The 57,671-nt window shown below is 59.9% G+C and carries 45 protein-coding genes (2 of these 45 only partly in view); 11 read left to right on the forward strand and 34 right to left on the reverse strand.

Annotated elements, in window-relative coordinates:
- Nucleotides 1-330 carry the 5' end (the start) of a 30S ribosomal protein S12 methylthiotransferase RimO gene (gene rimO, locus JNN07_05690; GenBank protein ID MBL9167212.1) on the reverse strand. 1,386 nt of this gene lie to the left of the window's left edge, so 330 of the gene's 1,716 nt are visible here — the first part of the coding sequence; its start codon is at nucleotides 328-330; the stop codon falls past the left edge of the window.
- A 376-nt stretch (nucleotides 331-706) separates the two neighbouring features.
- Between rimO and JNN07_05695 the strand changes: the two genes are divergently transcribed.
- The gene (locus tag JNN07_05695) at nucleotides 707-3,910 is read left to right on the forward strand and encodes a beta-propeller domain-containing protein (protein ID MBL9167213.1); all 3,204 of its coding nucleotides are present in this window, start codon (nucleotides 707-709) and stop codon (nucleotides 3,908-3,910) included.
- A 5-nt stretch (nucleotides 3,911-3,915) separates the two neighbouring features.
- On the opposite strand, the gene fliP is transcribed toward JNN07_05695, so the two are convergent.
- The 17 genes from fliP to JNN07_05780 form a co-directional block, all read right to left on the reverse strand.
- The gene (gene fliP, locus JNN07_05700) at nucleotides 3,916-4,740 is read right to left on the reverse strand and encodes a flagellar type III secretion system pore protein FliP (GenBank protein ID MBL9167214.1); all 825 of its coding nucleotides are present in this window, start codon (nucleotides 4,738-4,740) and stop codon (nucleotides 3,916-3,918) included.
- Nucleotides 4,737-5,255, reverse strand: a complete 519-nt coding sequence (locus tag JNN07_05705) for a flagellar biosynthetic protein FliO (protein MBL9167215.1) — start codon at nucleotides 5,253-5,255, stop codon at nucleotides 4,737-4,739. Before JNN07_05705 ends, fliP begins: the two co-directional genes overlap by 4 nt.
- Nucleotides 5,252-5,500, reverse strand: coding sequence for a flagellar motor switch protein FliN (gene fliN / locus JNN07_05710; GenBank protein MBL9167216.1), 249 nt, complete (start codon nucleotides 5,498-5,500; stop codon nucleotides 5,252-5,254). The genes JNN07_05705 and fliN overlap by 4 nt, the downstream gene beginning before the upstream one ends.
- A 19-nt stretch (nucleotides 5,501-5,519) precedes the next feature.
- On the reverse strand, nucleotides 5,520-6,521 hold the full coding sequence (locus JNN07_05715; protein MBL9167217.1) for a FliM/FliN family flagellar motor switch protein: 1,002 nt from the start codon (nucleotides 6,519-6,521) through the stop codon (nucleotides 5,520-5,522).
- Nucleotides 6,522-6,606: 85 nt separating this feature from the next.
- On the reverse strand, nucleotides 6,607-7,281 hold the full coding sequence (locus JNN07_05720; protein MBL9167218.1) for a flagellar basal body-associated FliL family protein: 675 nt from the start codon (nucleotides 7,279-7,281) through the stop codon (nucleotides 6,607-6,609).
- A gap of 30 nt (nucleotides 7,282-7,311) precedes the next feature.
- On the reverse strand, nucleotides 7,312-8,181 hold the full coding sequence (locus JNN07_05725; GenBank protein MBL9167219.1) for a flagellar hook-basal body complex protein: 870 nt from the start codon (nucleotides 8,179-8,181) through the stop codon (nucleotides 7,312-7,314).
- A gap of 19 nt (nucleotides 8,182-8,200) precedes the next feature.
- On the reverse strand, nucleotides 8,201-8,635 hold the full coding sequence (locus JNN07_05730) for a hypothetical protein (GenBank protein MBL9167220.1): 435 nt from the start codon (nucleotides 8,633-8,635) through the stop codon (nucleotides 8,201-8,203).
- Between the two features lie 33 nt (nucleotides 8,636-8,668).
- A complete protein-coding gene (locus JNN07_05735) occupies nucleotides 8,669-10,696 on the reverse strand; it encodes a hypothetical protein (protein MBL9167221.1) in 2,028 nt (675 codons plus the stop codon).
- Between the two features lie 57 nt (nucleotides 10,697-10,753).
- Nucleotides 10,754-11,365, reverse strand: a complete 612-nt coding sequence (locus tag JNN07_05740) for a hypothetical protein (GenBank protein ID MBL9167222.1) — start codon at nucleotides 11,363-11,365, stop codon at nucleotides 10,754-10,756.
- Nucleotides 11,362-11,820 (reverse strand): flagellar export protein FliJ, encoded by a 459-nt coding sequence (gene fliJ, locus JNN07_05745; protein ID MBL9167223.1) that lies wholly within the window; start codon nucleotides 11,818-11,820, stop codon nucleotides 11,362-11,364. Before fliJ ends, JNN07_05740 begins: the two co-directional genes overlap by 4 nt.
- 55 nt (nucleotides 11,821-11,875) lie before the next feature.
- On the reverse strand, nucleotides 11,876-13,210 hold the full coding sequence (locus JNN07_05750; protein ID MBL9167224.1) for a FliI/YscN family ATPase: 1,335 nt from the start codon (nucleotides 13,208-13,210) through the stop codon (nucleotides 11,876-11,878).
- 35 nt (nucleotides 13,211-13,245) lie between these two features.
- The gene (locus JNN07_05755) at nucleotides 13,246-13,821 is read right to left on the reverse strand and encodes a hypothetical protein (protein MBL9167225.1); all 576 of its coding nucleotides are present in this window, start codon (nucleotides 13,819-13,821) and stop codon (nucleotides 13,246-13,248) included.
- A 14-nt stretch (nucleotides 13,822-13,835) separates the two neighbouring features.
- Nucleotides 13,836-14,879 (reverse strand): flagellar motor switch protein FliG, encoded by a 1,044-nt coding sequence (fliG, locus tag JNN07_05760; protein MBL9167226.1) that lies wholly within the window; start codon nucleotides 14,877-14,879, stop codon nucleotides 13,836-13,838.
- 13 nt (nucleotides 14,880-14,892) lie between these two features.
- Nucleotides 14,893-16,494 (reverse strand): flagellar M-ring protein FliF, encoded by a 1,602-nt coding sequence (gene fliF / locus JNN07_05765; protein MBL9167227.1) that lies wholly within the window; start codon nucleotides 16,492-16,494, stop codon nucleotides 14,893-14,895.
- An 8-nt stretch (nucleotides 16,495-16,502) separates the two neighbouring features.
- Nucleotides 16,503-16,895: a flagellar hook-basal body complex protein FliE gene (fliE, locus tag JNN07_05770; protein MBL9167228.1), complete on the reverse strand. Its 393-nt coding sequence runs from the start codon at nucleotides 16,893-16,895 to the stop codon at nucleotides 16,503-16,505.
- A gap of 19 nt (nucleotides 16,896-16,914) precedes the next feature.
- Nucleotides 16,915-17,337: a flagellar basal body rod protein FlgC gene (gene flgC / locus JNN07_05775; GenBank protein ID MBL9167229.1), complete on the reverse strand. Its 423-nt coding sequence runs from the start codon at nucleotides 17,335-17,337 to the stop codon at nucleotides 16,915-16,917.
- A 22-nt stretch (nucleotides 17,338-17,359) separates the two neighbouring features.
- Nucleotides 17,360-17,740 (reverse strand): hypothetical protein, encoded by a 381-nt coding sequence (locus JNN07_05780; protein MBL9167230.1) that lies wholly within the window; start codon nucleotides 17,738-17,740, stop codon nucleotides 17,360-17,362.
- Nucleotides 17,741-17,979: 239 nt separating this feature from the next.
- Here JNN07_05780 and JNN07_05785 point away from each other — a divergent pair, with 239 nt between their 5' ends.
- From JNN07_05785 to JNN07_05795, 3 genes are read left to right on the forward strand one after another with little or no spacing between them, the layout of a single operon-like run.
- Complete coding sequence (locus JNN07_05785; GenBank protein MBL9167231.1) at nucleotides 17,980-20,676, forward strand: tetratricopeptide repeat protein; 2,697 nt, start codon at nucleotides 17,980-17,982, stop codon at nucleotides 20,674-20,676.
- On the forward strand, nucleotides 20,673-21,092 hold the full coding sequence (locus JNN07_05790; GenBank protein ID MBL9167232.1) for a YjbQ family protein: 420 nt from the start codon (nucleotides 20,673-20,675) through the stop codon (nucleotides 21,090-21,092). Before JNN07_05785 ends, JNN07_05790 begins: the two co-directional genes overlap by 4 nt.
- A gap of 54 nt (nucleotides 21,093-21,146) precedes the next feature.
- The gene (locus tag JNN07_05795) at nucleotides 21,147-21,953 is read left to right on the forward strand and encodes an undecaprenyl-diphosphate phosphatase (GenBank protein ID MBL9167233.1); all 807 of its coding nucleotides are present in this window, start codon (nucleotides 21,147-21,149) and stop codon (nucleotides 21,951-21,953) included.
- Between the two features lie 6 nt (nucleotides 21,954-21,959).
- Here the strand turns inward: JNN07_05795 and JNN07_05800 are convergent, their stop codons facing one another.
- From JNN07_05800 to JNN07_05810, 3 genes are read right to left on the reverse strand one after another with little or no spacing between them, the layout of a single operon-like run.
- Entirely contained in the window at nucleotides 21,960-24,047 is a 2,088-nt protein-coding gene (locus JNN07_05800) for a DUF1939 domain-containing protein (protein MBL9167234.1), read from the reverse strand.
- 38 nt (nucleotides 24,048-24,085) lie between these two features.
- Nucleotides 24,086-24,583, reverse strand: coding sequence for a GNAT family N-acetyltransferase (locus tag JNN07_05805; protein ID MBL9167235.1), 498 nt, complete (start codon nucleotides 24,581-24,583; stop codon nucleotides 24,086-24,088).
- 7 nt (nucleotides 24,584-24,590) lie between these two features.
- Nucleotides 24,591-25,400 carry a carbon-nitrogen family hydrolase gene (locus JNN07_05810; GenBank protein MBL9167236.1) on the reverse strand — a complete coding sequence of 270 codons (810 nt, stop codon included), beginning with the start codon at nucleotides 25,398-25,400 and terminating at the stop codon, nucleotides 24,591-24,593.
- A 297-nt stretch (nucleotides 25,401-25,697) separates the two neighbouring features.
- On the opposite strand from JNN07_05810, the gene JNN07_05815 reads away from it, so the two are divergent.
- Nucleotides 25,698-26,678, forward strand: coding sequence for an SMP-30/gluconolactonase/LRE family protein (locus JNN07_05815; protein MBL9167237.1), 981 nt, complete (start codon nucleotides 25,698-25,700; stop codon nucleotides 26,676-26,678).
- 55 nt (nucleotides 26,679-26,733) lie between these two features.
- Here the strand turns inward: JNN07_05815 and JNN07_05820 are convergent, their stop codons facing one another.
- From JNN07_05820 to JNN07_05830, 3 genes are all read right to left on the reverse strand, one after another.
- On the reverse strand, nucleotides 26,734-27,939 hold the full coding sequence (locus tag JNN07_05820) for an MFS transporter (protein MBL9167238.1): 1,206 nt from the start codon (nucleotides 27,937-27,939) through the stop codon (nucleotides 26,734-26,736).
- 36 nt (nucleotides 27,940-27,975) lie between these two features.
- Nucleotides 27,976-29,892, reverse strand: a complete 1,917-nt coding sequence (locus JNN07_05825; GenBank protein ID MBL9167239.1) for an ABC-F family ATP-binding cassette domain-containing protein — start codon at nucleotides 29,890-29,892, stop codon at nucleotides 27,976-27,978.
- 163 nt (nucleotides 29,893-30,055) lie between these two features.
- Nucleotides 30,056-31,165, reverse strand: coding sequence for a hypothetical protein (locus JNN07_05830; GenBank protein MBL9167240.1), 1,110 nt, complete (start codon nucleotides 31,163-31,165; stop codon nucleotides 30,056-30,058).
- 161 nt (nucleotides 31,166-31,326) lie between these two features.
- Between JNN07_05830 and JNN07_05835 the strand changes: the two genes are divergently transcribed.
- From JNN07_05835 to ccsA, 3 genes are read left to right on the forward strand one after another with little or no spacing between them, the layout of a single operon-like run.
- A complete protein-coding gene (locus tag JNN07_05835; GenBank protein ID MBL9167241.1) occupies nucleotides 31,327-32,427 on the forward strand; it encodes a hypothetical protein in 1,101 nt (366 codons plus the stop codon).
- Nucleotides 32,411-33,637 carry a cytochrome c biogenesis protein ResB gene (locus JNN07_05840; protein MBL9167242.1) on the forward strand — a complete coding sequence of 409 codons (1,227 nt, stop codon included), beginning with the start codon at nucleotides 32,411-32,413 and terminating at the stop codon, nucleotides 33,635-33,637. Before JNN07_05835 ends, JNN07_05840 begins: the two co-directional genes overlap by 17 nt.
- Nucleotides 33,634-35,526 carry a cytochrome c biogenesis protein CcsA gene (ccsA, locus tag JNN07_05845; GenBank protein MBL9167243.1) on the forward strand — a complete coding sequence of 631 codons (1,893 nt, stop codon included), beginning with the start codon at nucleotides 33,634-33,636 and terminating at the stop codon, nucleotides 35,524-35,526. Before JNN07_05840 ends, ccsA begins: the two co-directional genes overlap by 4 nt.
- Nucleotides 35,527-36,006: 480 nt before the next feature.
- Here the strand turns inward: ccsA and JNN07_05850 are convergent, their stop codons facing one another.
- Together JNN07_05850 and JNN07_05855 are read right to left on the reverse strand one after the other, a co-directional pair.
- Entirely contained in the window at nucleotides 36,007-37,476 is a 1,470-nt protein-coding gene (locus JNN07_05850; GenBank protein MBL9167244.1) for a DUF1501 domain-containing protein, read from the reverse strand.
- A 44-nt stretch (nucleotides 37,477-37,520) separates the two neighbouring features.
- Complete coding sequence (locus tag JNN07_05855) at nucleotides 37,521-42,632, reverse strand: DUF1549 domain-containing protein (protein ID MBL9167245.1); 5,112 nt, start codon at nucleotides 42,630-42,632, stop codon at nucleotides 37,521-37,523.
- Nucleotides 42,633-42,793: 161 nt separating this feature from the next.
- Between JNN07_05855 and rnr the strand changes: the two genes are divergently transcribed.
- On the forward strand, nucleotides 42,794-45,403 hold the full coding sequence (gene rnr / locus JNN07_05860; protein ID MBL9167246.1) for a ribonuclease R: 2,610 nt from the start codon (nucleotides 42,794-42,796) through the stop codon (nucleotides 45,401-45,403).
- A gap of 108 nt (nucleotides 45,404-45,511) precedes the next feature.
- On the opposite strand, the gene JNN07_05865 is transcribed toward rnr, so the two are convergent.
- The 8 genes from JNN07_05865 to JNN07_05900 all read right to left on the reverse strand — a co-directional run bounded on the left by JNN07_05865 (nucleotide 45,512) and on the right by JNN07_05900 (nucleotide 54,346).
- Nucleotides 45,512-45,832: a hypothetical protein gene (locus JNN07_05865; protein MBL9167247.1), complete on the reverse strand. Its 321-nt coding sequence runs from the start codon at nucleotides 45,830-45,832 to the stop codon at nucleotides 45,512-45,514.
- Between the two features lie 166 nt (nucleotides 45,833-45,998).
- Entirely contained in the window at nucleotides 45,999-47,504 is a 1,506-nt protein-coding gene (locus JNN07_05870; GenBank protein ID MBL9167248.1) for a phosphatase PAP2 family protein, read from the reverse strand.
- Nucleotides 47,505-47,598: 94 nt separating this feature from the next.
- Complete coding sequence (locus JNN07_05875; GenBank protein MBL9167249.1) at nucleotides 47,599-48,471, reverse strand: transglutaminase family protein; 873 nt, start codon at nucleotides 48,469-48,471, stop codon at nucleotides 47,599-47,601.
- 374 nt (nucleotides 48,472-48,845) lie between these two features.
- The gene (gene pnp / locus JNN07_05880; GenBank protein MBL9167250.1) at nucleotides 48,846-50,978 is read right to left on the reverse strand and encodes a polyribonucleotide nucleotidyltransferase; all 2,133 of its coding nucleotides are present in this window, start codon (nucleotides 50,976-50,978) and stop codon (nucleotides 48,846-48,848) included.
- Nucleotides 50,979-51,316: 338 nt separating this feature from the next.
- Nucleotides 51,317-51,571, reverse strand: coding sequence for a 30S ribosomal protein S15 (gene rpsO, locus JNN07_05885; protein ID MBL9167251.1), 255 nt, complete (start codon nucleotides 51,569-51,571; stop codon nucleotides 51,317-51,319).
- A gap of 72 nt (nucleotides 51,572-51,643) precedes the next feature.
- Nucleotides 51,644-52,669 (reverse strand): arsenosugar biosynthesis radical SAM protein ArsS, encoded by a 1,026-nt coding sequence (arsS, locus tag JNN07_05890; protein MBL9167252.1) that lies wholly within the window; start codon nucleotides 52,667-52,669, stop codon nucleotides 51,644-51,646.
- A 90-nt stretch (nucleotides 52,670-52,759) separates the two neighbouring features.
- Nucleotides 52,760-53,518, reverse strand: coding sequence for an SDR family oxidoreductase (locus JNN07_05895; GenBank protein ID MBL9167253.1), 759 nt, complete (start codon nucleotides 53,516-53,518; stop codon nucleotides 52,760-52,762).
- Between the two features lie 60 nt (nucleotides 53,519-53,578).
- The gene (locus JNN07_05900) at nucleotides 53,579-54,346 is read right to left on the reverse strand and encodes a hypothetical protein (GenBank protein MBL9167254.1); all 768 of its coding nucleotides are present in this window, start codon (nucleotides 54,344-54,346) and stop codon (nucleotides 53,579-53,581) included.
- 220 nt (nucleotides 54,347-54,566) lie between these two features.
- On the opposite strand from JNN07_05900, the gene JNN07_05905 reads away from it, so the two are divergent.
- Nucleotides 54,567-57,206, forward strand: a complete 2,640-nt coding sequence (locus JNN07_05905) for a hypothetical protein (protein MBL9167255.1) — start codon at nucleotides 54,567-54,569, stop codon at nucleotides 57,204-57,206.
- Between the two features lie 81 nt (nucleotides 57,207-57,287).
- A protein-coding gene (locus tag JNN07_05910; GenBank protein ID MBL9167256.1) for an ABC transporter ATP-binding protein crosses the window boundary here: on the forward strand, nucleotides 57,288-57,671 show its 5' portion. The gene runs 297 nt beyond the window's last position; 384 of the gene's 681 nt are visible here — the first part of the coding sequence; it begins with the start codon at nucleotides 57,288-57,290; its stop codon lies off the right edge, out of view.

A 57,671-nucleotide genomic window follows, 5' to 3' on the forward strand; every position in this document is an offset into this window, starting at 1 on the left:
CCCCATGAAGGCATCGACTTCGGGCAATAGTTTGGGCAGCTCTTCCCGAAACCGCTGGGGCATGCAGCCGGAGACGATCAGGCCTTGTTGCGGCCGATCACGGTCGCGTTCGGCGGCGGATTCGAGGATGGCATCGACGCTCTCCTCCTGGGCTGAATCGATGAACGAGCAGGTGTTCACGATCAAGGCATCGGCCTTCCCAGGATCATTGGTGATTTCCACCCCGCTCTTGAGCAAGGCGCCCAACATGATCTCAGCGTCCACCAGGTTTTTGGCGCAACCCAGTGAGATCAGGCCCACGCGGACCGGTGCTTGATTCTTTGATTTCATCGAGAGCGGCGACATTAGGACACTCTGCCGGTACTGTGCAACCGTGGATGCGAGGGGGGGGGAGGAAGATTCAGGTTTGACGAGTTAGGGAGAGACTTGATCGAAGATCGATCCGATTGAGTTTACAGTTCTGGTCTCGTCGAGCCCATGACTGCCCCAGGATGACGAAAACGAAGGGGCAACTCCCTGAGGGCCGGTCGGCGATCGTTTCCCCTCCCGCTCTCCACGACGCAGCACTTACTTCGTTCGGTGTCAGGGGCCTATCTGGGCTCGAATGGAATCTCGCCCTACCTCACCCGTCCTCCCTCCGCCCTTGACAGGCTGGCTTGGGGGTAGTCTACTTTTTATGTTCTCGCCCGGAACAAACGATCCAAATATGAAAACTCTGTACATTTCAGGGCGTGTCGTCTTCCGCTTCTTCACGGCCTTACTGCTTTGCCTGGTCTCGTGCATGGTTCTCCCCGCCGCTGAGATGCCATCGATTTCCGCGTTGCGCCAATCCGGGTCGAACGTGGTGGTGGAGGTGCAGGTGCCGGCAGGTTTGCGGATGGTCCGACTCGAATCCCGAACCCGGTTGGCCGGCGGCGCGTGGACGCCCCGGGCCATCGCTCGGCTGGACGGCAACGGAGGGCTGGCGCGCTTTACATTGCCCAACCGGCAGGACATCGAGTTAATGCGAGTGACCGCTCTCGATGCCGAGGATCTTCCCGAGAGCTTCTTCCAGGGAACCAATGATTTCCCGGGGGCATTAACCGGCTCGGGTAGCTCCACGCTGTATCCCGGTAATACGACGGGGATGGTCGAGGATACCACCGCTCCCAATGCTGGAGCGGGAGGTGGTGGAAGCGCCCCTCGCACCGTCGCTGAATCCGACATCTGGCGCGTGGACGGCAATCGGATTTATTTTTTCAACGCGTTACGCGGGCTGCAGGTAATCGACATTGAGAATCCGGACGAGCCGAGCTTGCGAGGCACTTTGGCTTTGCCTGCTGCCGGAGAGCAGATGTATCTCATCGATGATCAAGTGGTTGTCCTGTTGGTGCAGGCCAACTGTTACTTTGGCAGCCAGCAAAGCCAGATCCTTTTGGTATCCACCAAGGAACCCCAGCCCAAGGTCATCGCTCGCCTGGCCTTGGATGGTTATCTTGGGGAGAGCCGGATCGTCGGTACGGCGCTCTATGTGGCTGCCCAAACGTATCAGACCTCCCAGGATCGCGGGCAGACTGTGTATACCTATGGAACTCGGCTGCATTCCTTCGACCTCTCCAAGCCATCGGCTCCACGTGCGGTCGGGACCCTTTGGTATCCGGGTTACAACAGCGTGGTGGCGGCTACGGATCGTTTGTTCTTCGTGGTGAATCAAGAGCCGGGCGATTGGAGTCGCTCGGTAATTCACAGCGTGGACATCACCTCACCCTCAGGCGAGCTGGCCGAATACGTCACCGTCCGCCCCGCCGGCATCATCCGCGACAAATTCAAACTCGACTATCAGGGCACCCGCTTTACCTGCATCTCCGAGGAGGTCTCGGACCAGCGTCGCACGCGCCTCGAAACATTCTACCTCGCGGATCCCCGATCTGACGGCCCGATCAGCCTGCGCAAAGAAGGCGACCTTAAGCTGGCGGAGCGCGAGTCTCTGTTCGCCACGCGTTTCGACGGCGACAAGGCTTACATCGTTACTTTCCTGCGCATTGATCCGCTCTTCATTGTGGATCTTTCCAATCCGGCCAGCCCGAGGATTGTGTCCGAGCTGCTGGTGCCGGGGTTCTCCACCTTTATCCAGCCGCTGGGCGATCGTCTGGTGACGGTGGGCACGGAGACCAATCGAGTTGCGGTGTCCCTGTTCGATGTCGCGAATCCGGCCAAGCCCAGCCTATTGAGCCGCGTGCTGCTCGGTGAAAGTTACTCCTGGAGCGAGAGTCTCTGGAATGAGAAGGCCGTCTCCATCCTCCCGGACGAGGGTTTGATTCTAGTTCCTTACAGCGGGGACACCTCCGGGGGATATTCCTCTCGCGTTCAGCTGATCGATTTGTCCCCGGAGAGTTTGAAAGCTCGCGGACAGATTGTTCGATCGATGGAGCCGCGGCGAGCGACGTTGCATCGGGACCGGATCTACTCCATCTCCTCGCGTGAGCTTCTGGTGGTCGAGGCTTCCAATCGAGACCAGCCCGAAGTGAAGCAGGCATTGGATCTCGGCTGGTCGGTCGATCGTTTGATTGTGAAGGGCGAATACCTGCTGGAGCTCAGCGATCAAGCGCGCTGGTGGGGTTCCCAGACCCTCACTCAGTTGAGGACCGCGCGAGCCAGTGAAGCCGATCGAGCCTTGGCCACCCTGACGCTCACCAACCTGCCGATTGTGGGAGCCACACTGCGCGGCGATGTCTTGCACCTTGCCCAGGCTCCGTTCGCCAGTTGGGGGTGGGGTATCTACCCGCTTGCCGCCGTGGCGGATGGCGCGGCGTCGGCGGACGATACTCGTTCTCGAGCGGTTTTCACCACCATTGATGTGCGCGATCCGCTGCATCCCCGGGTGTTGGGACAGACTGCCGCTGTGCTGCCTGAGTCCTCAGGTTCAGACTGGCAGCCGCTATGGCTCAGCGAGGAGCTGCTGGTTTGGTATACCCGGGGGGTGAGCGGACGAGGGTATTGGAATCCCATCGGGGTGTTTCCTGGTGCCATCGCAGCCGATGTGGCTCTGCCTTATTGGGGCTGGGGGTCGGTGGCCAAACCCTCCTTAGTGGCACTCGACGTAACTCGTCCCGTCTCTCCCACGGTTCGCTCCGTGACGCATCCAGCTCGGGACAACTGGTGGTCAGCGACTGCCGCTCATGCGGCGGGTTCGTTGGTCTACTTTGGCCATCAGGAATCCGACGTTGTGGAAGATCCTTTGGTTCCGACCAAGCCGGGCGGACTTGAGCCGGGTGCCGCGGTGATCCGCGATCCGGGCTTCCCTTATCCGGTGGTCCGCTGGCGGCAGAAGCATTTCATGGACGTAGTCGACTTCGCGGACGCGCGGCAACCGGTCGTGCGCGACCCTGTAAGCCTGCCCGGGGCCCTGCAGGGCATCTCCCGACAAGGGCAGCTACTCTACACTCGCGATGAGCTGCTCGACCCAGCGTCCGTTCCGACGGGAGCCAACCAACTGACAGCTCTGGCTTACGATGGCGTGTCGGCTCATCGGGTCGATTCGATCCCGCTGGATCTCCACTGGAATCTTCCGATCTTGGTGTCGGGAGAGGCGGTTTTCGTGGCTCGGGCGGAAGTGCAGGCGAACAATGCAGCGGTCGGCCGATTGGAGACCTGGCAGCTTGCCATGACCGGCCGATGGGAGCGTGTTGGATCACTTGAGCTTCCGGCCGTCGTTCAGAGCCTGACCCAGCGAGATCGGCTGCTCGTGTCGTTGGATCAAACCGTTCGGCTGATCGATGCGTCCAACCCTCTGGCTCTGAAGGTGGTGGGACAGAACTCGGAGCCACTATGCTGGTGGGGGGATATCTCTCGGGGAGACGGTGATCTGGAACGAGGTTTTTGGATCCCGATGGGAGATTATGGCGCGAAGTTGGTTCCGCGGAATCCCTAGAGGGTTCAGGTTCCGAAGCTTTGGACGAGTGAGCGGACGATCAGGCTCCAGCCGTCGACCAGTACGAAGAGCAGGATCTTCAACGGCAGCGAAAGCGTGTTGGGCGGCATCATCATCATGCCCATGCTCATCAGCACGGTGGCCACCACCAGGTCGATGAGGATGAACGGAATGAAGAGCAGGAATCCCATTTGGAAGGCCGTGCGCAGCTCGCTGATGATGAAGCTGGGGATGACCACTCGCAGCGGCAGGTTCTCGGCGGCGGTGGGGCCGAGCCGGGCCAGTGCGATAAACAGGTCCACATCCTTGGGGCGTGTCTGGCGCAGCATGAAGGTACGCAGATGCTTCGATGCTGTCTCGAGCGCCTGCTCGCCGGTGATAGCCTGAGCTTGGTAAGGTTTCAGGGCTTCTCGATCAATGCGTTCCCAGACCGGAGCCATGACAAAGAAGGTGATGAAGAGGGAAAGGCCGACGATGATCTGGTTGGCTGGAGCGGTCGGTAGCGTGAGCGCGGTGCGGACGAAGGCGAGCACGATCACGATCCGCGTGAAGCAGGTCATGAGCAGCAGGATGGACGGCGCCAACGACAGCATCGTGATGAGGAACAGGATCTGAACAGCGGTGTCTCCTCGGGGGAGTTCCTGGCCTGGGCTTCCGATGTTGATGTTGATGGGGGGCAGGCCCCCGGCGGTGCTCTGCGCCGCCGCGTAACCACCCGCCAAAAGGAGCAGGAAGAAAGTCAGGAGCACCGGCATCGCGACGCTGATCCGTCTCAACATCGTTCGAGGCCGCGGCTGGCTGAGACCCTTGATGTGCGGCGATCCAATCATGAGGCTTTGCGGTGGATCACCTGTTGAAACGCCGTTGCGAAGCTCACGCTCGGAGGTGGAGCAGCCGCCTCCGAATCTCCTTCGGGAAGATGCGTGATGAGGGACAATCCGGAGGTTGAGGAGCCTATCAAAAAGCGCTGACGCTCATAGCCGATGACGTAGAGCGTCTGCCGAGGACCGAGGGATTGCACATCGATGACCGCGAGCCGGGGGCCGGGAGCCCGGGTGAGTTGGGCCTGTTGCCAACGCCGCAGTCCCCAGGCGCCGCAGAGGAACAGTGCGACTACGAAGAGCAGCGCCCCAGCGAGCCGGATCACCGACGAGCCGAGATCGGGCAGGGGCGGGGGGGGAGGCGGGGAAGAAAGATCGGCGGCCTGCCCGAGGAGCGGACAGCCACAGAGCAGAGCCACCGCCGTTAAGGCGGGGTGGGAGAGGCTGGTAAGGGGGGCTCCACAAAAGGGCCAAAACAACAGCACCCTGGATCGGAGCACCCGGAGGGTGCTGCAGGGGTTCATTTGGAGAATATCTCAGTGATTTTGATTCCGAATCGGTCTTCGACGACCACCACTTCGCCTTTGGCAATGAGCTTTCGGTTCACGAAGATGTCCACCGGTTCATCGGCGACCTTGTCGAGTTGGATGACGGAGCCGGCGGCGATTTGCAGCACTTCGCGCATCGGCATGCGACATGAACCCAGTTCCACGGAGATCTCCACTGGAACGTCCATGACCACCTCGATGTTGGGCGGGATATCGCTCATGACTTGCTTTCGGTTATCGCTAGCTCGGTAAGACTTGTTTCACTTGAATGGCCCACTGACGATCCATGGTGCCCAGGGATCCCTCAAATTTTCGAATGTTGGCCAGCCGCACCGTTACATGCTGCTCGCATTCCGGCGACAGAGGGATGGTGTCGCCGGGTTTGAGATTGGACAGCTCGCGAATGCTCATTCGGTTGCCCAGCCATTCGGCGGTGACGGGTATGACCACCTCGTCCAAACGGCTGTGCCAGCGCATCTCCGGGGATTTTCCGCTCTCGGCGTCCTGCGCGTTGAGGTCGAGCAGCTTGTTCATGCGGAGAACCAGCGGCTCGAGGGTGTAGTAGGGGAAGCCCAGCTGAATCGGCTCCACACAGTCGCCGATGTGCGCCTCGATGCTCAGGTGGAGCATCACGGTGTCGCTCGCGGCCGTTTGCAGAAACCTTCCGTTGGTCTCATGACCGAGCAACACAGGCCGGATCTCCTGCTCGTAGTTCCAGTGGTTGCACCATTCGGCCAGCATGATCTGGAGAGCCTGATCAAGCAATGCGACCTCAATTTCGGTCATGTCCCGCTGTCCGGAGACATTCATGGCGGAGCCCCCGAGCAGGCGATCCACGATGGTGAGCCCCAGCTTCAGCGGGAGCTCGAGCACGCAGACCCCGCGCATCGGGTCGGCTTTGAACAGAGTGATGTAGGTCGGGTTGGGAAGTATCTCCAGGAACTTCTGGTAGGTGATGGTCTGGAGCTTGGCCATTTGAACCCCGACCTCGAGGCGCAGGTAGGTTGAGAGTCGCGAGGCGAGGGAGCGGATAAACTCCTCGTGCCACAGCCGAAGCTTCCTAAGCTCGCGCGCCGAGAGGAACGCTGGCTGTCGGAAGTCGTAGGGTTGGATGGAGTCCTGAGAGCGCTGCTGACGCCGGCCGTCGCTCGTCAAGACATCGGCTTTCCCCTGTTCCTCCTGAACCTGGGATAGCAGACGCTCGACGTCTGACTGGGATAGAACTGACGCTTCGCCGCTCACAAGGTGACTATCGGCTGGTCCGGGTTTGACATGATGATGGTTTCGTTGTCGTCATTGCTGCATCGAGGATGAGTTCGCGCTCGTTCTATTGGATGGCGAATTCAGTGAAATAGATCTCCTTGATGGAGCCCGGCCCGAGCACGCCGTTGAATACCGAGATCAGCTCGGTTCGGATAAGGTTGGCCGCGCCTGGCTTTTCCAGATCTTGGATGGTTTTGGTTCTCAGGGTGCTGATGGTCATGTCCATCAGCTGGTCCTTGTTCGACTCGACCTTGCTGACCACGCCCGCATTGGCGCCGACCAGAGTGAAGTTGGTGAGCAGATATCGAGCGCCGAGCGACCCGGCTACATTGACCAGCACTTTGCCGAACTGGACAGTGGGCTTGCCGCTGCCGCTGCTTTTGCCATGGCCGTCGTCCTTTTTGGCCCCATGCCCATCATCCTTCTTCTCCCCATGCCCATCGTCCTTTTTGGCACCGTGCCCATCATCCTTTTTCTCGCCATGGCCATCGTCCTTGGCTGCTTCTTCCCCATGCTCGCCCTCCGCATTTTCACCTTCCCCATGCTCGCCATGTTCTCCGCCGGCGCGGGCCTGAACCGTGGCTTGTTGGAGTTTGGGGACCAGCACAAAGGCGGTCATGACGTAGGCCAGGACCGGCATCAGGACAACAGTAAGAATCAAGGGCAGCAGGGCCTTGATGCCACCGCCACCCCCACTGGGGGCGGCCGGTACCGGGGCGGGAGCTTTTGCTTCGGACATAGGTCAGTTCAGTTCGGGTTGGGATCGAGATTACCGTTTCAGATTCACCAGCTCCTGAAGCATCTCATCGCTGGTCGTGATGATTCGCGCGTTGGCCTGAAACGCGCGCTGGGCGACAATCATTCCGGAGAATTCGTTGGCCAGGTCGACGTTGGAGAGCTCGAGCGCTCCCGATTCGATGACCCCGAGGCCATTGGTTCCCGGGGAGCTGGCACCGCTGGGTGCGGTGCCGCTGGTCAGCGGCCCTGCGGCCAGCAGACTCGAGTAAAGGTTGTTGCCCTGTTTGGTGAGCGCGTTGGGGTCGCTGAAGCGCTGCATGAGAATCTGTCCGCGGACGAATTCGCTTCCGTCGGAGAGTCGCACGGACACTTTCCCATCTCGTCCGATCGAGTAGGACGAGACGGTGGCCAGCGGGTCGGCCGTAGAGGGACGGCCCGTGCCATCGATGACGATATCGCCCTCGGTGCTCAGCGCGGAGTCACTGAACCCTTGCACGCGGAAGCCGCCGTTGGTGACGAGCCGATAATTTTGGTCGAGCCGGAAGTCGCCCGCCCGGGTGGCAAAGGCCGAGCCTGAGACCGGATCCTCGACCATGAAGAAGCCATCCCCGGAGATGGCCAGGTCGGTTTGCGGACCGGTTCGCGTGATGGCCCCCTGGGTGAACTGGTTCTTGATGGCGGTGGAGGTTACGCCCGTGCCGACCTGGATGGGATCGGTGTTACTGGCTGTGCCGGTGCCGACCACCGCACCGCGGTAGGTCTGGCTGAACGCATCGGCGAAGTCCATGCGAGCGGACTTGAAGCCGGTGGTGTTGACATTGGCGATGTTGTTTCCAATGACGTCCATGCGCTGCTGAAACAAAATCATCCCGCTGACGCCTGAATTGAGTGAACGAAGCATACGAACTTAGTTTAGGGACTTATTGAGCTGCGGTGGGCCGGATGCTGAGAACGGTGCTCAGATCATACGGCGTGTTGTTGACTACGATTTGCGGCGTCCCTGCGGTGATCGTCACGGCACTGACGGTGCCGATCAGACGGATATCCTGATTCGAGGGGTCGGGTTGAAGCTCGACGGTTCTGCCGATGAGAGAGTTGCTTTGAGTGAGCTGGCTGTCCGCTCGCAGCTTGGCGATCTCGGAGCTCATCGCTTTGGTTTGTTCCAGGGAGGTGAACTGAGCCATCTGCGCGATGTACTCCGTGTCCTTCATGGGACTCATCGGATCCTGGTTGGTAAACTGGGTGACCAAAAGTTTTAGAAAGTCATCCTGCCCCATCGTTTTTTCCGGCACGCGCGGATTGGACTCCGTAGGGGTGTAAATGCTGTTGGTGGCGGTGATGGGGCTGGTGGCCATAAAGTGTGTGACTCGCGGTGGTGCCTGGATCGGTTATGCCCAGGATTCCCAGGGAGCGGAGGTGGTGGTGTCGGCTCCGGCTGGAACCAGAGTGGAAGGATTGGCTCCCTCGGCCGTCAACAGTGGTCCGCGTCGGGAAGGGTTGATCCAAATGGGCGGTTGGGTGCCGGGCCGTCCTTCGTCTCCCAAGTTTCGATCCTCGAAGGAAAACGTCTGCTCCCTTCCTCTTGAGCCCTCGCCGGATTCCCAGCCGGCATCGCTGGTCGGCGTGCGTGAGTCTCGGGAAGCGGATTCCCGTTGATCGGATCCCGATGGTAAATTTGATGAGCCGGCAGCCGCGACGGTGGCTTCGATGGCTCGCAGGTTCGCTCCCAAGCCTCCGGCATCGTTGCGCAGGTCGATCGCAGTGGTCGCTCGGGTCAGGGTAGGAGTGGCGGCTGATTCCAACCCTGCGAGGCTGACTCCACGCTGAGAAAGAGACTGTTGGAGGGAGTCCCAAGACGAGCGATAGGCTCGGTCATCACCCTTCTCGACCCGCACTTGGACTTCGATTCGGCCGTCGTTGCTCTTCAGATGGACTGTAAGTTCCGTCCCCTGGTCCGGTCGGAGCACCACGGTCATGGAAGTGGGATTCTCGTCTCCAAACTCGACCACCCGGGTCAGGATCTCGTTGCGCAGCACCTCGATGGACTGAAGATCGGTGGGGCGCGCTAGTTCCTCGACGCCTTCTGTAGGGATGCCGGCTGTCGATCGGGTGGCGGCCGAGGTGCGATCCATTGAGGCTCTCCAATGATCCTCCCGATCGGCGTCCGCCTCGGAGTCTTGCGACTGGTTCAGGTCCGTCTCAAGTTGGGGCGCTTGAGCCACCATCGAGGAAATGCTCATCTCTCCGCCCGGTGTTAAGCCGGCCGGTCTCTCGAGACTGATCCTCGTCTCCGACCGAGGGGCGGTCGTGACGGCAGAGTGGTACGTCTTCATGACTTCCCCCTCGTTAGCAACGGATGTGCCACGAGCCGTGATCTGGAGTCGGGTGAGCAGTTCCTCTCCGGTTCCGGCGTTGCCCGCACCGGCTGCAGGGGGCGGAGTTGAGCTAGGCTGAGAGCGGTGGGGGACGGCCCCACTGGAGTCTCCCGGCGTAGCCTGGGGGTCGGTTTGGCGGAGAGATTGAGTCACTTCCGCCTTCGTTGGAGTCAGGCTTTTGCCTTCCATCTCAACGGGTTCTGAAAGTGTTGCCACCAGCTGTTGCTCGGGGACGGGAAGGGCTTCAGCCGGAGTTCCGGGATGGTTTGGGGCACTAGGTAAGATCGGCCGATTCGGGGCGGCGCTGGCTTCATTTTGCCTGGTCGCGTTGGTAGGCGCGGAAGAGTTTGCCCACCCGACCTGGTCGGTTGTTGATGTCGGACCATCGAGTCGTGTTCCCGCTGGGGAGGTGGCAGAGCTGACGCTGAGATCAGATTCGGCCGAGCCCGTGGAGCCCGACGGGATGGGGACCGGAGCTGGGGCGGCGGAGGTGAGCGAGCTGGCGGCTAGGTAGAGAGTCAGGTCGGAGGTGGGGCCTGGGTTGGTCTCCGCCTTGGTTTGGGTTGGGGCAGGCTCCGATCCTTGGCTTTCCTCCTCGAACTCACCGCCCGCTGCAGTAGCCGAGCTGGTTGCAATCAAGCCGACCAGTGGTGTCGGTGGCTGCAGCCCGGGTTCAGGTGTCTCGTCTTCTCCAGGCTCAGCCGCAGCGGCGGAGGCAAGCGGTTTGTTTGAGGACGATGCACCTCCCTCGGCCTTGGGACTTCCGTGGTCGCTTGCTCGATTCTGCTGGGACGGCTCGGCGGTCCCCTTGGCGGTGGTTGCGATGCCGGAGGGAACTTTGTCGCCGGGCCTCGAGGACGCTTTGTTGACGGCCTCGGAGATCGTCTGTTCGAAGTTCACTGATGACGCACTGGGATCGGGCTTCGCCTGGGAGCGGTTTGGGCCCGAGGCGGCTGTGGCTGGAATCGAGGTCTCGGCCACCGTGGCGAACAGATGGTTCGCGGATGCGGGGGGAGTGGTAGATTTGGAGACGTGAGCCATGGATATCTCGAAAGTGATTGAGTTGCGACCCGTTTCGGCAGGTGGGTGGTCTGCTCTCTATCTTCCACCGGCGGCCGGACGATACAGCACCAGCCTTAACCGTTCAGAGAGAGACGCCACTCGTTTGGCGAGCTCTGGGCTTCGTTTAGACAAGAGTTCCAGAATGGGAGCCGTTTCGGTTTCCTTCATGTTGACCAGAATCTTGATCAGCTGCTCGTCGTCGAGGTACTCGAAAACGGCGGCAGCACCCTCCGGTGTCATGGTGGCGTACAGCTTGGCCAGCCGCTTCAGGTTGGCGGTTTCCTCCTCGCGAACCCGCGTGACGGTGCGGTCGAACTCCATCTGAAGGCGATGCACCGCTTGGGTCGCGATCATCAGCTCCTTCTGCTCCGCTTTCAGTCGGTTGGACATCTCGTTCAGCATCTTCGCCTTGTCGGCGAGGCTCATCTTTTCCGCCCGTAGTTCGGCGATGATCTGATCCACTTCCGGATTGTTGAACTCCCAGGACGGCCCGGTCAGTACCGGTACCGGCTTGTGTTCGTCGGGGTCGGCGTGCTCCTTGGCCTGGGCCGGGACAATCTTCTTGGGGTTGATGAAGGCAAGCGTGCACCCTAGGTAGGTGGCACACCCAATCAAGCAGATCATCCATCCGGACTGCAAAAACTTCATACTCGATCCTCCTTCAGCAGGCCTTGGGCCAGCGTTTCCCGGTTCGCAAGATCGTCGAGGATTTTTTGCTCTGCCTTGAGCCCTTCCTGCTCGTGACGCGACATGCGCTGGCTGCGTATTTTCTCGACGGCTTCATGGCGCTGGCGTGCGAGCATCAGGTCCTGGTTGGCCTGTTGCACCGCTTTGGCCAGTGGTTTGAGTTCCTCCGTCTGCCGTTCAACTCGTTGCTGGAGGGTGTTTTGCCACTCCTGCAACTGCCGGTGGTCGGTGGCGCTTCGGGCCGTAGACGCTCGGCGTTCCTCCATGGTCGCGGCGAGTTCCTGCTGGGTTTTCTCCAATCTATCCACCCCTGCGCGGTGGGCTCGGGTGGCTTCGGCAAACCTCTGCCGGGCCTGATCTTCCTCGTGGTGTCGTATGGTGGCGACGGCTTCCAGGCTGAATCGGAATCGCTTCATGGGTTGGCGGGGTGTGTCAGGCTGTCGAATCTGCCCGAGCATCCGGGCAATGGCCTCAGCTCAGCAGTTTCTGCAGCCGGCTCCAGCTCTCGGAATTGGGCACCCCTTCCTGGGTGCCTTGGCGCAGGAACTCCTGCAGGGACTCACGAATTCGAATCGCCTTATCGAGAACAGAATTGGTTCCGGCGGTATAGGCGCCGATCTGAATGAGATCCTGATTGCGACGGTAGAGCGCCATGTAGTCACGTACTTTGGCGGTGAGTTGCCGCTCCTCGGGGGTGAGCAGGTCCGTGTTGAGACGACTGACGCTTTCGAGCACATCGATCGCGGGGTAGTGGTTAGCGGTGGCCAGCTCTCGACTCAGAACGAGATGTCCATCAAGAATCGAGCGGGCAGCATCGGCGATGGGATCGTTCAGGTCGTCCGCTTCCACCAGCACCGTGAAGAATCCGGTGATGGCCCCGTGCTCGTTGGTGCCGGCGCGCTCGAGTAGCTGAGGGAGTAGGGAAAAGACTGAGGGAGGATATCCTCGTGTGGCTGGGGGTTCGCCGACCGACAGACCGATCTCGCGTTGCGCCATGGCGAAGCGAGTCACGGAGTCCATCATCAACATGACATTCTTGCCCTCGTCGCGGAATGACTCGGCGATCGCCATGGCGAGAAAGGCTCCTTTCAGGCGCGCGAGCGCGGGTTCGTTGGATGTCGCTACGATGATCACCGACTTCTTGCGGCCCTCCTCGCTCAGATCCCGCTCCAGGAACTCGCGTACCTCGCGTCCCCGCTCGCCGATCAGCGCGATGACATTGACATCCGCCTCCCCCTGTCCGGCAAGCATTCCGAGGAGAGTTGATTTACCCACTCCGCTGCCGGCGAAGATTCCAAGCCGCTGGCCGCGTCCGCACGGGATGAGCGTGTCGATCGCTTTGATGCGGGTTTCGAACCGCTTCACGATGCGCTGTCGGCGCAGGGGATGGGGGGGATTGATTTGCAGGCCGACTTGATGATCCCCATGAATGGTTCCCAGTCCGTCGAGCGGGCGTCCGAGACTGTCCATGACCCTGCCGAGCAGCCCGGGTCCGACTGGAAAACGGAGCGCTTCGCCGGTGGCGATGACTTCGCTGCCGGGGTGGATCCCATGGATTTCGCCCAGCGGCATCAGGAGCAGGCGATGGTTGCGAAATCCGACCACTTCGGCCAGCGTCGTGCGATCATGTCGGGAGGATTCAATGCGGCAGATATCACCGACGGCCGCCACCGGTCCCTCGCTTTCGATGACGAGCCCGATCAGTTGCACCACGTACCCCCGGCGTTCGATCAGGCGGCTCTGCCTGGTTTTGGAGAGGAGTTGGCTGATCCGGTTTGTTGGGCGTGCGGAGGAGGTGTCAGCCATGGTTGAGTGGAGGAAAGCGGGCGGTTGTGAAGGGATCAGCTACTTAGAGTCTCACGAAGGTTTCGGAGTTTTGTTTCCCGTTGGTTGTCAATGACTCCAAACCGGGTTTGAACCAGGCAGCCTCCTCGGGAGACGTGCGGAGCAGCCACCAGTCGGACCGCGTCGACCCCTGGCAAGCCGGGCCGTTCGGCCTCGCCCACTTGTTCCAGCAAGGCCAAGTCATCAGGGTGGAGCTGAACCGTTATCTCCGTGGTGCCCTCGACCTGTGCCAGGGCCTCGCGCACGGTGGACGCGACGCTTCCGGGGCTGAGGGGGATGTCGGCAACCAGTTTGCCAGCCACTTCGATCGATAATTCAACCAGCAGCGACTCACTTTGCTGGACGACCTCCGTGACCGCCTTTCGCAGGGACTCGAACAGGCCTCGTTGGATAGCGGAGAGCTCGGAGCGCTGGGTCAGGAGTTGCTCGCGCATGGATTTCTCCGCATCCTGGCGGCCGCGTTCGTAGGCTGCGCGCTCGACAGCTTCGGAGGCAGGGTCGCCTGGGGCTGTGGGCCGCTTCATGCGTGCGTCGCGGAAGGGAGTGGAAATGCTGAGTTGGTGTTGGCTCATCCGGGGTAGACCGCTTAGGCCGTTTCTTCGCGTCCGATGCTGATCTCGCCTTCCGACTCGAGGCGTCGAACCACCTCGATAATTTTGTTCTGTGCGGTTTCGATGTCCCGCAGTTTGAGGGGGCCCATGAGACCCATTTCCTCGCCCACAGTCTCGGCGGCCCGTTTGGAGATGGCGCCCAGCAGGGCGCCCTTGAGCTCCTCGCTGGCCGATTTGAGAGCGATGGCGAGTTCGCGGAGGTCGACTTCGCGAAGGACTCGCTGCAGGCCCGCGGGTTCGATGCCGGCCAGATCCTCGAAGGTGAACATCTTCTGCTGAATGGACTGGACCAGCTCCGGGTTTCGCTCCTCCATGGCTACCAGCAGCGCTTTGCTGTTGTTCTTGTCGAGCGCGTTCAGCAGGGCAGCAGCGGCCTTGAGTCCGCCGGTTTGATTCAGAGCGCGAGTTTGGCGGGTGCCGGTTTTGGCACCCAGGATGGCCACCACTCGTTCAACGGCCTCGATCGGGGTGGGCACCAGGGTGGCCAGCCGCTCGACGACTTGGTCGCGGATTTCATTGCGGGTCAGGGTCAGTACCTGGCCGGCCTTGTCGGGAGGGAGATAGCTCAGGATGAGGGCGATGGTCTGGGGCTGTTCGGCTTTGATGATGGTGGCAATTTGGCGCGGCTCCATCTCCACGATCTCCTGCATGGCGGCGACAGGAGTGCGGCTGGGCGCCACGCGCGTGACGATATTGTTTGCTTTGAAGATCCCCATGGCTTTCTCGAGCGCCTGGGTCGTGAATTCAACGCCTCCGCGCACCGAGGTGCTGGCCTCGACCGCCACGTTGGAGAACTCCTTAAGAATCGCCTCCTGGAGCGGTCGGTCCATGAGCCCAATCTTCGCCATCTCCACTGAAATGGCATCGACCTCCGCCGGGGCCAGGCCTTTGAGAACCACTGAGGCCCCCTCCGGACCCAGCATGACCAGCAACGCCGCGATCTTCTGAAACGACGTCATGTGACTCACCGGGCTTTCGGCCTCGGCGGCTGGGTCTTTGGCTGCGGCTTCTGAGGACATGCGGGGTTAGTCTCTATTCTGGAGGCTTGTTTCGGTTGATCCAGTTGCGTAACGCCAGCGTCATGTTCTCCGGACTTTCTTTCATGAGTTGGTTGAGAACGCCCACGGTGACCACTTCGGGCTTACGGTTGGGGTTTTGCCAGTTGGGCGAGCCGTCACCCTCGGCGGCGTGCTCTTCCGGAGGAGGTGATCCAACCGGGATGTTTTCGGCGGAGGTTTTCTTCAGCAGACGGAAGAACGTCATGAGCGCTCCGAGGGCGAGCAGGGGGTATCCCAGGTTACGAAGCACGGCCAAGATGGTTTGCTTGGTTTCCTCCTTTTGAATCTGTTGGGTCAGGTCGGCCGCGTATTGTTCGTTGAACGGCATCTCTTCGAGCGTGAGCTCATCCTTTCGAAGGCTATCCGGGGTAATTTGGATTCCGAGGCTGCTCTGGAGAATGCGTTTGAGCTTGTCGAGTTCCTCCGGGGTGCGGGGCACGACCTTGCGGTTGGCTCCTTCGCCTTCATAGCGGACGTTGATGAATACGGCGGCCGACAGTCGGCGGAGACTGCCAGGCGGCAGGACGGTCGTGCTGGTGATCTTGGTAACGCCGTAGGTTTTCGTGGTTGTTTTCTCGCTGAGCTTTGAGGAGTTATTCGCTCCGGCAGCCCCGTTGGTGCTCGTGCTGGTATTGGTGGCCACTCCGGGCGACCCCCCGGCTCCTTGGAGATTCTCGGTGTCGTTTTTCTTGTCCTTGGTTTCCTCCTTCAGAGTGACCTGGCCTTCGGGATCATATTTCTCATCCTCTTTGCGGCCGCTTTCGAAATTCACTTCGGCCGCCACCCGCACCACCACCTGGCCGGGGCCGAGCACTTTCTCGAGCATGGTTTCCGCACTCTTGGACAGGTGCTGCTCGTATTGGCGACGGACATTCAGTTGGGTGGCGGTCAGTCCGCCGATCGCATCGCCCTCGTCCTCGGCTGCGAGCGTGTTGCCGCGGCTGTCCATGACGGCCACCTGATTGGCTTGGAGGCCTTCGACCGCGTTGGCGACTAGAAATCGGATGGCATTCACGCTGGCGGTGCTGAGCGCCCCGGTGGCTCGGGTTTTGATCAACACGGATGCGGTGGGCTTCTTCTGAGCTTCGAGCAGCAGTCGGTTTTCGGGGACGACCACGAACACCCGCGCGCTTTCAACTCCCTCCATGAGCACGATGCTGCGAGCCAGTTCCGTCTGGATCGCCCGGACGTAGTTGGCGCGCTGAAGAAAATCAGAAATGCCGAAGCTGGATTTATCGAAGAGTTCGTAGCCGACACCTTCGCCTCGGGGGAGGCCGCGTTCGATCAGCTTCATGCGCAGGAAGTGAACTCGATCTGCCGGAACCCGGATTTGGCCGCCGCTGAGTTGGTAGGGAACCTTCAGCTCGTCCAGCACGGCCACGACTTTGCCGGCCTCGCTGTCGTCCATGCGCCCGTAGAGCATCTGGTAGTCGACTTTCGAGGACCACCAGGCCACCGAGAACAGGCCGACGGCAACAACCATCGCTCCCAGCACGAGGCTGATGCGCTGATTGATGCCGATTTGCTTCCAGATTCCACCCAATTGCTGGGCCAAACGATCCAATTGCTCTTTCATCAGTCAGTTTAAACCTGCATCCGCATCAGCTCTTGATAGGACTCCAAAAGCTTGTTTCGCACCTCGACCATGAGTTGAAAGGCAACGGATGCTTCCTCGGAGGCCAACACGGCTTCATGAAGCGGGACCCCGTCGCCCGCCAGCACTCCCGTCATGGCGGCGCTGGCCTGTGCCTGTTTGGCTTGGACCTCTTGAACCATTTGGCCGAGGACATTGCCGAAGTCTCCCGAGCCCTTGGCGGCGGGAGGCTGGATGGAAAGTGAATCCGCTGCGGAGCCCAGCTTCTCCAGTTCGTTGGCGGAGATGCCACCCGGCCGGCCGGAGGATAGGCTTGCCGCTGCGTCGCGCAGGGAAGCTAGGTCCGGGGGGCTGAAAGCCCGAACAGCGTTGATGAGGTTCATCGCGATAGCAGGTTAGAGATCAACCCCGTTTTCCAAGGGTGAGGGTTTGAAGCGCCATCGAGCGGCAGCTCTTTGCGACGGCCAGATTGGCCTCGTAGGTACGCTGGGAGATGATGAGATCAATCATTTCGCTGTGCACGTTGATGTCGGGCACCTCGATCATTTTTCCCGGATTTGAGGGGTCGGGAACCAAACGAGGGGGGCGATTGTCATCCTGCACCTTGACGTTGACCTGGTGAGTCGGGATCGACTGGCCACTCTGGTTGGCCGTCTGCTGCTGGAGTGCGGTTTCGAAAACTACAGTCTGGCGCTGGTAGATTTTCCCGTCGGCACCACGCGTCGTCATCGAATTCGCGATGTTCTGGGCAATGATGTCGGTTCGGATGCGCTCAGCGCTGAGAGCGGACGAGGTGGCTTGGATGCCGGGCAGTAAGTCTACCATAGGGTGTTACGTCTCAGGGGGCTTAGCTGCGACCCGTGATCGCGAGTCGCATCCGGAGCAGGTTTCCACTCAGGAGCTGGGTTTCAAACGCGTGATCCACCGAATTTTGCATGAGGTGGAGCATCTCCTGCTCTAAATTGACCGAATTTCCGTCCAGTCGGCTGGCGACCGCATTCGGGTCCTCGACGAGATTCAGGGGCAGGCTTTCTAGGCCTGACACCTGTTGGCTTCGGACGGCGCTTTGCAGTTGTTCTTTGAAGGCTTGGTCAAGCTGCATCCGGTGGTAGCCGGGGGTCTCGACATTCGCGACGTTGTTGGCAATGGCGACTCTCTCCATCGCGGTGCCGCGTAGGAGTTGCTTTGCTGCCACATAGTTTGGCTGGCTAAAAAGCGAATCGATCATAACTCGTTCTGCTTCTCAAGCAGCGGATATGCCAGGCCTGCTCTCGTCCTAAAACCCAGCAAACTCGTGCTTTGTGACGGGGCAGCTGGGCAAATTTAACAGTCTACCCGCCGAGATCTACGGACCCACCCTGGTGATAAGGCAATTTTGGCCGGTCCGAGGGTGGGTTTGTTCGTGGGCTGTCAACTCTGCCTCGAGAGATCGTTGCCAAACGCAGATCCATAGGGTAATTGAAAGCCATGCATGGCCGTTCGATCATCGCAATTGGAATCTCGCTGCTGCTTTCGGTAACCCTTTGGGCTGCTGTCACTGCGGACGAGGAGTACGTGCGCATCTACCGCCTTGTTGTCGAGGCCGATGGGCTTCGGGAAGGGGGACAGATTGACCCTGCCTTGAAGCTTTACCTCAGCAGTAAGCAGGCGTTGGAGCAGCTGCAGTTGAAGTTTCCCGGTTGGAATGAACGTCTTCTGATCTATCGGCTTAGCTATATTACCGGCCAGATTAAGTCCCTCTCGGCCGCGCCTGCGCCTGCCCCGTTGCGGCCGTCGGCCACGGCACCGGCTGCTCCGGCTGCCCCGCCCAGCTCGGCGCCCGAAGCCAATGCTCCGCCAGCTCTTGATCCTCAGTTCATTCGGCTGCGTGAGGAGAATCAGGCCTTGCGGGCGACTGCGGCCCGGCTGGAGGCGAAGTTGAAAGAGGCGCTCTCGGTGCAGCCGAACACCACCGATCCTAAGGAATTGGCGAAAGCGCAGGATCAGCTGCGGGAATTATTGGTGGAGAACCAGGCGCTCAAGAATACCCTCCAGGAGGAACAAAAGAAGATTAGGTCCATCCTAGTGACCAACACGGTCGTTCAATTGGTAACCAACCAGACTACGGTGACCAATCTGGCTTATGTGACCAACCGCGTGGTCGTGGAGCCTACCGATGTCGTGGAGATGCGCAAGAACCTCACCGATCAGCTGGGGGCTGTGAGCGCGCTGAAAACCGAGAATGAGGTGCTCAAGAAGGAGTTGCAGGTCGCGAAGTCGACGCCTCCGCCTCCTGCTCCGGTTAACCCGAATCCGGAGTTGGAGCGTCAGCTTCAGGAGGCTCTGGCCAGCCTCAAGTCTATGCAAGAGGCCAACCAAGAGTTGAACCGTAAGCAAAAGACGGCTGAGCAGCTGTTGGCTGAGACCAAGAATTCCCAGGCGAGCCAGGAGGAGAAGCTGAAACGCTTCAATGAATTGGAACAGCAGTTGGCGGACTCTCGCACCGAATCCCAGAAGCTCGCGGCGCAGAAGGACGCCCTCGAGAAGCGTTTGTCGACGTCCATTACGGACCGGCCGGGAGATGCCGAATCGACCCGGCGTCTGGTCAAGCTCGAGAGGGATCTCTTGGAGAGTCAGTCGGAAGTTCGGCTCCTCGCGCGCCAAAAAGGTGATTTGGAGCAAAGACTGGCGACCGCCAAGACCGCAGCTAGCGGCGCTCCGGGGGCAGCGACTCCCTTGCAGCTCACCCCGGGCGCTGGAGGCGAAGCGGCCTCCGTTGAAGTGCATCGCCAGCTCAAGCAGGCCGCCTGGGAGGTGTTGAATCTGCAGGCTCAAAACCAGGAGCTTTTGCGCAAGCAGACTGCTTTGGAGCAGCAGCTTTCTCGCGCCGGCGGCACGCGGGCGGGCTTTGACGCGGTGGATGAGGATCGGCTGCGTCGTCTGGAAAAGATGAACCAGGAGTTGAGCGAGACCAAGAAGGTCTCCATGCGGCTCGAGCGGGAGAATCAGGAGATGGCTCGGCAGTTGGCCGAATCCAAGCAGGCGCAGGCCCAACCCTCAGGCGGACGTTCGGCTAGGGAGGATGCGCTCCGTCAGCAAGTTCAGGAAGCTCAGGCCAAACTCCGTCAGGCGGAAGAAGCCAGCCGAGAGCTCGCACGCAAATCCGACCAGTTGGAGAAGCAGTTGGCCATGGCCAAGACGAGCGTGGCACCTGCAGCTGCGACTCCGACTGCGCCGCCAGCCGCGACACCCGCTCCGGTGCGCACGGATCGCGTGGAGCGTGAGTTGGCCGAGGCCCGTGAGCAGGCTCGCAAGCTTGAGCAGGAGAACCGAAACCTCGAAAAGAAGCTCGCCCTCGCTGAACAGGTTCCTCCGACCTCTCGAAGGTCTTCCGCCTCCAAGAACGCCAACGCCTCCCGAAGTCTGGAACGCGAGTTGGCGTTGCTGAAAAGTCGTTTGGATGTGTTGGAATCCAAGGCGGTGCCCTACACCGAGCAGGAATTGGCGTTGTTCGGTCGGCTGGAAGCCAATATCGCTTCGCCCTCCGACTTGGCGTCGAATCGGGCCGCCAGTCCAGCCTCCGGTGCCGCGTCGGGGTCGGGATCGGTGCCGACTGGCTTGATGAACGAGGCGCGAGCGGATTACGAGGCGGGCCGATACGCCCAAGCCGAGCAGAAATTTCAGCGTCTGGCGCAGCAGGATCAGGGGAACGTCAGCGTTCTCACGCACTTGGCGGCTGCGCAGTTCGCCTTGCAGCGGTTGGACCTGGCCGAGAAGACCATCCAACAGGCCTTGGCGGTAGGTGCTGAGGATCCGGCGGCTCTCTACATCCTCGGTTTGATCCGCCTGCGTCAGGACAAAACCGACGAGGCTCTCGATGCTCTAAGCCGTTCGGCCAACGCGAATCCTCAAAACGCGATGACTCAGAACTCGCTCGGAGTGGCCCTCAGCCAAAAAGGCTTGCGCGAGCCGGCCGAGACGGCGTTCCGCAAAGCCCTGCAGATTCAGCCAGACTATCCCGACGCCCATTACAATCTCGCGGTTGAATACATCCTGCAGCAGCCGCCCTCCCATAAGCTTGCCCAGTGGCACTATCAGAAGGCCACCAGCAATGGTCATCCTCAAAACGCGGAACTTGAGAAGCGACTGGACGCCGCATTCAAAGCGGCGGCGTCGGCCAAATGAAACAGGCTTTTTTCGAGATCACCCTCCGGACTCAAGGCCGGGGGTTCACCGAGATCACCCCGCAGGTCCAGGGTCACCTGGACGACTGCAGCCTCACTACCGGGCTGGCGACCTTGTTTATTCAGCACACCTCGGCCTCTCTCCTTATCCAAGAGAATGCCGATCCTGATGTGCGCGGGGACCTGGAACGGTTTTTTGAACGGCTGGTTCCGGACGGGGATCCGCTTTTCGTTCATACCGCAGAAGGCGATGACGACATGGCAGCCCATCTTCGGACGGCCTTAACTACTGTTCAGCTCTCCATCCCGATTCGATCGGGAAGGATGTGTCTTGGCACCTGGCAGGGGATTTATGTGTGGGAGCACCGGACCGCTCCGCACTCCCGCCGAGTGGCCATCCATTTCCTGGGAGAGTAGGCTGGTGCCATCGCCCCAGCATATCGTTTTGTCTCAACTCATCTAAGCAACTGAATGCCTGACTGGATTGCTGTTATCATTCTGGGGATCATCGAGGGTTTGACCGAGTTCCTTCCGGTCTCCTCGACCGGCCACCTGCTGATCGCGGAACGTTGGATCCATGCCGGGGTCACCAAAACCGAGCTGTTCAAAGTGGTGATCCAATGCGGCGCGGTGATGGCGGTGCTGGTCGTCTTTTCCAAGCGAGCGCGGGAGCTGCTGCTCTCCAGCCGGGAGCCGGCCACGCGGTTGTACCTGCTGAAGCTGGGTTGGGCTTTCGGGATCACCGCCGCTGGAGGCTTCATTCTCAAGAAAGTTCTTCACTGGAAGCTGCCGGAGACAGTTTTTCCGGTGGCGATGGCTACGTTGATTGGTGGGATCGTGATTCTGGTGATCGAGCGTTGGTTGCGTGGGCGTCCCACTGTCGCCGAGGTAAGTTGGGCGGCGGCCACGGCTGTCGGTTGTGCTCAGTTGCTGGCGGCGACTTGTCCGGGAACTTCGCGCTCCGGAGCTTGCATCCTGTTCGCCTTGGCGCTGGGCATCAGTCGTCCGGCCGCTACCGAGTTCTCCTTTCTGGTCGGGATTCCCACCATGTTCGCCGCCAGCGGACTTGAGGTCCTGAGTGAGCTCAAGAGCGGCAGCTCCTTGACGAGCTCGGACTGGTGGCTCGTGGGACTTGGGACTTTGATCTCAGCCATTTCCGCCTTCCTGGTTGTGCGCTGGCTGTTGCGCTTCGTGCAGTCACACACGTTCGTTGGATTCGGATGGTATCGGATCATCCTCGGCACCATCCTTATCGTGTGGCTGGGGCGTTCCGCCTGAGTGGTTTCAGGGATCTCGCCTGGTAGGCGCTGTATAGCGGGCCTTTACCCAAACGGTCTGCTTGGGATTGGTAGAGCGTGCGTTCCGCACTTTGAGAGTGAGATAGCCTGCTTGCGAGGGGCTGACCTCCACTCGAACAACTCCCTGACCTGTGGATTGCCCCACCACCGAGTTCGCGTTCTCAACCTGGAGGGTAATGGGTGTGTTGGTGCGGCTGGGGTGCAACTCGACGAGGGTTTTCCGATTCGGCGCGGCATAGAGGCGCCCGACTGTCCGCCACTCAACCGATCGTGAAGGGAGAGCGCCACCTTGCCCTAACGACTGGGGATGCGAATCCCCCAGGTCATCCGCCATCTCCCATTCCTGCAGGGTGCTGATCTCTGCTTGGGGCGGAATTGGGCTGATACCGGCGGGGCCCCAGACGGCATAGCCCCGTCGTCGGTTAGACCCATCGCATGGAGGCACATGGATGGTGACCTGTCCTGTCCCTCCCACGACCAGATCCTCGGTGTTCGCCCCGGAATAGTCGTGGAGACGGGTGCCGGGAGCGAACGAGGTGGGGATCGTTGCCTCTTGCCAAGCTGTCCAATGGTCGTTCACGCCGATGATGGCCCGCGACTGACGCTCCATCACCAGCAAGTCGGCGGCCTGCCAGCGGACCAGATAAGCTCCCTCCTTGAACCTCAGGCTCTCATGACACCAGATCAGGTTCTTGAGATAATCGCGCGCTGGAAGTGTGGATTCGTTGGTGGGAAAATGGGTCCAGCGCGCACTGGTGGAGTGAAGGTCGAAAAGGTCTTCGAAGAAGATGCAAGGGGATCCATCCATGGCGAAGGCCACCGCGTAAGCGGCTTGGATACGAGGATCGTTGGGGTCGACGTGGCCGCCCAATTCGTTGGCGGAGTCCCACCCGACGTAATCACCTGTCGCGCCTAGTCTCGGACGAAACGAGTCATGGCTGTTAACGAAGCTGACGGCTCGAGTGCGACGCTGCTGTTGTGTGCTGGGAAGGGAGCCTAAGTCGAAGAAACCACTGCCATCGATCATGCTCTTGAGCGACGAACGCAGGCTGAAATCAAAACTGCCCACCACGTCAGCGAAGCCGTCGCTGTGGTTCACGCTGTCGACCCACTGGTCAAGTTGGTCTCGGTTTCCGATGTATTCGCCCACGGCGAACATATCCGGTCCACCACTGGCGTCGTTGGCATTGTGGGCGAGGTTCCACAGGAAATCTTTGCAGGCCCACGGTTCGAAGTGTTTGACGGCATCAATGCGAAACCCGTCCACGCCGGTTTGCTTTTTGAGCCAGACTGACCAAGCCCTGACCTGGTCCCGGACGTAGTTGGCGGGCTGGGTCGGGTTGAATTTCGCGTTGCTACTCCGGCCATACGCATCGCGGAAATAACACAGATCCGGTCCAAACCAGCCTGCGGCGATATCGCCGTTCTCTGTGTCGTGCGCGGGAGACGGATGAAAGTTCTGCCAGTTTTTCGGGAAACGTCCTTTGCGGGCCAGGTAGTTGGCGGCTGTCTCCGACTTCGCTGGTGTTTGAAAGCAGGAGTAGCGGAAATTCTTGTATCGGTTTCCGTGAGCTTGGGGGTCTTCGCCACCGCTGCCGTCGCCTGATCCGGCCCCATTCAGATGGTTCCAGACTACATCCTGGATGACCTCAATGCCATTGGCATGCAGGATGGCCACGCAGCGCAGATAGTCGTCCTTGGTGCCGAAACGCGTTCCGGTGTTGCCGCCCTGCCATTTGTCGCCGAGGTCATAGTGATCGAAGGGAGCGTAGCCGACTGCGCCCGTAGCATCCTTGTTCTTGCAGGTCGGCGGAATCCAGACGGCATCGATTCCCATCTCTCGCAGGCGCGGAGCCAGGTCGGCGAGGTAGGTGGACCAATCGGCAGGATAATTGTTGTTCCAATAGTCCCACCAGAAAGCCTGAAGCACCACGCGACCGTTGGCCGAACTCGCGGCTGAACGAACGGTTCCCAGGCTCCAGACGAGGCCGATGAGTAGCAGGAAGGCGAAAAGATGTTTGAGTGGGTTAGGGGGAGCGGGATGCGACCGATGAAGGATGTGGGGGCTGTCCATAGCTTCCAGGTTCCTGGGGGGTGGTTAATCGAGTGTGTTCACAAAGGAATGTGTTCGACCTTGTAAATCTGCAGCCCGCGCGCCTGGTAATTGACGAGGGCGGCAGGATGATCCTTGCTGCAGGTGTGAACCCAGACTCGATCGGGGTGGGTTTCCCAAGCCGTCAGAAGCGCGCAGCTCAGCAGGTAACCGCCCATCCCTTGGCCGATGAATTTAGGCGCTAGGCCGAAGTAGGAGATTTCCACCTGACGTTCGATCTGGAAATTCAGCTCGAAGTAACCGGCTGGTGAGCCGTCGTAGTAAAGGACGAACGTGCGCAGTGATTCCGCCTCGGCGTATGCTTTCCATTCGGCATCGTCCCAGACAAGTTTATCCACCCATCCCCAGTCGCCGCCCACCAACATGTAGAGAAAGCGATTGAACTGCCATTGCTTGACTGTTGTTTCGCGAATCTCCAGGTGGGGGTCCGGGCAGGGACGGGGCCTGATCGCCTCGCGCGACAGCATTTGGAGATAGGTCACGGTGACGATGGCCATGTCCGGGTCATTGGAGGTGGGTCGCGAGGACTGCTGCCGTGGAAGCACCTGGGGGCATTCGCCGATCCGTCAGCGCAGGGAACTTTGCTCGCCAACTCGCCGACAGGTGTGGATCCAGCTGAGCCTTCATGACTCCTTCGGGCTCTCCCGCCTCCGCCAGGATTTCCCCTAACGGGTCGACAATCAGGCTCTGGCCGGTGTAGTGAAGCGTGGGATCGCTACCGGTTCGGTTAACGCCTACGACATAGGCTTGGTTCTCTATTGCTCGCGCTTGCAGCAACGTTCGCCAATGGCCCACTCGAACGACCGGCCAATTGGCGATCACGACAAGGAGGTCCGCACCTTGGTCAATCGCGGCGCGGAACAGTTCAGGGAAGCGAAGGTCGTAGCAAACGAATGGAGCGATTCGGAATCCGCCATAGGAAAAGACTTCGACCTGTGTTCCGGCCGCAAAGTTTTGAGCCTCCCCGGCCAAGGTAAACGGCTGCATTTTCGCGTAGCGGCACTCCATGACACCCGCAGGGGAAAGGAACACCGATTCGTTTCTGGGACGACCCTGGGCATCCTTAAGGACCATTCCAGCCAGGATTCCAACCTGGTGCTTCTGAGCCAACTGAGAGAGGAAACGTACGGTCGGGGAGGGAAGTGATTCCTGGTTTTTAGCGGCATCCATGCTGAATCCGGTCGCGAACATCTCCGGCAGCACAATGAGGGATCCTGGCTCGGGGGAGGCTGCGGCCATCAGGCGATCGACGCGGGAGAAATTCTCCGGCTTGTTTTCCCAAACGATGTCTAATTGGATGCCAATGACGTTCATGGTGGCGCGCTTTCGAAAACTAGGCCTGGGGCCTGTTAACGCTCAGGCCTGCTGTAAAGCGAGCCTAGGCGGTTCCTGAACCGGGTCAAGAGTGCCGACAAGTGGGGTGGTGGCCCAGGTGTGACTATTTCCGGGTGAGGGCGCGTCCGCATCAGCAGAGATTCCCGACTCCGTCGGGACCTGAAACGCTGGGCAACGCCAGCGTTTCTCGCATTGCCGGCAGAGTCCGAATCCCGCGGGTTCTCGGCTTCGGCCTCAGAAACTCCTTCGAACAGAGGGCTACCCTGAACACATTCTGTGACCTCTGAATCTTGCATCTCCGTCGATGGGTCCGCTACCCTGCCTGGCATGATTTCGAAGCGAACCTTCCTTCGTCGGACTGCGGCAGCTCTCGCGCTGCCCGCGGTGGTTCCCCTGGCGGGCTGTCAGTCGAGCGGGTCCCATGAGCCGCTTTGGACCGCGAGACCGCTTACGCAGCCGGGTGAGTTCACACTCGGCATTGAAGGGCCGGCCTGCGATCGCGATGGGAATGTCTACGCCGTCAACTATCGCAAAGAGGGAACCATCGGACGCACTCGACCCGACGGCACTTCCGAGGTTTTCGTTGAGCTTCCCGGCAAGAGCGTTGGGAACGGGATCGTGTTCGATCGCGCTGGCCAGATGTTTGTCGCCGATTACACCCAGCACAATGTGCTGCAGATCGACCCGCGTACGCGCAAGATTTCGGTGTTCGCGCACAACCCGAAGATGAACCAGCCTAACGATCTGGCGATAGCCCCGGATGGCACTCTGTTTGCGAGCGACCCGGGATGGAAGACTGGTGATGGTCAGCTGTGGCGTATCGACAAGGATGGCTCGACGCATCTGCTCGCTCAGGGAATGGGTACCACCAACGGCATCGAGGTCAGTCCTGATGGGAGCACGCTCTATGTGAACGAGAGCGTTCAGCGCAATGTTTGGGCATTTACCCTGACTCCACAGCGTACCTTGACCAATAAACGCCTGCTCAGGAAATTCGAGGATTTCGGCTTCGATGGCATGCGCGCGGATGTCGATGGGAATCTCTATATCACCAGGCATGGTGCTGGTTTGGTGGCTGTGGTCTCCCCGCAGGGGGAAGTCCTACGCACCATTCCGGTCCTGGGCAGCAAGCCGAGCAATTTGTGCTTTGGGGGGCCGGATGGCCGAACGATTTACGTCACGGAAGTGGAGCATACTCGGCTGGTCACATTCCGCACGGAGCGTCCTGGGCTGGCCTGGAAGCGACTCCGCTCCTGACTCTATCAAGGGACCTCGACCACCGGTTCAACGTCTCCAAACCGCAGTGTTGCCGCTAAGAATGCGGACGAAGCTCATCTGATTCGTGAACCTGCACGTGAGTCGCCAGCCAAATACTTAGCGCGCCAGCCGCAACGGCGATCCATCCCAGCCAGTGAAAATTCACTAGTTCCCCGGAAGGGGCGGTGGTTACCACCCGGCCGGCGATACCGGAAGCCAGTCCGGTGGCGAGGTCGCGAGCGCAGCCGCTCAAGCTCATAAAGGCCCCGCGTCGCGACGCCGGCACGGCGAGCGTCATGATTGCCTGGCCGGGCACGAAGCGTCCGCTGGCGAAGACAAAGAACGCTCCGCCCGAAACCAGCACCGCCCAGACTGGCAGGCGGCCTGAGTTCGCGATGAACACCGTGACCAGGCTCGCGATGATGACCAGCACGGAGAACACGCGGCGCCGCCCGAAACGGTCGGCCAGCCTGCCGATCCGTGGCGCGGTGAACACGGTCAGCACCCCGCCGGTCAGATACACGAGGAACAGATCGTTTTCCGGCAAACCGACGTTATGAACGAGATAAGGGGAGAGCAGCGGAATGATGGTGAAATGGCCCAGCACGGTTGCCACCATGAACAGCAAAGCCCGGCCGGCATTGGCGTCGCGTATCAGTTCGGAGAACGCGCGCCGGGAGCGGCCGCCCTCGAGATGTCCGCGAAGAGACGGCATTTTCAACAGCGCCACCGCCCACGTCACACTCGCCATTCCTGCGAGGACGAAGAACGGAGTTTCCCAACGGAACATCTGCGCCAGTTGCAGCCCGAAAGGGACGCCGAGCGCCGCCGCTACCGAGAAAGCGGTCATCACGATGCCCATGGCCGCCGCGCGGCGTTGCGGCGGGATGACGTCCCCGACGATGGCCAATACGGTTGCCGTGGAAAGTCCTCCGAACGCGCCGCTGACCGCCCGCGCGACGAGAAGAGGCGTGGCATTTTGCACCAAGGCACACGTCAAGGTACCCAGAGCGAATCCCGCATAAGTGAACAGCAGCAGCTTCTTGCGATCGAACCGGTCAACGAACGGCGCAGCCAGCAGGCTGACGATGCCGGAGCTGATCGCATAGGCTGCCACAAAGGCCGCGAATTGTCCCGGCCCGATCTCCATCACCCGCATGAGCTGCGGTCCAAGCGGCATCATGATCATGAAGTCCATGATATGCGTGAACTGCACCGCCGCGAGCAGCAGCAACAATGAACGTTCGGAAAGTGGTTTCATGGCGCCGGACCCCGACGGCTGGCTTCGAGGAGCCGCTTAAACCGAGGCGGACTCGACGCGGATGGCCTCAAGCTCCTCCCAACGGGCGTAGAGGCTGACGATTCGTTGCTTTTCCTTCTCCATCTGCTCGGTGAGTTGGGTTGTTTTCGTTCCGTAGTCGCGGTGGAAATCCGGAGAAATGAAGAGGGCCTCGATTCGGGCCACTTCCGCCTCGGCCGCCTGGATGACCGCCTCGATCCCCTCCAGCTCGCGCTGTTCCTTGAAGCTGAGCTTGCGCTTTTTGCCGCTGCCTCCGCCGCTGGCGACCGTCGCTCCCGCTTTTTCTCTCGCCCCCGGGTTCTCCCCAGAACGGCCTCCGGCTCGTGCCTGGGAGGCGCGCTTCTTCTTCTCCAAATAATAGTCGTAGTTTCCGATGCTGTATTCGACCCGGCCTTCGCCTTCGAAGGCGAGGATGCCGGTGCAGATCCGGTTCAGAAAGTAGCGGTCATGGCTAACCACCAGGACGCAGCCGGTGAATGCCAGCAGCGCTTCCTCCAACACCCGTAGTGAGGGCAGGTCCAGATCGTTGGTGGGCTCATCCAGGATCAGGAAGTTTCCTCCCTGCTTGAGGATGCGTGCGAGCAGGAGCCGGCTGCGTTCACCTCCGCTCAGGTACTTCACCGGAGTGACGATGCGGTCGTCCGTGAACAAGAAGCGTTTGAGGTAAGCGCGCAACGAAAGCTTGGAGTCGCCCCACTTCACCCACTCACTGCCATCGCTGATCTCCTCGAGCACGGTCCGATCTTCATTCAGCTGTAGTCTCCCCTGGTCAATGTAATTGAACTGAGTCAACTGCCCGGTCCGGACCTCTCCGAGCGTGGGGGCGAGCTGCCCGATCAAAATGCGCAGCAGCGTGGTTTTGCCCAGTCCGTTTCGTCCAGTGATCCCGATACGTGTTCCGCCGGCGAAGGTCAGGTCGATGTTCTGGAACAGCCACCGGCCGCCGAGTTCCATTCCGACGCCACACAGATCCACCACGCGATTTCCCAGCTGGGGCGCCGGTGGGATCACCAGATCCATGTCGGACTCCTCCGGGGGAGGGCCTTGCTCGGCCACTTCGAAGAATTGGTCGAGGCGGCTCTTGGACTTCGTGGTCCGCGCCTTGGGCTGACGGCGGACCCAGTCCATTTCCCGCCGCAGGAACATCTGGCGTTTATGCTCGACGAGTTCCTCGGACAGCAGCTTCTCCGCCCGCGCCCCGAGGTAATCGGTGTAGTTGCCATCGTAGCGTTCGAACACGCCGTTGCGGAGTTCGATGATCCCGGTGGCGATTTGATCGAGAAAGTGTCGATCGTGAGTCACTACGAGCAAGGCGCCGGGGTATTGGGAGAGATACTCCACGATCCATTCAATGCTCTCGGTGTCGAGATGGTTGGTGGGTTCATCCAGGATGAGGAGATCCGGTTGGGCGACGATCGCGCGCGCCAGGGCTACACGTCGTTTTTCCCCGCCGGACAGCGACTGGATGTCCCGATCTGCCGCCGGGCAGTTCAGGTGCGCCAGGGCCAGCGTGATACGGTGGTCCAGATTCCATCCATCGAAGTGGGCGATTTGTTCCTCCAGGACGGCGTGTCGGGGTGAGTCTCCCGCGAGGTTTTCGAACTCTTCGATGAGATCCAAGATGTGCTTGGCTCCCGATCGAATATTCTCCTGCACGTTCAAGGCGGGATCGAGGGTGAACTCCTGGGGGAGATAGCCGACCACCAGGCCGCGCTGCCGGGTGACATTGCCCGAATCGGGAACGATCTCGCCGGTGAGAATACGCAAGAACGTTGTCTTGCCGCTGCCGTTGCGGCCCACCAGACCGAGGCGGTCGTGCTCGGCGACCGACAGCGAGGCGCGGTTCAGGATCTCTCGATCGTTGTGTCGGAGTTCGATGTCCTGAGTGGACAAGATTGAAATTCCAGGTTCCATGGTTCTAATGCTCTAAAGTGAGTTCGGTCGACGGCGTCGGTCTGTAGCGGCGTTCCTGAGGCGACCCTGCCGGTGACCGGTCAGGCGCTCCAAGAGACAGCTCGATGCTTCCGTCCTCGGACGGATCGGAGGGGAGGGGAGCGGTGGAGCGGTCTGGGCGGGGTTACTTACGTCGAGCGCTCCACTCAACGTCCTGCTCCTCCCCGTTGAGGAGGGTTTTGACGCGTCCGTTGATTTTGCCGTCCGTCAGCGTCCCCGACATGCGGTAGGTTAGCTCGCCTCCGGTTGGGCGGTCGCGCTTCACGGTCCAGCTCATTCGGTTTCCTTCCAGCTTACCATCGGCGATCTCCAGCCAGCGGTCGGTGTTGCCCCGGGCGAACTTGCCTGTGATTTGGCTGCCTTGAACCGTGAGGATCAGCGGGGCTTCCACCGGATTGCCGTCCGGACCTTGAATCTTCCAGATCCATTCTCCAGCGAGAGTTTGAGCATTGGGATTGACTGCATCGCCTGCCGTTTGGCCACCCATCAGTGAACTGAGTTTCTCCTCGATAGAGTCGGCCCACAGCGAGTAGCCCTTCGGCGACAAGTGCAGATAATCGGGCATAAGGTCACGCGGGATCAAACCCTGCTCGGTAACGAAGAGATGTCCGATGTCCAGCCAGTGCACCCACTGACTGTCGGCCAGACGCCGAAGGATCTGGTTCACCTGGAGCAGCTTTCCGCGCTGGTTGGAGGGGTTTTCACCCCGAGGAAAGATGGCCAACAGCAGAATCTTGGTCTGGGGAAGCTTCGCTCGCAGCTTGGTGACGATCGCGGCGACGCCGTCGGCTATCTGAGCGATCGAGTTGTCTTCTCCGTTGGAGTTGTTGGTGCCGATCATGACCACCGCAGCGCGCGGCGCGAGTCCGTCGACGTTCCCATTGTCCAGGCGCCAAAGCACATGCTGAGTTCGGTCGCCTCCAATGCCCAGGTTGATCGCCTTGCGCGGGGCATAATAGCGTTCCCACACCGCTTTGCCTTCTCCTTCCCAGCCTTGGGTGATGGAATCGCCGATGAAGATGACCTCGGCGGAGCGGCCGCCATCAGCCGCCCGCTGATTGAGGAGCTTTTGGCGGGTCTTCCAGCTTTCGTCGGCTCGAGGGACGGGGTCGGTCGCCGAGTGCACACTGGCGCCCTGGCCGACTCCTGGAAAGAGGCAGAACGCGACACTCGTCAACAAGGCGAAGAGCGCTGGTCGGTTGGTAAGTCGATGGGTTAATTGCGGCGATGACATGGGATAATGATCTAGCAACGATTTGATATCCTAAGGGCGGTCGAACTACAACCCGCAAACGCATTTTTCGTTCGGATACTCCAGATGAACAATCTTGCTTCCGGAACAGTCAATCTTTGACTGCCGGCCCTTGGGCTCCTAACTATTAACGAATGCAGCCGATGTCCCTTAGTCTATTTTGGTTGAACCGGAGACCGCACCTGTGGGTGCTGTTGGTGTCGGCTGCGTTGGTGGGGTGCAAACAGGAGTCGATCCAGGTTTATGAGGTGCCTAAGGAAAAGGCGCCGGTGCGCGCGGACACGGCCGGCGTGGCCCCGCCGATGCCGGAGTTGCGGTGGAGCAAGCTGCCGGAGGGATGGGAATCTCGGGAGGTGCCGAATCGGATGCGGGCGGCCAACTTTGTAATCGCCGGTTCTGGTGGTCGGTCAGCTGAACTCTCGGTGATCCCGCTTGCGGGCATGGGCGGCAATGATCTGGAGTTTGTCAACATGTGGCGCAAGCAGATCGGGTTGGGGCCGGTGGAGGCCGATGCGCTGGCCAAGTATGTGGCCCCTCTCCAGATCGCTGGATTGGAGGGCAAGCTTTTCGACATGCGTGGATCTGAGGCGGCTCAGGCGACCGATCCCAATGGCGTTCTGGTGGCGGTGGTGGTTCGCGAGGGGGTTACCTGGTTTTTCAAGCTGGCGGGCGATGAGGGGTTGGTTCAGGCGCAGCGGCCGGTGTTGACAGAGTTCTTGAAGGGCGTCTCGTTCGCGGAGCCCTCGGCGGATCGGCCGGTGGCCAGCGCTTCCGCCCCTTCCGCGCCAGTTCCACCCGCGTCCGAACCAGGTCTGCCGGCGTGGACGGTTCCCGCCGGCTGGCAGGCAGCCAGCCCTGGTCCGATGGTCTTGAGCAAATTTGTGGTGACCGGCGAAGCCTCCGCCAAGGCGGATGTGACCATCAGTCGTTTCCCGGGTGATGTGGGAGGGCTGCTAGCGAACGTGAATCGTTGGCGGGGGCAGGTCGGTTTGTCTCCCTTGGCCGCTGACTCTCTTGCCCAGGAAACGCAGCCTTTGGTCTGGGAAGGCGGGAAGGGGACGGTCGTTGATTTTCTAGGAACCGATGCCAAGACCGGCCAGCCGGCGCGGCTGGTGGGAGTGGTTGTCCCTGTGAACGGGGACACCTGGTTTTACAAGATGATGGGAACTCCGTCCGTCTCCGAGCGGGAGAAGGGTCCTCTTCTCAAGTTTGTTCAAAGTGCGAAATATGGCCAAGCCCCTTAAACGATTTCTGAACCTGCTCTGTTCCTTGCGGCTGACGATTGTGCTGCTGGTGCTGGGGTTGATCCTGGTCTTTCTGGGAACGATGGCGCAGGAGCCTCTCGGGCTTTACATCGCCCAGACTCATTTTTTCCACAGCATGTTTGTCGATGCGGCCGCCATGCTGGCCGCGCTGAAGAAGTCCGCCCAGCTGGTGAACATCTACCTCACCCCCATGCTTGCCGCCGATGTGTTGGCGGCTCCCTGGATTCCGGTTTTTCCCGGAGGGTATCTGATCGGCACGCTGCTGCTCATCAATCTGGTCGCCGCTCACATCCAACGGTTTCGGATGTCCTGGAAAAAGTCGGGAATCTTTTTGGTCCACTTGGGGCTCATCCTTTTGCTGTTGGGGCAGTTGATGACCGACCAGTTGGCGACCGAGAGCGGCATTCGGATTCGCGAGGGTGAAACCCGCAACTATTCCGAGGCCGACCGCCGTTCCGAATTCGCGCTCATCGATACCACGGAAAAGGAGAAGGACAAGGTGTTCGCCGTGCCCGAGTCGCTGCTGAAGCAACGCGGGGCCATCCAGCCTCCCGGCTTGCCGTTCCATCTTAACATCAAGGAGTATTTCGAGCATTCCACGGTGACCAACCGCAGTGGTGCGATCCTGAACCAGCCGGCTCAGGCGACCCAGGGCATCGGCGTCAGGGCGCACGCGATCGAGCTTCCGCGGGTTACCTCGATGGAGTATCGCGATGTGCCGTCGATGGTGGTGGAAGTCGCGGGTCCGGAGGGCTCTTTGGGAACCTGGATGGTGTCTGGCTACTTCGATGAGCCTCAGAAGTTCACCTACAAGGATCGGACTTATGCGATGACTCTGCGGCTGGCTCGTCATTACTATCCGTTTAGTCTGAGCCTGCTCGATTTCCGTCACGATAAGTACAAAGGAACCGAGCTGCCGCGGAATTTCTCCAGCCAAATCCGGCTGCAGAATCCCTCCACCGGTGAGGATCGCGAGGTCTTGATCTACATGAACAACCCGTTGCGATACGCCGGGCTGACGTTTTATCAGGCCAGCTTCGACAAGGTGGACGACAAAGTGACGGTGTTGCAGGTGGTGCGCAATCCGGGATGGCTGACCCCCTACATTGCGTGTATCATGGCGGGACTGGGTCTCGTGATTCAATTCATGATACATTTGGTTGGATTCATCAAAAAGCGAACCTCATGAAAAAGCAGCTTCCTCTGATTCTAACGGTTCTGGTGTTGTTGTGGCTGGGAGCCGGGTTGCGTCCGCCGCGGGTGCCCGAGGGGATCAACACCAAGGGCTTTGGCCAGTTGCCGGTTCTGTTGAACGGCCGAACCCAGCCGATGGACAGCGTGGCCCGCAACTCACTCCTGGTGTTGCGGGGCAAGCAGACGGTGCCCGTGGAGGGGGGCAAGACGTTGCAGGCGATCGACTGGTTTCTTGAGGTGGTTTTCAAACCGGATCAGGCCGACACCCGCCAGGTCTTTCGGATCGATCATCCCGATCTGCGCGGCATGCTGAAGTTGTCACCGGAGGAGAAATTCTTCTCGTTCACGCAGTTCCAGACCAACATCATGGACTTGGGACGGGAGGCGGAACGCATCGATACCGAAAAGGTGAAGAGCGAGAGCCAAAACCCGTTCGAGAAGGCCGTGATGCGACTGCATCAGAATGTGATTCTTTACCGCCGAATCAAGAACACACTCAAGCACGAGTCAACGCTGGATTTTGCGGCTGAGCTGAAGACTTATCAGGCCGCTGTGGAACCGGGTGTGAAAGCGGTGCGGGATCGCGAGGCGGGCAAGGAGTTTGATCAGAAGGCCTTTGACACGATTGTGGATCACCTCCAACGCTACGATCAAATGGCGCGTTTCGGCTACGCCTTGGTGGTTCCTTCTGGATCTCCGAATCATACTCGAGACGATTGGATGAACGTGGGTACGAGCCTGATGGAAGCAGCCCGAGGTGGCAAAGTCCTCGAACCCGTTTTGTCCTATGCGGAAATGGCCTCGGCCTATCATGCGGGCGAGCCCGCTCGCTTCAACAGTTCGTTGAGCAAGTATCAGCAATGGCTCTTGGATCATCAATACCAGCCTGAGGTGGCCAAGGGAGGCAATGAGCACTACTTCAATCACTTCGAGCCATTCTACAAATCCTCGGCGATCTACGTGCTGGCTTTCATCCTGGCATGTGCCTCCTGGTTCAACCAATCGGAGCCGTTCCGTCGTTCGGCGCTCTACCTGTTGATTCTCACCGCCCTGGTTCATACGTCCGGCCTGATCTATCGGATGGTCTTGGAAGGCCGTCCTCCGGTCACCAACCTCTATTCTTCGGCGGTGTTCATTGGTTGGGGCATCTGCATTCTGGGGATTACGATTGAGTTTTTCTATCGGAATGCCATTGGGTCGGTAGTGGCTTCGATGGGTGGCTTCACCACCTTGATTGTGGCGCACAATCTTTCATTGGGCGGAGACACCATGGAGATGATGCGCGCGGTCCTCGATACCAATTTCTGGTTGGCCACTCATGTGGTCGTGGTGACGCTCGGCTACTCGGCCTCCTTCCTAGCTGGGTTTCTGGCGATGCTCTATGTGCTGCGGGGAGTGCTGACGACCTCCCTGACGGAGCAGATGGCCACGGCGCTCTCCCGAATGGTTTACGGCATCATCTGTTTCGCGACCTTGTTCAGCCTGGTAGGCACTGTCCTCGGGGGCATTTGGGCAGACCAATCCTGGGGACGGTTTTGGGGCTGGGATCCCAAGGAGAATGGGGCCTTGATGATTGTGATTTGGAACGCTGTCTATCTGCATGCTCGGTGGGGGAAGATCTGCACGGAGAAGAGCCTGATGGCCATCGCCCTGTTCGGAAACGTCATTACGGCTTTCTCCTGGTTCGGCGTGAACATGCTGGGGATCGGATTGCACTCCTACGGATTCATGGACGCCGCGTTCAAGTGGCTGCTGATCTTCGACATCTCCCAGCTGATTTTCATCGGGATGGCGCTGCTGCCTTTGAGCTACTGGCGCAGTTTCTCCAAACGGCCGCCGGCTGCGGGTGCGGGGACCGCGGCGAAGCCGGCGACGGTGTCTTGATACAGCCAGCGTCGGGATAGCCCTCCGGGCGCGCCGAAAAGCGGTAGAGGGCTACAGCAGTCCAGGACGCTTCGCGACCGAGTTGGGTCAGATGGAGTGCGGTAGACCTCTCACAGCTTTAGCCCCAAAAGTGCCCACTAGACAGGTGGGGTGATACCGGCGTTTCCCAACTTGTCGGCAGAGCCCGAACCCGCAGGGTTCGAAGAGAATAGCCGGGGGTGCCAGCACCCCCGGAACCGTTAAAAATGCGGAGCATCGCGCAGCGATGCCACCGGATTCCGAGGCTTGCATCTCCATTGCTCAAGGATACTGATCGTGGGTCGATCCACTCGCCGACGGGTGGCACGCCTTTCAGGGTGCTGTAGACAGGGGCCGAAAGACCGGGCGTGTCGCTGCGCTTCACGCCCCGGCCAATCTCTTTGAACCCTGCGGGTTCTCAGCTGCGGATCTCCTCCAACTTGTCTAGCCCCGCGCTTGAGCCTAGGTAAACAACTTCGTCAGCGCTTTGGCTTTCACCAACTCACGAGGCTGGTTGAGATGGTTGTAGACGATGGTTTCGGGGTCGATTCCCACCGCGTGGTAAATGGTAGCGAGGACTTCGCTGGGATGCACGGGATCTTCGGCCGGACTGGATGCGGTCTTGTCCGACTGCCCATGCACATATCCGCGCTTGATCCCAGCTCCCCCGATCACCGAGGTGTAGCAATAGGGCCAGTGATCCCGACCATCCGCACTGTTGCTGTTGCCCGAGGTGCTTAAGCCCTTCTCTGGACTACGTCCGAACTCGCCGATGGCCACCACCAGGGTGTCGCTCAACATGCCTCGCTGGTCGAGGTCCTCGAATAACGCGGACAACCCCTGATCCAGCATCGGCCCGGACTGGTTCTTCATTCGGTCGGTCAACCCCACATGCACATCCCAGCTGTGGTTGTCCGAGTTGGCGATCTTGGGCCACACTACCTCGACCACCCGAGTGCCGGCTTCGACCAACCGGCGCGCCAGGAGACAGCTCTGTCCAAAGGTGTTGCGACCGTACCGATCCCGCATCGCTGCGGTTTCCTGCCCCAAATCAAATGCTTTGCGTGCTCGGCCAGAGATAATGAGGTTCAGAGCCCGCTCGTAGTACTCGTTGAGGTTATAGCTTTCTACGGCCTTTTCGATCTCCGGCATGGCGTCGTTGAGTGATTCTCGAAGCCGGGCGCGTCGTTGCAAACGCAGGGAGAACACCTCGGAGGGTAACTTGAGATCGTCGGTCTTGATGTTGTCCATCTTGGACATGTTCATGTCATCGCCCTCTGGAAAGAGCGTGTAGGGATCGAATCCTTTGCCGAGGAACCCGGCGGCCCCGCCTTTGCCAACCACATTGCTCTCCTGAAGGGGGCGGGGGAGCATCACGAAGGGCAGCATCGGTTCGGTGGGAGGCTTTAGTCGGATGATATTTGATCCGAAGTTGGGGAAATCTTTGGCGTTCGGAGGTTCGAGCTGGCCGGAGGGACTCACCTTGTCGGTGGTGTATCCGGTCATGATTTGGTAGATCGCCGCGGTGTGGTTGAATAACCCATTGGGCGTGTAGCTCATGGATCTAATCATTGTGAACTTGTCGTTCACTTTGGCCAGCTGCGGGAGCACCTCAGTGAATTGCACTCCCGGGATCTTGGTTGAGATGTTCCCAAACGGGCTTTTGATCTTGTCTGGCACATTCTCCTTGGGATCCCACAGGTCGAGATGGCTTGGGCCACCCTGGAGATAAACCATGATGACGCTTTTCGCTTTTCCCCACCCGGCCCCACCTTTCGCTCCCAACTCGTTGGCCCTCGCTCCCAGCTGCAGCAGGGAGCCAAGGGACATGCCCAGAATGCTGGAGCCGCCCACGCGCAGCAGGTCGCGACGGCTGAGCTTCAGATTTTGATCGCAGAGGTCCGTGCAGAATTCGCCAGGGATGCGCAGCATAGGTTGATGTGATGTTGAAAGGTTCGGTCGGCGTTCGAGGCAGTTCAGCGGTTAAACAAAAAGGATGGGGTATTCAGCAGCGCCCAGGTCAAGTCCTGGGCTCCGGTGAGACGCTTGTTGGCAATCTGTTTCGAGCTCACTTCGACATCCTGACGGAGCTGGACCAAGGCCGGGTCGGTTTGGATGGGGCGGGAAGCCTTGGTCAGGGCCGACTTGAGCTCTTTGATCTTCTCGTCCTCGGGCACGGGCTTGCTGGCTGTGACGAGAGCCTGCTCGCGCTTCTTCAGCTCGGTGTCCAGTCCTCGATAGAAGTCCAGCATCCGAGCGGCTTGTGGTGGTGTTCGCAAGATGTTGGATACTTGCGCGATGTCGGAGACGTCCGCAGGTAGCCCCTCGGCGGCAGCTGCAGCGCTCGTCGTCACCCAGAGTCGGAAGCGACCGATGTCGTTTCCAGGCTGATAGCGGTGCTGGAGGGTGATCTTGAGTGTAGTGCCTTCCGCAGTTCCCACGGGCTGCTCCAGCGCGAAGGTCGCCCAATGGCGCTGGCCTGTCTCCGATTCCCCGATTGCCCAGCCTTCCTTGCGTCCTTGCTCCACTTTGCCATCGAACGTGTGCTTTAGGTCCAGTTCCTTCTGAACCAGGTCGGCTTTCCCGTCCGTGATCTTCTGGCGCATCAACTTGGCGGCATTAGTTTTCGAAGCCGACTCGATCACCAGCTCGCTCAGGAGGAAGTTGCCATTCTTATACCCCGGTCCGAAGTTCGGGAGTCCATCATCCGGCAAGACCTCGAGTTTCACTCCGGTAATGCCGGCCAGGGCGACATCCGCCGTGATAGCATAGTCGGGCATCTCCCCATTGGCGCTGGAAGCCCGGATACTGCCGTCGGGCAGTTTCTCGAGCCTCACTGATCCGCTGCCTTTCAGCTCGCGGGCATCGATGGGATACCACCGGGTTTTAAGGTGGTCATCGGTGAGGCGGTTCTCCCAGTCTGCGAGCCGTGCCGGGAGCAGCGGTTGGAAGTCGCCCAGGATCCGCTGCGCCTCCGCGATGCGCTCCTCGCGTTCCCGTGTCAGCTGCGCGATCTTCGGGGCCTGAGCCAGGAGGTGAGCGGTGATGGCGCCTTCGGCTTTGGCGATCTCGGCTGCGCGTTCTTTTTCCCTGAGCGTGCGGGTCTGTGCCCATTCATACTCCGCCTTGGCCAGCTCGTTGGTGAGCTGGGCGTGCTCTGAGTCCATGGATTCCATGGCTTGGAGGGAGGAGTCGATTTCCTTTTCGGTCGCCGGCCGGTTAAGCACGCGCAGGAACACCTCCCGGACGACGGCGCGATCGTCTTTTTCCTTGGCGACGAGTTTGGCGAGTTCGTTTCGTGGATCGTTCACCGCGCCCGATACCGCCGGACCGCTCAACAGGGACATTACCGATCCGAGACGAATGTCGTTGCTGCGTTCGCATTCGCAAGCGCTTTCGCGGGCCGGCCGGCCCAGGTTGGCGAGGAAGCCGCTAGGAACATCTACTCCGGAATCCACGAGTTGGGCCGCTCGGGTTCCGAGCTTGACGCCTGGAAAATTCAAGGTGGACCCGGTGACGCGATACACCGTGTCCATAAGCACCTCGGCGGGAAGGCGGCGTGGCGTGGCATGGCTGAAGTTGATTTTGTCGTCCGCGTTCCAGCGGTGGCTGGCCACCGTAAGTTGGTAGGTGCGGGATTGGCAAATCAGTCGGAGGATCCGGCGAGTGTTGAAGCCGCTACTCACAAATTCCTGGGTCAGGTACTCCAAAAGCTCAGGGTTGGAGGGCGGGTTCCCCGCGCGAATATCATCGAGCGGATCAATCAGGCCGACCCCCAACAGGTATCCCCACAGCCGATTCACATAGCTGAGGGCGAAGTAACGGTTGTCGGAGGAGGTCATCCAGGCCGCGAGGTGCTGTCGCCGCGTTTCGTTGGTCGAGCTACTGAACTTGGCGGTAAACGGAAAATCCGGCGGCGCTACCCGACCGGTGCGCTCGTGGATCATCTCGCCCTCCGCCTTATCCATGATTTTTTCGAACAGGGGTTTCGAGCCTTCGACCGCCGATCCCCCGATCCTCCGGTCTCCGCTGGCTGGATCCTTTTGCAAATCCACTTGAGAGAAGAAGGCGGACATCTGGTAATACTGATCCTGCGTCCAACGCTCGAACGGATGATCGTGGCACTTGTTGCAGTTGAATCGAGTGGCCAGGAAGAGGTGCGTGGTGTTCTCCATCGTCTCAGCTGGGGTGCGGAGCACCTTGTAGTAGGAGGCCGGCGGGTTTTCGCGATTGGAGCCGGAGGCAGTCAGGATTTTTCGCGCGAACTCATCATAGGGTGTGTTGGCTTGGATCTCCCCCCGGATCCACTCCCGAAACAGAACCGCTCCTTCCTCTCCCAAGAACTTCCGGTTGACCTGCAGCAGATCCGCCCATTTGTTGGCCCAGTGGTCCACGTAGTCAGGACTGCCGAGCAGTTGGTCAATTATCTCATCCCGTTTGGTACGGCTGTCTCCCCGGTCGTTCAAGAACCGTCGCACCTGATCCGAGGTGGGAGGCAGGCCGGTCAAATCCAGGTAGACCCGCCGGATAAATTCAGCATCGGTGGCCAATTCGCTGGGCAGAATCTTCATCCGTTTCCATTTGGCCGCGACGAACTCATCGATGCGGTTGTTGGCGGGCTGATCCTTCCAGACAAATCCGCTTCGGTCTCCCATGACCGTCACGGTCGTCGCGGCGTACGCACCCTCATAGCGAGCCAGGACGGGCGCTTCTCCACGGCGGAGCGTGGTGACGATGCCATCGGAGCTTGTTGCGACCACATCCACGTTGCCGCTTTCCACGAAGGCTTCGGAACTGACATCCCGAGTCCGGCCGTCGGTATAAGTGGCCAGGATGCGCATTTGCTGACGACCACCGATCTCCTGCACGACCGGGTTTTTGGGGAAGAGTTCGATCTTGGCCACCCGGGGTGACGATGGGTTTAGCGCAGCGCCGGACGCGATCCATTTGCGCAGGACCGCATAGTATTCCGTGTCAGTGGTGGTGCGTTGTCCACCTTCATGGGGCACCGCACCCGTCGATTTGAGCAAGAGGAGGCTGTCGTCGGGAGAGGCGACTGCTACCCGTCGTCCCGCATGGTCGTCGGCGAAGGAGCGGACATCGTAAAGCGGGTCGTAGCCGCGCAGCGATAACTTGAAGCCATTCTTGCCGTCCTTGGCACCGTGGCAGGTTCCGGCGTTGCATCCGAGCTTGGACAGGATGGGATTGACGTCCTGAATAAAGTCAGCCTCGAAGTCGGGTTTGAACTGGTTCAGATCCAGCTTGGCGGTGGTGCTCTTTCCCTGCAGCGAGACTTTGACCGTGCCGCTGCCTGGCTTGAGACCCGTCAAGCGACCGGAGTGGCTGATGGTTGCCAAACCTTCGTCCACCTCAAACTGGCACTGGCGCGTGACATCCGCCTCGTCGCCCGAGGCCAGCTTGGCGGTCACTAGGAACTGAATATGATCGTTTCGCGTGCGGAGACTTACCTCGGAGGGCTGCAGCATCAATGAAACGACCTGGGCGCCGGGCGACAGCGTTTCCTTCGGGTCTTCTGGCTTTCGGCCCGCTGGCAGCGAAACCTCAATTGCCGCGTCTTTTGTGGCCGTCTCCAGTTGGGCTACCGCCGGAAAGGTCTTGAGGATCTTGGCGGACGACGAGTCCAGAAGTCGAACCTGGCCGTCGCTTCCGGAAACGGCGATCACTTTGCCGTCCGGACTAAACCGTGCCGCGTAGATCGCGACACTGGGAAAGGAAATCTTGGCGAGCACCTTGACATCCGCTGTTACGTATTTCTCGATGGCCGCTCGTTCCTCTGCGGATTGACCCGCGACTTCCTTTTCATGGATCTGAGCCAGGTTTGCCGGCAGGCTGGAGTCGAAGGCGGCGTTGTAGATTTGTACGGCTCCATGGCCATCCAGGCTGGCACCGGCCACCACCCGGTTGCCATCCGGGCTGTAGTCCACGCTGAAGAGACGCCCCTCCATGGCTGGAAAGCGACGGATCAGGTTGGCGTTGTCCCCGATACGCCGGCTGGTTTTGCGGAAGACCCGATAGATCTGAGGCACTCCGTCCGCCCCTCCGATGAGGATCTCGTCGCGATGCGGGTGTCGGGCGACGCTTTGGACGCCTCCTCGGAGGGCGCCCGGAGTAATGGACGTAATGTTGTCGACGAAGCGCTGGGTTGCGACCTCGGTCAGCTTGGCCGACATATCGCGACCCACTGAAATCACATGACTGCCATTGGTGGAGAATACGGTATCCAGGACCCAATCATTGTGCGATCCCTGTTGCAGCACCTGTTTGCCAGTCGCGGCCTCGATGGCGCGGACCGTTTTGTCCGGGCAGCCGAATGAGACCAGTTTGCCGTCGGGGGACCAGTTCACCCCATAGAGTGTGTCGTAGCCCACCGGGGCCGATACCAGAAGCCGACGTTTCTCGATGTCCCAGATTTGAACTTCCCCCAGGCGTCCCGGTTGGCCGCCACCGACCGCCAGTTGTTTGCCGTCTGGAGAGAAACGGAGCGATTGGATGCGATCCGAGAGACCGACCAGGCGAGCTGTGACGCCGGATCCATCGGCGCGGTGCAGCAGCACTTCATGGAATCCGGCGACCGCGAGGAGCGTGCCGTCCGGGGAGTAGTCCAGGGCGGTAACCAAAGGGCTTCGGGTATAGAGCGGGGGATGCTCCCCATCGTATTTTTGACGCGCATTGGCCGGGGTATCGTCCGTGGCTCCCTGGGCGATCCAGGAGCGGATCATCTCGATCTCCAACGCATGGAGAGGGGGCTTTCCCTTGGGCATCTCGGCCTCGCCCTTGGCGGGGGTGATTTGTTTGACGAAGAGGCTGGCCTCCGGCTGACCCGAGACGATGGGCTTGTCCTTGCTGTCACCCGGCTGGATCAGGCGGTCGTAGTCGGTGAGGACGTAACCGCCCTTTGGTTTCGCGGGCTGGTGACACCCCTGGCAGTTGGCCTGCAGGATTGGCCGGATATCCTTGTAATAGCTAACGGGCTTGTTGGTGGTGGCTGACTCCGCCGCGGTTCCATGGACCAATGGCAGTAACGTGGCGAGCAGCCAGCCTGCAAACGTGAGGACTCGAAGTGTCATTCTGGTTAGAGCCAAAATTGGTAATGGTGGTATCTGGTTTTGTTTAGGCGAAATGGGGGCGGTTGCCAAGCTTTCTCCTGGGGTGGTCGTTGAATACACTCCGCGAAAACCCCTCGCACCGAACGTTCAGACCCGATAGGGTGGTGGCTGGTTGGTAACTTATGGACGACAAATTGCTGAAATGGTTGGGACGGAAGGACTACACACCGAGCAGTGCTGCGGAACTGCTCAAACCCTTGGGGTTAAATCGAAAGCAGCTCGAAGCGCTCGAGGAAACGCTCCATCGATTGGAGCAATCAGGAGTGATCGTCCGCACCCGTGCGCAACGATATATCATGTCGCGCGAGGCGGATCTGATCCCGGGGACCATTCAGATAAACCGTCAGGGCAAAGGCTTTCTGCAACCTGACGAAGCGGGTGCGGAAGAGATTGTTATCCCCGAAAGTCAGACCTCGACGGCCATGCACGGGGATCGGGTGCTGGTGCGCCGCGAGGTGGTGGCTCAGGCACGTGCTGGTGGAGCCAAAGAACCTCAAACGGGGAGCGTCATTCGGATTCTGGAGCGTCGCAAGAAGCAGATCGTGGGAACGCTGCAGCGCACCAAGGAATTCCTCTACGTCATTCCGGATGACCCGCGTCTGCCGCACGATGTCTATGTTCCACCGCCGCGCGATGTCGGACGTCCGGCCTACCCGGGCGACAAAGTAGTGGTGGAGTTGCTGCGCTGGGAATCTCGACATAGCAATCCGGAGGGGGAGATTATCGAGGTGCTGGGAGCGCCTGACGAGGAGGGGGTGGACATGTTGTCGATTCTACGCAACTACGAGTTGCCACTCCATTTTCCACGTCCTGTTCTTCAGGATGCGGACGCGATTTTGAGCCAGCGGTCTTTGGCTGATGCGAGCCCGCAGGATCTCGAGGGACGGGTGGATTGCCGATCGCATAGTGTCATCACCATTGATCCCGATGACGCCAAGGATTTCGACGATGCCATCGCCCTGCAGGAGGGACCGGACGGCCAATGGCGGCTGTGGGTCCACATTGCAGACGTTAGCCATTACGTGACCCCCGGCAGCCTGCTCGACCGAGAGGCTCGCCTGCGCGGGAACTCGACCTACCTGGTCGATCGAGTGATCCCGATGTTGCCCGAGGTGTTGAGCAATGAGCTGTGCTCCCTCAAGCCCCATGTGGACCGGCTCACGAAGTGTGCGGAGTTTTTGCTGGAACCGGATGGACGAGTCATTCGAACGAAGTTCTATCCGGCGGTGATTAGGTCGGTGCGCCGATACACCTATCAGGAGGTGTTCGCCCGACTGCAGGTTCCGCCTGTCGATCCATTGGATCGCTTGCTTCATCAGGCAAATCAGCTGGCGCAGTCAATCCGGCGTTCCCGCTTCAAGGCGGGTTCATTGGACTTGGACTTTCCGGAGATGAAGATCCGACTCGACGAGCGGGGCAAGGTGTCCCGGATTGAGCGTGTCGAGAATGATGTGTCACATCAGCTGATTGAAGAATTCATGCTCTTGGCGAATGAGGCGGTGGCAGCTCGACTGCGCACCCTCCACCGGCCGGCTGTCTACCGGGTGCACGAGGCGCCCAAGGAGCGGCGGCTGGAGGATTATCGCCAGGACGTCATCTCGCATCGGGTTCCATGCGGCCCGCTCGCGAAGCGCACCGAGGTCCAGAAGTTGCTGGCGAAGCTCAAGACGATTCCAGTGGGTCCAGCGCTGAAGATCGGCTTCCTGCGTTCGCTGATGAGAGCTCGCTATGACGTTCAGCCTCTTGGCCACTACGGGCTTCACAAGACCGACTATACCCACTTTACCTCGCCGATCCGGCGCTACGCCGATCTTCTGGTTCACCGGGCTCTGTTCGATACCAAGCTCCTGTCCATGGCCGAGATGAAATCCGCCGCCGAGCACATCTCCTTGAAGGAGCGAAACTCGGCGGATGCGGAGCGGGACAGCAAAGAAGTGAAGCTCTACGCTTATCTGCGTGAGCAATTGAAGACCGGCAAGCGGGTCGCCTACGCAGGCCTGGTGACGGATGTTCGGAATTTCGGGTTCTTCGTAGATGTTCCGGAACTCGGGCTCAGCGGATTGGTGCATTTGTCCACCTTGGGTACGGACTTCTTTGTGTTCGATGCTTCCCGAGGTCATCTCGTAGGTCGTCGAACCCGGCAGATCATCCAGTTGGGCGATCGAATCCCGGTGCAGATTCACAAGGTGGATGTTTTCAAGAAGCAGGTGGATTTCGAGTGTGTGCCTCCGGCGAAGGCGGGTGGTCTCACCCCGTCCAAAGCAAGACCGCCTCAAGTGCAAAGGCATCAAGGTAGCCAGCGCCGGCCTCAGCGGCCTGGGAATTGGCCTCAGGAGCCCGGGAACCGTCCGCAACGTTCCACTAACCGGTCCTCAGAGACCCATCCGCGTCCGAGTTCGCCTCCCAACCGTTTACAGGTGTCCAGCCATCGCGCACCAGGGACCGGGGGGCGGCTTCAAACGTCGGGAACCCGACCACCGGACGTTGGCAATCGGCCGTCCGGAAGCGGAAACCGTAACCAGTCCGCCCCCCCCCGGCTTCAGGCGTCGGGCAGTCGCCCTCCCGGCGGAGGCGCTCGTCTTCAGGTATCGAGCAGCCGTCCGCCGAGTTCGGGTGGCCGTCCGCAGTCTTCCGGCAACCGCCCGCCGGGATCCAAGCGACGTCCGGGAGGTCCGAACGATCGCCCGTCGGGCTCTGGAGGCCAATCGCGGTCGCGACGCCGTCGGCGCTGACCGTCCTCAGCGGAAACCCTCGGAGAGGAACGAAAAAACCCGCAGCGCGAGCTGCGGGTTTTCAATTGTTGAATTGAACCGGGCGGTCGTGCAGACCGCGGGAGGTCCTTACTTAACTTCGTCGATCTTGGACACCTCGATCCACTTCTTGCCGTCCTTCTCGGAGACCTTGCCTTTGGCCACCACCTTGGTGGTAGAGCTGCAGACCTTCTTGTGGAAGGCCTTGCTGATGTCGTTGTCCTCGAGGTAATAGACAACCTTTTTCCCATCCTCTTCGACGCGAACGGCGTTCTGGCACTTGGCGGTTTCCTTCAGTTCGCATTTCGCGCACAGGCCCTCGCCCTTGAGCGTCTTTTCTGCGGCACTGGCGGAGGTGCTGATAAGAGATCCCACGGCAACCGCCGCGATCATAGTAATAATTTTCTTCATGTTCTGTCCTTTTGCTGCCTGGTTTCGGTGGTTTACAAGGCCTGACACATCCTGGACCAGTTCGGTGAAAAGCTCGGCCTGGTGCGCTGGCCAGGAATGGAGTGTCAGTTCTGAGCCTCGATGTCAACTGTTTCGAGCGTTAGTCGTCGGTGACGGGTGGCTAGGTTCAGTGGCCCAACTCGGCTTGGAGCAGGGGAGTTGCCACCTCGTTCCCTTCGCGGGCGCGGAAGTAGCGCCGAGGGGAAGAGCCTCCGGGGAGCCGGTTTACGATCCCGCCGGTGGTGAACCGGTTGGTGACCGTGGGTTGCCAGTCCTGGAGATCGGTGGACGTTTCGATGATCAAGGAGGATTGTGAACGGCCGTGCACGCGTAGCTCCACCTCGCCCTCAGTGTAGCTCAGAATACTCACGAAGGGCAGGACCCGATCCGACAATAGGTAGTTCTCAACCACGTGTTCGGCCACTTTCTGCCCGGTTTCCTTTCCCGCCACGTTGTCAAACGGGAAGTGAATGCCGCCGTAGATCCGGCTCATCCCCACCTCATCGGCACACGCGGACAAGCTGGTAAAATGCCTGAGCTTGCCCGGCAGGGAGTCCGACGTGGCGGTGAAGGAAATCTCATCGGTTCCGTAGAACCAGGCGAGCACCGCGGCGCTGGCCTTACTGAAGGTGCTATGACCGCTCGTGTAGGCGGGAAACGGTGGCGACGCCAAATAGTGATCCCAGCCCGGCTCGGGAACGGTTTCGGGGTTGTTGTCCTCATCGGCTCGCTGAATCGCGGTGACAGGACGCCATAGGTTGTAGCGATACTTGGCCTCCCAGCACACGATCGCAGCGTCGGCTTGAGCCAGGCTGAGTAGCGCCATCAGGCGCGCGGTGGACGCGAGGTCAGTGCCTCGGGAGCGCGCGATGCTGGCCGCGATCTCGTGCCAGTGGCCCGGGGGCATGGCCGTGTAGGAGAAATCTGACCAGAACACTGCGATTTCTGATTGTTCGGCGGTGCGCTTCGTGCTGGTTTTGCTTCCGAGGGACCGCACTTCGTTCAGTGCTCGGGCGTATTCGACACTGTCCATCGCAGGAGGCGGAGGCGGAACAAAGGAGCTGAGATCGGAGAGGGTAAACGGGCGGACGTAGCGCCATTGAGGGGTAAGCGGGGGACGGAAGAAGGGGGGCGTCCGACGCCATTGGCCGGGCGCATCGCTTGGGATGTAGGGTACGTCTGTCGAGGCTCCGTCGTCTGACCGCTCGGCCAGCATACGTTGGGCGATGAGGGTACCCAATTGCAGCCCGTTGGTCAGAGAGCTATCGAGGGCTACCGACGCGAGCCATGTATCGAAGGTATCATCCGCCTCCGCCTGAACGCTTGGGTAGAGCGATTGAATCACCTGGTAACCGGCAGCGGCCACGGCGGCTTCGAGGGAGATCAGGGTGGGGGCAGTCGGTTGGAATCGGTAAGGTTGGTGATCCCGCGTGATCGAGTTCACGGCATCATAAATGGCCAGATGAAGGATGGCCAGGTTCCGTGTCGACAGAGTGGGTCCGGTGTTGTCGATTCGGATGGCCGCCATCATGACGGCATTCCAGTCCAACACCGCATTGCCGGATGCCCTGGGCACCAGCAGACCTAGCAACAACGCCCCTAGCACTCTGGCGGCACGGATCCGATGGGACATAAGGACTAGTCTATCACACCTCCCGCGTTCTTGCAAAACCCCTACCCGTATCAAACCATCAAACCAGACCAGGCAAGGGTAAGCCGCTACCGCACTAGCTCGCGAGGGCGATCAAGTAACGCTTCACTCGGGCGGCTTCCTCGGTTTGCTCCGCCTGGAGGTAGGTCTGCTGTAGGTTGGCACACATGCGCATCAGGATTCTGCGGGTACTGACAGGTGCCAGATAGCCTTCGTGAAGTCCGTGGTTGGTGGCGTGCAGGTGTTGAATGCAGTCTGCCTTCATCAGGAAGCGGCCGTGATGAAAACAATCGATGTAGAGCTCCAGAATAGGAGATTGAAACCGGCAGATGAAGTGACCGGGCAGTCCGATGCCTGTAACTGGAAGTCCTAGGCGTCGGCAGACAAACAGGTACAGTGCGCACAGCCCGATCGGGTTGCCAGTTTTCCGCTCCATGATCCGGTTGAAATAGCAGTTTTCAACGTTGGTTTCATATTGGGGATTTCCATGGAAACCCTGATCGATGAAGAGAAAGTGATTGATGGCCAGGAGTTTTTGTTGCGGGGATACCGCCGCTTGGAGGCGCGCTCTGAGCTCTGCTCCGAACTGGTCCAGTTGTGCGTTGAGTGCACCCAGATGCACCTCAGGATCCTTGGTGCGAGCCAGCAATCCCACGCCCATCTCCAGATCCAAGTCCTCGCCTTGGTTGGAACAAAAATCCAAAAACTGCACGTCCGCCTGCAACCGCTTGAAATGCGTCACGATCTCCCGCGTGCGACGTCGTAGGGCAGGGTCGTTGTCCAGTGAGTAAGGCTTCAGCCAGTCGACCACCACGGGTCCGTAGCTCATCAGCTTGCGGCGTACCTCTTGGTGAACTCGAGCGTCGTCATCGGCCAGCAGACTGATCAAAGCCGTACGTTGGGCATCGGACAGGGTGGAGTCTGCTTCAGTCGATGTGTTCGCGTTCATAGGCTTCCTTCCGACTGAAACGTCTTATCGCACAGAAATGGCGGAGAGGCAAACCGGAAACGAGGGGAGTGACGAGTGACGAGTGACAAGTTGCGGACACCAGTCCCCGGACCCGGCAACTCATCACTCACTACCACTCGTCACTCAGATCGTGCCACCCGCGTGTGTTTTAGCGGGCCGTTCATTCTCCTGTTTAGGTTGAAGGGCCGGTGGCATCGCTGCGCGATGCTCTGTATTTTTAACGATTCCGGGGGTGCCAGCACCCCCGGCTGATCTCTGCGAACCGTGCGGTTCGGAGTTCCATCATGCCTTTTGGACACAATAAAAGGCGTGCCGCCGTGCGGCACGCCTTGGGGGGGATCGAAACTCTAGAACTAGGCCTTGTCGGCTAATTCCTTCTCGCGGTCAGCCATGGCGGCTTTGCGCGATAACCGGACACGGCCTTTCTCGTCGACTCCCAGGCACTTGACCCAGATTTCATCGCCCATCTTGACGATGTCTTCGGTCTGCTTAACCCGGAAGTTGGCGAGTTCGCTAATATGGCACAGGCCGTCCTTGCCCGGCAGGAACTCGACGAAGCAACCGAATTCCTTGATGGTGACGACCTTGCCTCGGTAGATCTTGTTGATTTCTGCCTCCGCGGTCATCCCCATGATGGCGTCCCGGGCAATCTTCATGCCTTCGGCCGAGGTGGAGTAGACGTTCACCGTTCCATCGTCCTCGATGTTAATTTCGCAACCCGACTCATCGACGATGCGCTTGATATTCTTTCCACCGGGTCCGATCAAAGCTCCGATCTTCTCGGGGTTGATCTTCATGGTTTCGATCCGCGGCGCGTATTTGCTGAGCTCAGCGCGCGGGGCGGCGATGATCAGGCTCATCTTCTGCAGGATGTCGATCCGCGCGACCCGCGCCTGCTCGAGGGCTTCGGCCATGATCTTATGCGGCAGACCGCGCAGCTTGAGATCCAGCTGGAACCCGGTGATACCCTTTTCGGTTCCGGCGATCTTGCAATCCATGTCGCAGAATGCGTCCTCCCAGCCGATGATGTCGGTGAGCAGTTCGTAGCGTTGGATGCGGTAGTTTTCATCCGACTCTGTGCAGATGCCTACGCTGATGCCCGCCACGGGGCGAATCATCGGGACGCCTGCATCCATCAACGCCAAGGTTCCGCCGCAAACGCTCGCCATGGAGGTGGAGCCGTTCGACTCCATGATCTCGCTGGTGATACGGATGGCGTACGGATAGGTGGACAGCGGGAGCATGGGCTCGATGGAACGTTCGGCGAGCGCACCGTGCCCGATTTCGCGTCGGCCCGGGCCGCTGATGCGGCCGGTTTCACCTACGGAGAAGTTGGGGAAGTTGTAGTGAAGGATGAACTTCTTCTGATTGCCTCCGCCCGTGTAGGAATCGAACTCCTGAGCGTCTTCGGTGGTGCCGAGTGTGGCCAACGTGACTGCCTGGGTCTCTCCACGATAGAATAGGGCCGAACCATGAGCGCGGGGAAGAAGTCCCACTTCACCACCGATGGGTCGCACCTGAGTGAAGCTGCGGCCATCGAGCCGCTTCTTCTGCTCGAGAATCAGTCCGCGGACCGCTTCCTTCTGCAGATGGTAGAAAGTCTCTTTGATCACCATGTCGGTGACCTTTTCGGCAGTGTATTTCTCGACCAATTTGACGCCGACCGAGTCCGCGACAGCTTTGCACGCCGCTTCGCGAGCCAGCTTTCCAGGGGTGAGGAGTGCCGCCACCATGCGATCTCCCGCCAGCGCTTTCGCGTCGTTCAGAATCTCGTCGGGCACCACCGTGATCTCGATCTTCCGCTTGGGCTTGCCAGCCTTGGCCGCCATATCCTTCTGTGCCGCGATCATCGGGGCGCAGGCCTCTTGGGCGAATTGAAGAGCGGCACTGAAATCGGCTTCGCTGATTTCCTTGGCCGCCCCTTCGAACATGACGATGTCCGTGCTGTTTCCAACGTAGACCAGGTCGAGGTCGCTTTGAGCGAGTTCCGCGTGAGTGGGATTGGCCACGAACTTACCATCGACGCGCCCGATGCGGACGGCACCCAAAGGTCCGTCCCAGGGAATGTCGCTGACCGTGAGTGCAGCGGAAGCTCCGATCACACTCAGGATATCAGGGTCGTTTTCTCCGTCAGCGCTCAGGAGGATGCTCTGGACCTGGACTTCATTGAACCAACCCTTTGGGAAAAGCGGGCGGATGGGGCGATCGGTCAAACGGCAGGTCAAGATTTCCTTCTCCGTCGGACGACCTTCGCGTTTAAAATAGCCTCCAGGGAACTTTCCGGCAGCGGCGGCCTTCTCGCGGTAATCGACCGTGAGGGGGAAGAATTCCTGACCGGGCTTGGCCTTGGTCGCGGCCACCGCAGCGACCACCACAATGGTCTCGCCGAGTTGCACAGTGACCGAGCCGTCGGCCTGTTTGGCGAGTTTCCCGGTTTCGATCTTAATGGTTTTGTCTCCTACAGGGGCAGTAATAGTGTAGCTCATTTGTATTGGCGCCCACCGGCTTAGAGGAACTTCACTGAATGCCCTGGATGGGGGCCCTCAGTGAAATTACCCTCGCCGATAAGCAAGACGCGTTGGGATTTTAGAAACATCCCTGCGGGTAGGCCGGCGCGCCTCCGGTTTCCCGCCGGGTGAGGCTAATACCGATTAGCCTCCATTCAATTCATCTGACTTACGGAAAGAAGGATACAAGGACTTCGAAACGTGACCTGACCGACCCTCGCTCTGGGTTGAACGTTCGAGCTGCTCGCCACGTTTCAACCACCTGCTTTCAGATCTCAAAGGAGATCCAACAGTGGAGGTCACGCCTCCTCTCGAAATCACTTACGTAGCTTGAGCTTCTTCGTAATGGCTTGATAGCGTCCGGTATCCGTTTGATGGAGATAATCCAACAAGCGCCGACGTTGACCGACCATCATGAGCAAACCGCGGCGGGAACCATGATCCTTCTTGTTCTTCTGAAGGTGCTCCGTGAGGCTGTTGATCCGCTCGGTCAGGATGGCAATCTGGACATCGGCCGATCCGGTATCTTTATCGTGCAATTGGAAATTCGAGATCAATTTAGTCTTTTCCATAAATCCGCTGATAACTCTTAAAGTAATAAAGCGGAAACTGTAGGGGGAGCAACCTTGTGCTGTAAAGCACATTTAGGCCGGGTCTTTAGCCGAGGGGTGTGGGACCAATTTCGGCAAGTGACCCACGACCGCCGATCCCGCCTCGGACCGGACCTCCTGGAGTGCACCCTGACAGCTGCTCCCACAACCGGCAGTGCAGGCGACGCAATGATCCCCGGTCCGAATCGAACCTCCATCCAATTCCTCGGGGGTAACATCCCACAAATAGCGATCCGGTTTGGCCCCGAGGGAGATGCCGAGCATCTGATTGAAATCACAATCGTAGAGACGCCCCTGAAAGTCCACGCTCAGGGTGTTCCGGCACATCAATCTGGGCAGGGTGTCCGGATTAAAGTGAGTGGCCAGCAGGTCCAGATAGCACCCCAGCTGTTCTTGTTGACGAAGGTCCTCAGCAAACCGGGCGATCGGTTGGTTAGTCAGCGCAATGAGCTGGGTGAACCGAATGGCGTAGTTGTCCCACAGCGCCTGCCGATAGTCCTCCTCCAGTTCGGCCTGGGGCGGAGGCAGCGTGGGTCCCAGGGGGTTGAACACTAACGTGAGCGAGTGGGTCATCCCGTAGCCTACCTGGTTCAGTTTTCGAAGCCCCGCGATGCTTTTGGCGAACGCTCCATTGCCGCGCTGCTGGTTCACATTCTTCTCCAGGTAGCAAGGGAGTGACGCCACCACCTCGACGTGACAGGACGCCAGGAACTCCGGAAGCCATTCAAACCCGGGCTCCTCTAGAATCGTCAGGTTGTTCCGATCCAAGACCCGGCAGCCCGCATCTCGGCTGACCTCGACCAAACTACGAAAGTGCTCACTCAGCTCCGGAGCGCCGCCGGTGATGTCCACTATGGCGGGGCGATTCTGGCGGATCCAGTCCTCAATCCGGCGGGCGGTGGCTGCCTCCATCATTTCGGTCCGCCAAGGGGCAGCGTCCACATGGCAGTGTCGGCAGGCCTGATTGCATTTCTTTCCGACATTGATCTGCAGCGTTTCCACCCGCCCCCGTTGGAGCGAAAGTTGATGGTGGGCTAGCAGAGTCGCAAATCGGTTCATCCTCCTCAGCCTAGCTGCGCGTGGCATTGGAGGCAATGCCATGATCTCCGGAGCGTGGTGGAAGGGTCTGAGCGTCCCCCGCAGGGTCCCTCAGCCTCGCCATCCGCCGTTCACTTCCAGGGTCTGTCCGGTGACATAGCTAGCCCAGGGAGAGCACAGAAACACAGCCACCTGTGCCACCTCTTCCGTTGTTCCCAGGCGACCGAGCGGAATCTGTTTGAGCATCTCGAGACGGATCGGCTCGGGAATCGTGGCGGTCATGGCGGTGTCGATGACTCCTGGGGCGATCGCATTGGCCCGAATGGATCGGCGCGCCGCTTCGCGGCTGATGACGCGCATCAGGGCCTGGACTCCTGACTTGGCAGCCGCGTAGTTGGCTTGCCCGAAAGAGCCCAGGATTCCGGCGATGCTGGCCAAACCAACGATCGAGCCCCCGTTGTGCATGATCTCCAGTCCGAACTTGCAGCAGTGGAATACTCCCGAGAGGTTGACATCGATGACGCAGCGCCAGTCCTCCAGCGACATTTTGGCAATCGTTCGGTCGCGCAGGATGCCGGCGTTGTTGATGAGCGCGTGGATCCCCCCAAAGCGGTCTTTCGCCTGTTGCATCATCTGCGCCACCTCCTCCGGCTGGGAGACATCGGCCGTCAGAACGAAGGCGCTTTCGGCCCTCACTTGATTGAGCTCTGCCGCCAGGCTGGCCGCCTGGGCGCTTGTTTGGAGATTCGGATGGTTGATCAGGACGGTCGCGCCCGCAAGATGGAAGGTCCTAGCCAGTTGGGCGCCAATGCCCTGGGATGCGCCGGTGATCAGAACCACCTGGTCGGAAAGGTCGATGCAAAGGCTCATGCTGCCGCTTTATGCATGAGGCCCTCGCGGTGTGCCAGGTTTTTAACGAAGGTCCGGTGCCTAGTGCTTCAAGGCTCGGTTGATCTGCCGTTTGGAGTTGGAGTAGAGCTCCTCGATCTCCGATTGCGTGAGCCGGTGCGGAATTCGAGTGCCATTCGCCTGACGTAGCTCCAGTTCGAAATGGGGAATCGACGCCGCTGCCTCCGTCGCGACATCCACCGCTGGAATGAAGTTTTCCCCCAGAGTGACTTGAAGGCGATCGGTTTCCGCGGTCATGAGCTTCTGGCAGAAGTCGATCGTTCCCCCACGCTGGAGGAATCGGATGCTCCAGTCGGAGGGTGCCAAGGTGCCCAACGCGGCTAACAGGTGGTCCAGGGTAGGGCTTTCCGCCGCGGTTTCCAGGGAGGCGTTGGCTTCAGCATCTGGTTCCTCCAGGCACAGTTCCAGGGTGACTGCCTCGTCTACCAGGTAGGGGCGGCATCGGTCATGCACCACTTGGAAAACCCGTCGGGCAGGAACCCCGCTCAGGACGGCCTGTTCCAACCCCCGAGGCTCCAGCCTTTGAAGGCGAAGCCAATACTCTTCCCGAATCAGATCGACGGTGCCCCAAGGTTGCTCAGAGTCGTATCGTTCTCTGACAAGGCTCACCTTCCACAGGGTCTCATGATGTCTGAAAAGGGCTGAAAGGTTGGACTCCAGAAAGCGCTCTCCTTGGTCATCGGAGCGCGAGTGCACATGGCAAACCCATTCTTCTGGAGCGACTTCATTCAAACGCACCAGGAGCTCCTGCAGAGTCCACTCTACGGTTGATTTACCGTCTGGCTTCATAGCGATTCAGCATCGGCCGCACACTCTAATCATAGCTGCTTTTAGGCCACCTGGCTAGACCCGCTAACGGGTGAATGTCACCGTAAATCGAGGCCGCCCCAGAAAAGTGTAGAAACAAGCCCTTGCGTTCAAAATGTTTAGATGTAGTGTCCGAATTATGTCATTAAATGTCCAAAAAGTGACTGTGTAGCCATTTTGGCGAGTTTTCCTGGTGACTCCTATGAACCTATCCCGACTACCGGCACTCCGGGTGCCGTTGCTTCTATTTTTTGCCTCCGGGGCGGCCGCGTTGATCTATGAAACCGTCTGGGTGCGCGAGTTCGGACGATCTCTGGGGAACACCTCGATGTCGGTCGCATTGGTGACCGGCTTGTTCGTTGGAGGGTTAGGGTTGGGCAGTTTTTTTGCCGGGAGGGCTGGGGTCCTTCGTCGGGCGGCCGATGCCGGCCGATTGTGGAGACTTTATGCGGCCTGCGAGGGGCTGATTGGGCTCGTTGCCTTGGCAACCTGGGTGGCACAGAAATCCTTGCTGGCGGCCTTGCCTGCTCGCACCGCGTCCTACGAGCTTGATGACTCGGGGCTGTGGGTGCTGACCCAAGGATCGGTTCTCGCACAGCTCGGCGTGCTAGCGGTTCTGATCTTGCCCGCCACGTTGCTGATGGGGGCAACGTTTCCCCTGCTGCTCCGGATCACCCGGGAGAGCTATGTTTCCAACGGTTGGGGGTTTGGGCTTCTATATGGCAGCAACACCGCGGGCGCCATGGCGGGCTGTTTATTGGTCGACCTGTGGCTCGTTCCACAGCTGGGAAGCCGCGGCACGCAGTTGTGCGCGATTGCTGTGAATATTCTCGTTGGGTTGGTTGCTTGGGGGTTCGCGCGGTACGCCACCGTGCCTTTGTCTGGGGCGGAGGCGGACGGCTCAGGCACCCCGTTGCGGGTGCTGGCTCGCCGGCATCAGCCTGAATTCCTGTTTGTGTGCGTCGTGGTGGCCATTTCAGGATTTGTGGCGATGGGCCTTCAGGTGGTCTGGGCACGGTTCCTGACCACGGCCTTGGGCGGAACTCGTGGGGTGTTTTCGATCCTGTTGGGGGTCATCCTGGGAGGAATGTGGCTGGGATCGATAGCGGGTGGGTGGTCGGTGCGTCGGTGGCGGATGCCCTGGGTGTTCTGTGGGCTCGGCTCGGTCCTCCTCGTCGCCAGCTCCATGATGGGACTGATTTGGTTCGATCGCGCCCTGTTGGCTACGGGCTCTTTCGCCGGTTTGCACCAGACTCTCGAGCGGTATCACTTGAGCTGGTTGACCGATGTTCTCTTCGTTCTCAGGACGGTTTTGCCCGTGGCTGGCGTCGCCTCGTTTTGGGCCGGATTTACGGTGCCGCCTGCTATCGAGATTTTGAACTTCGATCGAGCCCATGAAAACCGCCTGACGAGCATCGCCTACATGGTCAATTGTTTGGGCGCCCTGCTCGGAGCGGTGGGCGTGGGGTTCTTCCTCCTTCCAGAGTTCGGAATGCAGGCAACCGTGCTCTTGCTTGCATTCCCGCTCTTGGGAGTTGCCTTGAGTCTGATCGTCATGGGTAGGCGAGGTTGGGCGGGTTCCCGTCCCGCCGGTCTGGCGGCAGCGGCGGCCCTGGTGTTGTTGCTTGGCTATTGGAACAGCCTTTCGCCTCAATACTTGCTTCTCAAAGTGTTCGATCCTCCGCGGCGGAAGGAAGGGTTTTTGGCGCTGTCGGAAGACCTGAACGAGTCCATCGCCGTTGATGAGCATCCCATCACCAAGGATCGCTATCTGCTGACCAACGGGCATTCCATGTCGGGCACTGCGCTGGGATCGGTGCGCTACATGAGGATGTTCAGCCATCTGCCGCTGCTTCAGATGGCCGAGCCGAAGGATGCACTGGTGATTTGTTTTGGCGTCGGCAACACACTGCATGCCGCTTCGCTCTACCCGTCGGTGAGTCGGTTGGAGGTGGTGGACCTGTCGCGGCACGTGATCGAACACGCCGGTTACTTCGCCGAGTGGAATCGCCAAGTGCTCAGAGATCCGCGCGTGAGGGTCTTTATCAACGATGGACGTCATCACCTTCAAATGCAGCCGCCGGGCTCGTACGACCTGGTAACCTTGGAGCCTCCCCCTCTGGCACATTCGGGAGTCGCTAGCCTTTACACTCGCGAGTTCTATGACCTGGTGCGCTCCCGGCTCAAGTCGGGCGGTTTTCTCACCACCTGGTTGCCGGCGCTGCAGCTGACGGAGCCCGCGCTCCGCTCCGCCATTGGCGCTTTTGTTGAGGTGTTTCCCAACGCCGTCCTGCTCCATGGGCATGCCGATAACTTCATTTTGATGGGCCGTGCGGCGGAAACGAACACCGTGGAGTTGTCCCAGCTTGAGAATGCCTTGTCGCGGCATCCCGAGGTGCGGGCGGATTTGGATGAGGTGTTTCTGGGGACCATGACTGAGCTGCTTGGCACTTTCGTGGCCTCCCCGGAGCGCCTGTCTGCCTTTAGTCGTGGCGCCGCCCCGCTCACGGACGACCAGCCGAACATGGACTATGGCTACATTGCCTTCCTTCGCTCGAAAATCCCCTCAGGAATGATCGGTGTCAGAGAGATCGGCGATTGGTACAAAGGCCGTGATCTAGATCCTAGCCGAGAGTCCTACCTGGTGCCAGGGCTGCCCACTTACCTGGCCATTATGGAGAACTATTATTCGACCATCCCGCCCATCGACTATTTGAAGCCCCGCGTGCCGCATCGGCTGACCCTGGACCTCATGTCACCAGAGGTGAGCCGGGTGATTGAACGCAGCCCCTATCTTCAAGGAGTGCTCCGCGCGCAGCTGCAGGAGCTGGGTGCCAGGTAGTACTAACAATACCCTAAATAATTCCTGGATCTTCAGCGTCGATCCTGTCGTTCATGACTGGAAACCAAATGCTTTGATGACATGGCATTGCTGACGATTTCACAACTGGTGAAGGACTTTCTGGCCCCCGACGGCTCGACCAATCGGGTGGTGCAGGTCGCCCATTTCCAGCTGGAGGAGCGGGCTCAGTTGGCGTTGAGGGGGGAAAGCGGCTCGGGGAAGACCACCTTCCTAAACCTCATCGCCGGGATTCTCAAGCCGGACCAAGGGCGTATTGTCGTGGCCGATGAAGAGATGTCGGCCCTCAGCGAGCCGGGACGCGACCGTCTCCGCGCACGCTCCATTGGTTATATTTTTCAGACCTTTAACCTGCTCCAGAGCCATACCGCCTTGGAAAACGTCCTGCTCGGGATGTCTTTTGGGGTAGGGGAGGATCCGGTGAAAGCCGAGGGACTTCTGAAACGC

Source organism: Verrucomicrobiales bacterium, from assembly GCA_016793885.1.
In the GTDB taxonomy this organism is placed as follows: Bacteria; Verrucomicrobiota; Verrucomicrobiia; order Limisphaerales; family UBA11320; genus UBA11320.

Coding starts and splice junctions, on each gene's coding strand:
- JNN07_05725 (MBL9167219.1), bottom strand. CDS start 8,181: ATGCTTCGTTCACTCAATTCAGGCGTCAGCGGGATGATTTTGTTTCAG.
- JNN07_05870 (MBL9167248.1), bottom strand. CDS start 47,504: ATGTCCCATCGGATCCGTGCCGCCAGAGTGCTAGGGGCGTTGTTGCTA.
- JNN07_05800 (MBL9167234.1), bottom strand. CDS start 24,047: ATGGACAGCCCCCACATCCTTCATCGGTCGCATCCCGCTCCCCCTAAC.
- JNN07_05785 (MBL9167231.1), top strand. CDS start 17,980: ATGCATGGCCGTTCGATCATCGCAATTGGAATCTCGCTGCTGCTTTCG.
- rnr (MBL9167246.1), top strand. CDS start 42,794: ATGGACGACAAATTGCTGAAATGGTTGGGACGGAAGGACTACACACCG.
- fliP (MBL9167214.1), bottom strand. CDS start 4,740: ATGATTGGATCGCCGCACATCAAGGGTCTCAGCCAGCCGCGGCCTCGA.
- JNN07_05780 (MBL9167230.1), bottom strand. CDS start 17,740: ATGATCGATTCGCTTTTTAGCCAGCCAAACTATGTGGCAGCAAAGCAA.
- JNN07_05825 (MBL9167239.1), bottom strand. CDS start 29,892: ATGGAACCTGGAATTTCAATCTTGTCCACTCAGGACATCGAACTCCGA.
- JNN07_05840 (MBL9167242.1), top strand. CDS start 32,411: ATGGCCAAGCCCCTTAAACGATTTCTGAACCTGCTCTGTTCCTTGCGG.
- arsS (MBL9167252.1), bottom strand. CDS start 52,669: ATGAACCGATTTGCGACTCTGCTAGCCCACCATCAACTTTCGCTCCAA.
- JNN07_05835 (MBL9167241.1), top strand. CDS start 31,327: ATGTCCCTTAGTCTATTTTGGTTGAACCGGAGACCGCACCTGTGGGTG.
- JNN07_05810 (MBL9167236.1), bottom strand. CDS start 25,400: ATGAACGTCATTGGCATCCAATTAGACATCGTTTGGGAAAACAAGCCG.
- fliE (MBL9167228.1), bottom strand. CDS start 16,895: ATGAACCTCATCAACGCTGTTCGGGCTTTCAGCCCCCCGGACCTAGCT.
- JNN07_05900 (MBL9167254.1), bottom strand. CDS start 54,346: ATGAAGCCAGACGGTAAATCAACCGTAGAGTGGACTCTGCAGGAGCTC.
- fliN (MBL9167216.1), bottom strand. CDS start 5,500: ATGAGCGATATCCCGCCCAACATCGAGGTGGTCATGGACGTTCCAGTG.
- ccsA (MBL9167243.1), top strand. CDS start 33,634: ATGAAAAAGCAGCTTCCTCTGATTCTAACGGTTCTGGTGTTGTTGTGG.
- JNN07_05755 (MBL9167225.1), bottom strand. CDS start 13,821: ATGAGCCAACACCAACTCAGCATTTCCACTCCCTTCCGCGACGCACGC.
- JNN07_05865 (MBL9167247.1), bottom strand. CDS start 45,832: ATGAAGAAAATTATTACTATGATCGCGGCGGTTGCCGTGGGATCTCTT.
- rpsO (MBL9167251.1), bottom strand. CDS start 51,571: ATGGAAAAGACTAAATTGATCTCGAATTTCCAATTGCACGATAAAGAT.
- JNN07_05850 (MBL9167244.1), bottom strand. CDS start 37,476: ATGCTGCGCATCCCTGGCGAATTCTGCACGGACCTCTGCGATCAAAAT.
- JNN07_05750 (MBL9167224.1), bottom strand. CDS start 13,210: ATGGCTGACACCTCCTCCGCACGCCCAACAAACCGGATCAGCCAACTC.
- flgC (MBL9167229.1), bottom strand. CDS start 17,337: ATGGTAGACTTACTGCCCGGCATCCAAGCCACCTCGTCCGCTCTCAGC.
- JNN07_05895 (MBL9167253.1), bottom strand. CDS start 53,518: ATGAGCCTTTGCATCGACCTTTCCGACCAGGTGGTTCTGATCACCGGC.
- JNN07_05740 (MBL9167222.1), bottom strand. CDS start 11,365: ATGAAGTTTTTGCAGTCCGGATGGATGATCTGCTTGATTGGGTGTGCC.
- JNN07_05820 (MBL9167238.1), bottom strand. CDS start 27,939: ATGAAACCACTTTCCGAACGTTCATTGTTGCTGCTGCTCGCGGCGGTG.
- JNN07_05830 (MBL9167240.1), bottom strand. CDS start 31,165: ATGTCATCGCCGCAATTAACCCATCGACTTACCAACCGACCAGCGCTC.
- fliF (MBL9167227.1), bottom strand. CDS start 16,494: ATGAAAGAGCAATTGGATCGTTTGGCCCAGCAATTGGGTGGAATCTGG.
- JNN07_05695 (MBL9167213.1), top strand. CDS start 707: ATGAAAACTCTGTACATTTCAGGGCGTGTCGTCTTCCGCTTCTTCACG.
- pnp (MBL9167250.1), bottom strand. CDS start 50,978: ATGAGCTACACTATTACTGCCCCTGTAGGAGACAAAACCATTAAGATC.
- JNN07_05855 (MBL9167245.1), bottom strand. CDS start 42,632: ATGACACTTCGAGTCCTCACGTTTGCAGGCTGGCTGCTCGCCACGTTA.
- JNN07_05875 (MBL9167249.1), bottom strand. CDS start 48,471: ATGAACGCGAACACATCGACTGAAGCAGACTCCACCCTGTCCGATGCC.
- fliG (MBL9167226.1), bottom strand. CDS start 14,879: ATGTCCTCAGAAGCCGCAGCCAAAGACCCAGCCGCCGAGGCCGAAAGC.
- JNN07_05905 (MBL9167255.1), top strand. CDS start 54,567: ATGAACCTATCCCGACTACCGGCACTCCGGGTGCCGTTGCTTCTATTT.
- JNN07_05790 (MBL9167232.1), top strand. CDS start 20,673: ATGAAACAGGCTTTTTTCGAGATCACCCTCCGGACTCAAGGCCGGGGG.
- JNN07_05730 (MBL9167220.1), bottom strand. CDS start 8,635: ATGGCCACCAGCCCCATCACCGCCACCAACAGCATTTACACCCCTACG.
- JNN07_05735 (MBL9167221.1), bottom strand. CDS start 10,696: ATGGCTCACGTCTCCAAATCTACCACTCCCCCCGCATCCGCGAACCAT.
- JNN07_05720 (MBL9167218.1), bottom strand. CDS start 7,281: ATGTCCGAAGCAAAAGCTCCCGCCCCGGTACCGGCCGCCCCCAGTGGG.
- JNN07_05805 (MBL9167235.1), bottom strand. CDS start 24,583: ATGGCCATCGTCACCGTGACCTATCTCCAAATGCTGTCGCGCGAGGCG.
- fliJ (MBL9167223.1), bottom strand. CDS start 11,820: ATGAAGCGATTCCGATTCAGCCTGGAAGCCGTCGCCACCATACGACAC.
- JNN07_05705 (MBL9167215.1), bottom strand. CDS start 5,255: ATGAACCCCTGCAGCACCCTCCGGGTGCTCCGATCCAGGGTGCTGTTG.
- JNN07_05795 (MBL9167233.1), top strand. CDS start 21,147: ATGCCTGACTGGATTGCTGTTATCATTCTGGGGATCATCGAGGGTTTG.